Source organism: Pseudomonas sp. 22490, from assembly GCF_052044465.1.
In the GTDB taxonomy this organism is placed as follows: domain Bacteria; phylum Pseudomonadota; class Gammaproteobacteria; order Pseudomonadales; family Pseudomonadaceae; genus Pseudomonas; species Pseudomonas aeruginosa.
This window is the reverse complement of the sequence record NZ_JBQENS010000003.1, coordinates 222,320-276,450: the sequence shown is the minus strand read 5'-3', so window position 1 is coordinate 276,450 and position 54,131 is coordinate 222,320. Positions and strand designations below refer to the sequence as shown.

The window sequence follows — 54,131 nt, the reverse complement described above, 5'->3', positions numbered from 1 at the left end:
GCTAGAGCAGCACCCCGCGCAAGCGCACCGCCAACTCCCCGCCCCCCTCGATCGCCACCGTCGCCAGGCCCAGCCAGGCGGCCATGCTGCGCAACTGCTCGGCCAGCTCGTGCAGGGCGGCATCGTCCATGCCGTTCGCCTCGGCATGCAGCGCATGCACCGCCAGGCGCTCCCGCGCCCGCTCGGCGCGGAGGTCGACGCGGCCGACCAGACGGCCGTTGTACAGGAATGGCAGCACGTAGTAGCCGTACACACGTTTTTCCTTCGGCGTGTAGATCTCCAGGCGATAGCGGAAATCGAACAGGCGCTCGGCCCGCGCCCGCTCCCAGACCAACGAGTCGAAGGGCGAGAGTAAGGCACTGGCGCCTAGCCGCCTCGGCACCTGCGGTTCGCCGGGGCAGTAGGCCGGCTGGCTCCAGCCCTCGACCCGGACCGGCAGCAGCTCGCCAGCCTCCACCAGTTCGGCGAGGCGCGCGCGGCTCTGCGCCGGGCTCAGCCGATAGTAGTCGCGCAGGTCCTTTTCGGTGGCCACGCCCAGGGCGCTCGCCGCCATCCGCAACAGCTCGCGCTGGGCCTGTGCCTCCGAAAGCTCGGGACGCGCCAGCAATTCCGCGGGAAACACCCGCTCCGGCAGATCATAGAGCCGCTCGAAACCGCGCCGTCCGGCCACCGTCAGCTCACCGGCGGCGAACAGCCATTCCAGCGCATGCTTTTCCGCGCTCCAGTCCCACCAGGGACCGGCCCGCTCCTGCCGCGTGCTCAGGCTGCCGGCACCCAGCGCGCCTTGCTCGCGCACCGCCTGCAACACCTGGCGGATCAGTGGCTGCTGTTCCCGGCCGAAACGTGCCAGTTGCTGGTAGATGCCCTGGCCGTCGGCGGCCTGGCGCATCCGCCAGCGCATCAGCGGGTAGTGTTCCAGCGGCAGCAGCGAGGCCTCGTGCCCCCAGTATTCGAACAACTGGCGGTGACGGCCGACACTCCAGGCTGCCTCGTCGAGCAGCGTCATGGAGTAGGGACCGAGGCGGGAAAACAGCGGCAGGTAGTGCGAGCGCACCAGCGCATTCACCGAATCGATCTGTAGCAGGCCGAGGCGCGCGAGCATTTCGCGCAGATGCCGCCGCTGCACGCTGCGGCGCGTCCGCCGGCCGTCGAAGCCCTGCGCGGCCAGGGCCAGGCGGCGGGCTTCGGCGAGGGAAAGCGAAAGACTCATGGAGCGCCCCAGTCGATGAAGGAGACTGCGAGTCTATCGTGCCCCCGCCGCCGCGCCAGCCCGGCGCGCCGCTGCGGTTCGCTCAATGCCGACGCAGCGGGTCGTCCCAGAAATGCCGCTCGCCCTCTTGGAAGATATCCGCCCGACTCAGGCCGAGGTCCTTCAGCGCTTCGTCGCTCATCCTCAGCAGTTCCCGGCGCTCGCGGGCCAACTGCAACCAGCGCCGCCAGCGACGCCACAACGACGGCGCAGCGGTCGAGGCGGGATGGGATGCAGCGTGGCAGTGACTGCCGAAATAATCCTGTTGACCTTTCATCGTCTTGCCCTCCGTTCGGGATAGGCACAGTCTCCCGCCAGGCATAGGATCAATCCAACGAATCATTCTTATGCAATGCATCTTGGAGATTGATGAATGAGCTACCAGCCCGGCATCGATACGGAATTGCTCCGCACCTTCGTCGCCATCGCCGAGCACGGTGGTTTCACCCGCGCCGCGGAGGCGCTGAATCGCACCCAGTCGGCGGTCAGCATGCAGATGAAGCGGCTAGAGGAGGACGTCCTGCAGCGCTCGCTGTTCGAGCGCGACGGAAGGCAGACCCGCCTCACCGCCGAAGGCCAGGTGCTGCTCGGCTATGCCCGGCGGATCCTCAAGCTGCACGGCGAGGTGTTCAACACCCTGCGCCGCCCGCACATGGTCGGCTCGGTGCGCATCGGCACCCCGGACGACTACGTGATGCGCTTCCTCCCGGCGATCCTGTCGCGCTTCGCCGAAGCCTATCCGCTGGTGCAGGTCGAGGTGCATTGCGACACCTCGCTCAACCTGCTGGCGCGCAACGACCTCGACCTGTCCATCGTCACCCGCGAGCCGGGCACAGAGATCGGCCAGTTGCTGCGCCAGGAGCCCTTCGTCTGGATGGCCGCCGAGGGCTTCTGCCCCCACGACCAGCGGCCGATCCCGCTGGCCATGTTCAACACCACCTGCTTTTGCCGGGCCTGGGCCTGCAACGCCCTGGAGGCGGCGGAACTGGACTACCGCATCGCCTACAGCAGCCCCAGCCTGTCGGCGCTGTTCGCGGTGGTCAGCGCCGGCCTCGCCGTGACCGTGCAACTGCGCAGCCTGCTCACCGGCAACCTGCGCATCCTCGACGAGAGCGAGGGCCTGCCCGCCCTGCCCTCGGCCAGCATCATGCTGATGCGCAACCCGCACAGCCAGTCACCGGTCACCGAGAAGCTCGCCGAATACATCGGCGAGGGCTTCCGTCTCTGACTCAACCGCGCACCAGCAGGAGCACCGCGCACAATGCGAGGAAGGCGCAGAAGGCCATGCGCAGGCTGCGCTCGGGCAAGGCGTGGGCCAGCCTCACGCCCCAGGAAATGCTCAGCAGGCCGCCCAGCGCCAGGGGGATCCCCATCCGCCAGTCGACATGGCCGTGCATGGCGTAGGTCCCCAGCGCCACCGCCGTGCTCGGCGCGGCCAGGGCCAGCGCGAGGCCCTGGGCGACGACCTGGGCGAGGCCGAACACCGAAGTCAGCACCGGTGTCGCCAGCACCCCGCCACCGACCCCGAAAAGCCCGCCGAGCGAGCCCGCGCCAAGGCCCAGCACGCCCATCCAGGGCAAACCGTAGCGCGGCGTCGCGCCGCCCTGCGGCGGGCGCCGGAACAGGCGCCAGAACATGTAGCCGGCCAGCGCCAGGAGGAAGATCACGAACGCTTCGCGCATCCGCGCCGCATCGATCCGCGCGGCCACGCTGGACGCTAGGAACGCGCAAAGCAGGCCGGTCAGGGCAAGGACTCCGGCCTGGCGCGGATCGATGCGGTTGCGCTGGTGGTAGCGCCACAACGCCAGCACCACGTTCGGTACCACCATCACCAGCGCGGTACCCTGCGCCAGTTGCTGGTCGAGACCGAAGATCACCCCCAGCGCCGGGATCGCCAGCAAGCCGCCGCCTATCCCGAACAGACCGCCCAGGCAACCGAGCACCATCCCCAGCAGGAAATCGAGAAATACATCCAGCATGTCAGCCCCTCTTTCGACGCCTCCATGCTAGGCAAGCGTGGCTGGATGGGAAACGCACAAGAAAGCACAATGGCTATGCCAATTACGCAAAGGCATGAGCATGTTGCCCGATACCCTCAGCGAACAGTTCGTTCTCTACCTCGATGTCCTCGATGGCGGCAGCTTCTCCGCCGCTGCGCGCAAGCACCCGCTCACCCCGTCCGCCGTGGCGCGCCGGATGGACGCCCTGGAACGCGCCGTCGGCAGCACTCTGCTGGTGCGCACCACCCATGCGGTGCGCGCTACTCCGGCCGGCCTGGCCTTCGCCGACCGCGCCCGGCGGATCGTCACCGAACTGCGCCTGGCCCGTGCCGAAGCGGTGTCCCTGAGCACCGCGCCGCAGGGCCTGATCCGTATCGATGCGCCGGTGCCCTTCGGCCGCCGCCACCTGGCCCCGGCGGTCGCCGACTTCCTCAAGGCCAACCCCGGCCTCGACGTGCAATTGCGCCTGATCGGCAGCTTCATCGACCTGCAGGGCGAACATCTCGGCGAGGTCGACCTGGTGTTGCGCGCCGGCCCGCTACCCGACAGCCGCCTGGTGGCCACCTCGCTGGCGCCGATGGTGCGGGTGGTCTGCGCCAGCCCGGAATACCTGCGCGAACACGGCGTTCCCGCATCCCCAGGCGAACTGCCGGAGCATGCCGGCATCGATTGGGACAACCTGTCGCCACCCTATGCCTGGCGCTTCCAGCACGACGGCAAGCTCCAGCACCTGCGGCCGAAACGGGCGCGGCTGGCCACCAATAACGCCGAAGCGATGGTCGACGCGGCGCTGGCCGGCCTCGGCATCGCCCACCTGCCGACCTGGTTGTGCAGCGAGTACCTGCTGCGCGGCGAACTGCAGGCGCTGTTCTGCGACGACGGCTTGCCCGCCGCCGAGCCCACCTGCATCTATGCCCTGCGCCTGGAACGCGAAGCCAGTTCGCGAACCCGCCTGCTGCTGGCTTTCCTCCGCGAGCGCTTCGGCTTTCCGCCGCCCTGGGACCAGGCCCTGCAGCAGCGTCTCGGCGAGCGCTGAGGACACCACCCGGCGGGAAACCTGGAAAGCCAATAGCCACTACGCTAAATTCATGCACAGTGCCCTACTTACTTGGAAGACAGCCATGTCCCGACTGCCCACCACCCCTTGCGAGCAGCTCAAGCTGGACAACCAGCTGTGCTTCGCCCTGTATTCCACCTCGCTGCAGATGACCAAGGTCTACAAGCCCCTGCTGCAAGCGCTCGGCCTCACCTATCCGCAGTACATCGCCATGCTGGTGCTGTGGGAACGCGACGGCCTGACCGTGGGCGAAATCAGCGCACGCATGCTTACCGACCCGGGATCGCTCACGCCTCTGCTCAAGCGCCTGGAGGGCGAAGGTCTGATTACCCGCACTCGCAGCAGCGAAGACGAGCGGGTAGTCCTGCTGCGCCTGACCGACAAGGGCCGCGCCCTGCAGCGACAGGCCGAGAGCATTCCCGCCTGCATCCTGGAGAGTACCGGCCTCGACTTGCCACAACTGGTCGCCCTAAAGGATGAGCTGCTGGCCCTGCGCAGCAACCTGCAAGCACCGGATTGAGGGGCTTATACCTACCCGTCTGGTTTTTATCGCCAAATCTTCCAACGATTTATCTTGCGCACAAAATAACATGACGATAAATTTCACTTCACGCACTTACTTAGCGCGCAAGAACTTAACGTACAAATCAGACAGGTGACCCTCATGCAAACCATCAAGGCTCTCTACACCGCAACCGCAACCGCCACCGGAGGCCGTGACGGCCGTGCGGTATCCTCGGACGGCGTGCTCGACGTGAAACTCAGCACTCCGCGCGAACTGGGCGGCCAGGGCGGCGCGGCCACCAACCCGGAACAACTGTTCGCCGCCGGCTACTCCGCCTGCTTCATCGGAGCCCTGAAGTTCGTTGCCGGCCAGCGCAAGCAGACCCTTCCCGCCGACGCCTCGATAACCGGCAAGGTCGGCATCGGCCAGATTCCCGGCGGCTTCGGCCTGGAGGTCGAACTGCACATCAACCTGCCGGGCCTGGAGCGCGAAGCCGCCGAAGCGCTGGTAGCCGCCGCCCACCAGGTCTGCCCCTACTCCAACGCTACCCGCGGCAATATCGACGTACGCCTGAACGTGTCGGTCTGAAGCTTCCGACTCTCCGCGCCGCGGCGGCGGACAGCGGAAACGAAAAAGCCCGGCGAATGCCGGGCTTTTTCTCGTCGCACGAAAGGATCAGGCCTTGACGCGGGACTTGTACTCGCCGGTGCGGGTATCGATCTCGATCGAGTCGCCGATTTCGCAGAACGCGGAAACCTGCAGCTCGGCGCCGTTGTTCAGGCGCGCGGTCTTCATCACCTTGCCCGAGGTGTCGCCGCGGACGGCCGGCTCGGTGTAGGCGATCTGGCGAACGATGGTGGTCGGCAGCTCTACCGAGATCACCTTGTCGTTGTAGAACACGGCTTCGCAGATGTCGGTCATGCCGTCTTCGATGAAGGTCAGCACGCCTTCCAGATCGTCTTTCTCGATCTCGTACTGGTTGAACTCGCTGTCCATGAAGACGTACAGCGGGTCGGCGAAGTAGGAGTAGGTCACTTCCTTGCGATCGAGGATGATCGGCTCCAGCTTGTCGTCGGCCTTGAACACGGTCTCGGTACCGGCGCCGGTCAGCAGGTTCTTCAGCTTCATCTTGACGACGGCAGCGTTACGGCCGGACTTGTTGAACTCGGCCTTCTGGATGACCCAGGGAGCGCCATTGATGTTGGCAACCTGGCCGGCGCGGAACTCTTGAGCGGTTTTCATACGAATATCCGATGGATGAAAGACAAAAAATCAGGCCGCGTATCATAGCCAATCTGCGTAAAATTGCACCAGCCTTGCCGCAAGATCCGGACGCATGCCCTGTTCGTCGGCCCAGCGCTGCGCTTCCCGACGCCACTCGGGCAGTTGCCTCTCCAGCCCCTCCCAGGCCCCGGCAAGTCCACCGCCGGCGTTCCACGCCAGCCAGAAGGTGCGCAGGTTTTCCGCCAGGTCGGCGGGCAGGCCGGCGCAATAGAGTTCGAGGAATGCCTCGAGCTTCGCCAGGTGCGCCTCCTCTTCCTGTCTATAGATGTGCCAGAGCAGCGGCCGTCCCGCCCACTGCGCGCGAACGAAGGAATCCTCGCCGCGCACCGCGTTCAGGTCGCAGCACCACAACAGGCGATCGTAGTCGTCCTGCGCCATGAACGGCAGCACCTGGACCCGCAACGCGTCGCGCACGTGGACGTCCCCGACGGCCAGGGTAGCCACCCGCAGCCAATCGGCGACATCCGCCAGCACCCGCCCTTCCGGCACCAGCAGCAGGCTCGGCTGGCGGGCGTCGCGCAGTTGTTCCAGCCAGCCAGGCAGCGCCGGGTTTTCGTAGGCAAACAGCGAAATCAGTCGCTCGCCAACCTTCCGCCGCACGCCAAGGGAGGCGAGAAACTCATCCTGCTCCGAGACGGAGGCCTGGAAACGGCGCCGACGTTCCAGCAGGCCGGCCTCGCGCAACAGGCCGCCACTGGGCTCGCGGAACCCGGGAAAGAAGAAGTACTTGGAAAGCCCGCACGCCTGCAGCGACGGCAATGCGTGGCAACTGCCGATCCATTCCTCGGCACTCAGGTACTCCAGGTTCAGCCACAGGGACGGCCGCTCGCGCATGGCCTGCCGGTGCGCCTCCGGCAGTTCGCAGGCGAAGGCCTCGATCACCACGTCGGCGGCCGCCACCGGTGCCCACGGCCGGCCCCAGGCACGCACTTCGACCCCATCCAGGCTCTGCACGTGCGCCGCCGGGTCCGCCCGCGGACAGATCCGGGCGAAGGCCTGCGGCTCGTCCACCCACAGGCGCACCGCCTGACCGTGCTCGGCGGCCAGTTGGCGAGCCAGGCGCCAGGTGACGCCGATGTCGCCATAGTTGTCGACCACGCTACAGAAAATGTCCCAGCTCGCCATCCGCCTCTCCTCTTCGTGCCCGGCAGTCTACCAAGGCACCCCGCGGACTTTCCTCCGACGACCTAAGCCGATGAAAAAGTTAAAAAAATATTTGCCAAGCGGGAAATGTTCGAGTAAATTGCGCGCCTCGACAGACACGGCGCTGTCGAGAACCTGGTGAGGTGTCCGAGTGGTTGAAGGAGCACGCCTGGAAAGTGTGTATACGGGAAACCGTATCGAGGGTTCGAATCCCTCCCTCACCGCCAGATCGCAAGAAGGCCCGGCTAATCAAGTTAGCCGGGCCTTTTTCATTTCCGCACCAATACTTACGGCATTTCCGGCAACATGCTGGCAACTTAGTTGTTACTTGCCACTCCCCGCCAAGTCGATAAGCGCCAGCCACTCCGGCGGAACATTCTCGACAACCCGGCAGCCCTCATCCCCCGCCTCTTGCAGCAACTCTACCCAAGGTCCGGGAAATTGCTTACTTGCGCCGCACGCTGGATATTTTTTGAACAAACGACACTCCAACTACTGCTAAAGTCGGGGGGACTAAAAAAAAAGTTGCTCGGCTTGCGCTTGGTCAGTTTACTTACTACAAGTAATGGGTAGTATGTAGCCGGCTAATTTCCCCGGCTGGGGAGATTGCTGTTATGGAAATGTCCACCTTAAGGGGAACACGATGAACAACGTTCTGAAATTCTCTGCTCTGGCTCTGGCTGCTGTTCTGGCCACCGGTTGCAGCAGCCACTCCAAAGAAACCGAAGCTCGTCTGACCGCTACCGAAGACGCAGCTGCTCGTGCTCAGGCTCGCGCTGACGAAGCCTATCGCAAGGCTGACGAAGCTCTGGGCGCTGCTCAGAAAGCTCAGCAGACTGCTGACGAGGCTAACGAGCGTGCCCTGCGCATGCTGGAAAAAGCCAGCCGCAAGTAATAGGTCTCACGACCTGTTGAAAACCGGTCCCTCGGGGCCGGTTTTTTTATGCCTGCGTTTCGCCGGGCATGAAAAAACCCGCGTCCCTTGCGGGTACGCGGGCCTCTGCCTCGACGCTCTCCGTCAGGGCGTAAGCTGGGTAGGATCGCTATCCACCGTCGCGGTCATCGCCGGCGCCGATTCCTGGGCGATTTCCACCGGCACGCCATCCTCCGAGGCCACCACTTCGCGGACCACGTCCCAGTTCAACTGGATACGCTTGGCCAGGTCGTCGCGCTTGAGCAGGGTGTTGATCACCGCGGTGTGCTTGTCCACCACCGACGGGTCGCCATGGTCGTTCAGCGGCGTATGCGCCTCCAGGTAGACCTTGCCGTTGCTCACGCCGAACTTGTAGGGCTCGTTGATGATACGCACGCTGGTGCCGACGCTGATCATCGAGAACAGGTGGGTCACGTCGGCGTTGTACATGCGGAAGCAGCCATGGCTGGTGCGGGTGCCGATGCCGAACTTCTTGTTCGAACCATGGATCAGGTAGCCCGGCACGCCCAGGGTCAGCTTGTACGGCCCCAGCGGATTGTCCGGGCCCGGCGGCACCACGGTCGGCAGCGGATCGCCATCGGCGGCGTGCTCGGCGCGGATCGAGGCCGGCGGATACCAGGCCGGGTCCTTGGTCTTGGCGGTGATGCGGGTGTTCGCGATCGGCGAACCCCAGCCCTCGCGGCCGATGCCCAGCGGATAGGTGTGCACCACGTTCTGCCCTTTCGGGTAGTAGTACAGGCGGTATTCGGCCAGGTTGATCACCACGCCTTCGCGCGGGCCAGGCGGCAGCACGAAGCGGGTCGGGATGATCACCTCGGTGCCGACGCCCGGCAGCCAGGGATCGACACCGGGGTTGGCGGCGACCATTTCGCTGTAGCCCAGGTTGTACTGCTCGCCGAGGTCGGCGAAAGTGTCCTCGTACTTGGCCTTGATCACCTGGACCTGGCCGACGACGTCCTCGCCCGGAGGCGGGAGCTGCAGTTCCAGGGCCGATGCGGAGCCGGCCGAAAGCAGCGCGGCGAAAGACAGTGAGACAACGGGTACGCGCGACAACATTCCGGAGAATCCTTGGCGAGTGCGATGAAGGAGTAGGAAAGACAGTGTAACACCCCGCCAGGTTTCACCGGGAGGGCTCAGACCAACCAGGACAGGCGCTCCCCGCGCTTTTCCGCCTCCAGTTGTTTCCGGCAATCGGGACACAGCAGCCGGTCGCGCAGACGCGCCCGTTCCAGCGGCTGCCAGCGCGGCTGGGCCGGCAGCAGCTTGCCGCAAAGCGTGCGGTCCGCCGGGGTATCCAGCTCCAGCTGACGCGCCACCACATGCACCCGGACCTCGCGACAGGCGAACAGGTCCAGCTGATCGTCGGGCTCGATCAGTTGATAGGCATAGAGGGTCCAGGCGGGACGCGGCATGGGGGGCTCCTGAGGGGTGCGCAACCTTAGCCGAAAGCGGTTTCCCGGGGAAGTCTCAAAGCAGCGGTTTCAGCGTCGGCCAGACATTTTCCAGGAGCCTCGGCTGGGCGGCGAGCGCCGGATGGATGCCATCCGCCTGCATCATCCCCTGGACCCCGCCGACCCCTTCGAGGAAAAACGGCACCAGGGCGGTCTTTTCCTGCGCCGCGACCGCGCCGTAGACCCTGGAAAAGGCCTCGATGTAGCGCGGGCCGTAGTTCGGCGGCAACTGGATACCCAGCAGCAGCACCTTCGCTCCTTCCGCCCGGGCCTTTTGCGCCATGCTGGCAAGATTCTGTTGCAATTGCGCCGGTGCCATTCCGCGCAGCCCGTCGTTGCCTCCCAGCTCGATCACCACCAGCGCCGGCTTCTCCTCGGCAAGCAGCGCCGGCAGGCGCGCCAGGCCGCCCGCGGAGGTGTCGCCGCTGATCGAGGCGTTCACCACCCGGTAGTCGTAACCTTCGTCGGCGAGGCGCTTCTGCAACAGGGCGACCCAGCCCTGGCTGGTATCCAGTCCCAAAGCGGCGCTGATACTATCGCCCACGACCAACAGCGTCTGCGCCGCGGCCTGCTGGGTCAGCAGGACCAGGGCCAGGCAGCCGCTCAACAGCAATGCACGCATCGGAACCTCCATGAGCGCCAGCATTCTCAACGCGCAGAACCTTAGCAAGGTTGTCGGTAGCGCGGAAGGCAAGTTGACCATCCTCCACGACCTCTCCCTCGACCTCGCCCGCGGCGACAGCCTGGCGATCGTCGGCAGCTCCGGCTCCGGCAAGTCGACCCTGCTCGGCCTGCTCGCCGGGCTCGACCAGCCCAGCGGCGGCGAGGTGCGTCTCGCCGGGCACGCCCTCGGCGACCTCGACGAGGACCAGCGGGCGCGCGTCCGCGCGGCCCATGTAGGCTTCGTATTCCAGTCGTTCCAGTTGCTCGACAGCCTCGATGCGCTGGAGAACGTGATGCTGCCCCTGGAGCTGGAAGGCCGCGCCGACGCTCGCCAGCGCGCCAGAGAACTGCTCGAGCGAGTCGGCCTCGGCCAACGCCTGGGCCACTATCCGCGCCAGCTCTCCGGCGGCGAGCAGCAACGGGTCGCCATTGCCCGTGCCTTCGCGGCGGAGCCGGACGTGCTGTTCGCCGACGAACCCACCGGCAACCTCGACAGCGCCACCGGCGAGCGGATCAGCGACCTGCTCTTCGAACTCAACCGCGAACGCGGTACCACCCTGGTCCTGGTTACCCACGACGAGCGTCTGGCGCATCGCTGCCGGCGCCTGATCCGTCTGGAAAGCGGTCGCCTGATCGACCGGGTCGAACCCTGATGAAGCCGGTGCCCCTCTCCCGCCTGCTGAGCCTCGCCGGTCGCCAATTGTTCCGCGAGTCGCGCAGCGGCGAGCTGCGCGTGCTGTTCTTCGCCCTGCTGATCGCGGTCGCCTCGAGCACCGCCATCGGCTATTTCAGCGCCCGCCTGAACGGCGCCATGCTCGCCCGCGCCGCCGAGTTCCTCGGCGCCGACCTGGTGCTCAACGGTACCCAGCCGGCAAGCGCCGAACAGATCGAACGCGGCACCCGTCTGGGCCTGCGCCACGCCGACAGCGTCGAGTTTTCCAGCGTGATCGCCACCGACCAGGGCATCCAGCTCAGCAGCATCAAGGCGGTCGGCGACCGCTACCCCCTGCGCGGCCAGCTCAAGAGCGCTGCCGCGCCGTTCGCCGCCGAGCAGGCCGGCGGTCGTCCGCAGGCGGGCGAGGTATGGGTCGAATCGCGCTTGCTGGTCAGCCTCGACCTGAAGGTCGGCGACAGCATCGAGATCGGCCGCAAGCCGCTGCGCATCGCGCGCATCCTTACCTACGAGCCGGACCGCGCCGGCGACTTCTACAGCCTGACGCCCCGCGCCATGATGAGCCTGGCCGACCTCGATGCCACCGGGGTGGTCCAGCCGGGCAGCCGGGTGCGTTACCGCGATCTGTGGGAAGGCCCGCCGGAAGCCCTCCAGGCCTATCGCCAGCAGGTCAAGGGCAGCCTCGCCGCCAACCAGCGCCTGCAGGATGCCCGCGACGGCAACCGCCAGGTGGGCGATGCCCTCGGCCGTGCCGAGCGCTACCTGAACCTGGCCAGCCTGGCCGCGGTGCTGCTCGCCGGCGTCGCCGTGGCGCTGTCCGCCGCCCGTTTCGCTGCACGGCGCTACGACGCCAGCGCGCTGCTGCGCTGCCTCGGTCTGTCGCGCAGCGAAACCCTGCTCCTCTACGCGCTGCAACTGTTGCTGCTGGGCCTGCTCGCCAGCGCCATCGGCGCCCTGCTCGGCTGGTTGGCGCAGCTCGGCCTGTTCCGCCTGCTCGCCACGCTGCTGCCGCCGGACGTACCAGCCGGCGGCCTGTTCCCCGCCTTCGCCGGGATCGCCACCGGCCTGGTAGCGCTGGCCGGCTTCGCCCTGCCGCCGCTGGCAGCCCTGGGCCGGGTACCGCCGTTGCGGGTCCTGCGCAGCGACCTGCTGCCGGTGCCGATGCGCACCTGGATGGCCTACGCCTGCGCCCTGCTCGCCCTGGGCCTGATCATGTGGCGGTTGAGTCTCGACCTGAAGCTGACCCTCGCCCTGCTCGGCGGCGGCCTGGTCGCCACGCTGGTGCTCGGCGCTCTCCTGCTGCTCGGCCTGAACGGCCTGCGCCGGGCACTGGCGCGTGCCAGCCTGCCATGGCGGCTGGGACTCGGCCAGTTGTTGCGGCACCCACTGGCCGCCGCCGGACAGAGCCTGGCCTTCGGCCTGATCCTGCTGGCCATGGCCCTGATCGCCCTGCTTCGCGGCGAACTGCTGGATACCTGGCAGGCCCAGTTGCCGCCGGACGCCCCCAACCATTTCGCCCTGAACATCCTGCCGACGGAAAAGGACGCCTTCGAACGTCGCGTGCAAAAGCTCTCCCCCGGCGCCGAGCCGCTGTTCCCCATGGTTCCCGGGCGCCTGGTAGCGGTGAACGGCAAGCCGGTCCAGGCGCTCGACGAAGACGTGCGCAGCGAGCGTGCCCTGCAGCGCGACCTCGGCCTGACCTGGTCGGAGCGACTGCCCTCCGGCAACCAGCTCACCGCCGGACGCTGGTGGAGCGCGCCGCAGCCGGGGGCCCTGCCGGGCGTGTCGGTGGAAGAGAAGCTGGCCGCCAACCTGCGCATCCAGGTCGGCGACCGGCTCACCTTCAGCGTCGCCGGGCAGAATCGCGAGGTCCAGGTCCAGAGCCTGCGCAAGGTGAAGTGGGACAATTTCCAGCCGAACTTCTTCATGGTCTTCCAGCCCGGCACCCTGACCGACCTGCCGGTGACCTACCTGACCAGCTTCTACCTGCCGGCCAGCCAGGAACGCGACCTGATCGAACTGGCCCGCGCCTTCCCCACCGTCACCCTGCTGCCGGTAGACGCCCTGCTGAGCCAGCTGCGGAGCATCCTCGACCAGGTCACCCTGGCCGTGGAGTACGTGCTGGTGTTCGTTCTCGCGGCGGGTTTCGTGGTGCTCTTCGCCGGTCTCCAGGCGACCCTCGACGAGCGCGTGCGCCAGGGTGCCCTGCTGCGCGCGCTGGGTGCCGAGCGCGAGTTGCTGCAACGTACCCGGCGGGTGGAGTTCGCCCTGCTCGGCGCAGTCAGCGGCCTGCTCGCGGCGCTCGGCTGCGAGGCGGTCAGCCTGCTGCTCTACCGACTGGTCTTCGGCCTGCCGTGGCAAGCGCATCCCTGGTTGCTCGCACTGCCTCTGGTGGGCGCCGTGCTGGTAGGCGGCGCCGGCCTGCTGGGCACCCGTCGCGCCCTCAACAGCAGCCCGCTGCGGGTCCTGCGCGAGGGCTGATCGGATACACTGGCAGGCTTTCATCCGTTCATTTGTGGAACCACCCGAACCATGAGTCGCTATCGTCCACCGCGCACCGCCGGCACCCCGCTGATCACTCCGGAGGGCGCCGCGCGGTTACGCGCAGAGCTGCATGAACTCTGGCACGTGCGCCGTCCCCAGGTGACCCAGGCGGTCAGCGAAGCCGCCGCCCTCGGCGATCGCTCGGAAAACGCCGAATACATCTACGGCAAGAAGATGCTGCGCGAGATCGACAGCCGCGTGCGCTTCCTGCGCAAGCGCCTGGAGAACCTGAAAGTGGTCGGCGAGCGGCCGGCGGATCCGAACCGGGTGTACTTCGGCGCCTGGGTGACCCTGGAAGACGAAGACGGCGAGCAGGCCCGCTATCGCATCGTCGGCCCCGACGAACTGGACCTGCGCAACAACCAGATCAGCATCGACTCGCCGCTCGCCCGCGCACTGGTCGGCAAGGAGCTTGACGCCGAGGTGCTGGTGCGCACCCCGGCCGGGGAAAAGCTCTGGTTCGTCGTCGAGATCGAGTATCCGCCGGCGCCCTGAGGGGTCACGCGCTCAGCGCAGGATACGGCGGGTGATCAGGCCCTGGCGGGCGACCCGGATCAGTTGCCGGACCACCAGGTCCAGCTCTTCCGCCTCGGGGGCCTGGACCACGGCGAAGTCGAACGCGTCGCTGGGGAAGCGCGCCAGGTCCTTGCCGTCCTGGGCGAACTGGATAAGGAAGGTACGCGAACCGTTCCAGCGCTTCGGCCAGCCTTCGAGGTAACGGACGAGGGTCGGCTGGTGTGGGCCGCTGAGGAGAATCCTCGGGTTCCGCCGGACCAGGCCGGTGGTGATGGGTGCCAGGCGCAATTGCGTGCTGGGACAGGTCATGACGTCATGTCTCCGCCTCTTCGGTCCCGCTGGACAGCGGTGAGAGGCAACACCGAGCCAGCGCTTTAGCGGTATTTCGGCTGCTGCCGGGCGCCCCGCAAGTTGCTGTTTAAATCGGCGCACGCGCATCCTAGAAAAGCCGCATGGAGACTGTCAAGAAACACGCGGAGGCGCCCATGCCCGATCGCTTTCTTCGCCTGTTCTTCGCCCTGCCCTGCCCACCTCCCCTCGCCGAGCGGATCGGCCGGTGGCGCGATGACCGGCCACTGCCCGGACGCCAGGTGGCGACGGCGAACCTGCACCTGACCCTGGCCTTCCTCGGGCAGGTCCCGTACGCTCGGCTCGAGGCCCTGCTGGACATGGCCGCGGCCATCGAGGCCGCGCCCTTCGACCTGTATCTCGACCGCCTGCTGCGCTGGAGAAACGGCATCCTGCTGCTGGCCCCCAGCCAACCGCCCGGCGCCCTCCTGCGCCTGCGCCGCGCCCTGCGCTCCGGCCTTGCCGAACTGGAGCTGCCCGTGGAAACCCGCCCATTCAGCCCCCATCTGACCCTGGCTCGCGATGCCGCGCCGCTGAAGGACGCCCCGCTACCCCCAACCTTCGTATGGCAGGTCGACCATTTCAGCCTGTTTTGCTCGCAAAACGACGCCGCGGGCGTGCGCTACCGCACACTCGGTCGCTGGGCGTTGTGCGGGGAAGATTCAAACGAGCGTTTCGCGCCGTAACAACCCGCCTCTTCCGCTCTGCCACGCAGGTTATGACCGGCCGCCAGGAAGCCGCGGATTTCCTGGCCTGGAGGAAAAAAGCCGAAGCTGGCACGGTTCCTGCGCAAGGGACAGCGAAGCGGTTCTCCCGGAAGGATTCGGGCGATGGCTGGCAGGACGCGCCCCTCGGCCCCATCAACCTGAGATGAGAACAACATGAAGAAGAAGTCTCTGCTCCCCCTCGGCCTGGCCATCGGCCTCGCCTCTCTCGCTGCCAGCCCTCTGATCCAGGCCAGCACCTACACCCAGACCAAATACCCCATCGTGCTGGCCCACGGCATGCTCGGCTTCGACAATATCCTCGGGGTCGACTACTGGTTCGGCATTCCCAGCGCCTTGCGCCGTGACGGTGCCCAGGTCTACGTCACCGAAGTCAGCCAGTTGGACACCTCGGAAGTCCGCGGCGAGCAGTTGCTGCAACAGGTGGAGGAAATCGTCGCCCTCAGCGGCCAGCCCAAGGTCAACCTGATCGGCCACAGCCACGGCGGGCCGACCATCCGCTACGTCGCCGCCGTACGTCCCGACCTGATCGCTTCCGCCACCAGCGTCGGCGCCCCGCACAAGGGTTCGGACACCGCCGACTTCCTGCGCCAGATCCCACCGGGTTCGGCCGGCGAGGCAGTCCTCTCCGGGCTGGTCAACAGCCTCGGCGCGCTGATCAGCTTCCTTTCCAGCGGCAGCGCCGGTACGCAGAATTCACTGGGCTCGCTGGAGTCGCTGAACAGCGAGGGGGCCGCGCGCTTCAACGCCAAGTACCCGCAGGGCATCCCCACCTCGGCCTGCGGCGAAGGCGCCTACAAGGTCAACGGCGTGAGCTATTACTCCTGGAGCGGTTCCTCGCCGCTGACCAACTTCCTCGATCCGAGCGACGCCTTCCTCGGCGCCTCGTCGCTGACCTTCAAGAACGGCACCGCCAACGACGGCCTGGTCGGCACCTGCAGTTCGCACCTGGGCATGGTGATCCGCGACAACTACCGGATGAACCACCTGGACGAGGTGAACCAGGTCTTCGGCCTCACCAGCCTGTTCGAGACCAGCCCGGTCAGCGTCTACCGCCAGCACGCCAACCGCCTGAAGAACGCCAGCCTGTAGGACCCCGGCCGGGGCCTCGGCCCCGGCCCTTTCCCGGAAGCCCCCTCGCGTGAAGAAAATCCTCCTGCTGATTCCACTGGCGTTCGCCGCCAGCCTGGCCTGGTTCGTCTGGCTGGAACCTTCCCCCGCACCCGAGACGGCGCCCCCGGCCAGCGCGCAGGCGGGCGCAGACCGCGCCCCGCCAGCAGCCTCCACGGGAGAAGCGGTGCCGGCCCCCCAGGTCATGCCGGCCAAGGTCGCGCCGCTGCCAACCTCCTTCAGGGGCACCAGCGTCGATGGCAGTTTCAGTGTCGACGCCAGCGGCAACCTGCTGATCACCCGCGACATCCGCAACCTGTTCGACTACTTCCTCAGCGCCGTCGGCGAAGAGCCCCTGCAGCAAAGCCTGGACCGCCTGCGCGCCTACATCGCCGCCGAACTCCAGGAGCCGGCGCGCGGCCAGGCGTTGGCGCTGATGCAGCAATACATCGACTACAAGAAGGAACTGGTGCTGCTCGAACGCGACCTGCCGCGCCTGGCCGACCTCGACGCCCTGCGCCAGCGGGAAGCCGCGGTGAAAGCCCTGCGCGCGCGGATCTTCAGCAACGAAGCGCACGTGGCGTTCTTCGCCGACGAGGAAACCTACAACCAGTTCACCCTGGAGCGCCTGGCGATCCGCCAGGACGGCAAGCTCAGCGCCGAGGAAAAGGCCGCCGCCATCGACCGCCTGCGCGCCAGCCTGCCGGAAGACCAGCAGGAAAGCGTGCTGCCGCAACTGCAAAGCGAACTGCAGCAGCAGACCGCCGCCCTCCAGGCCGCTGGCGCCGGCCCGGAAGCCATCCGCCAGATGCGTCAGCAACTGGTGGGCGCCGAAGCCACCACCCGCCTGGAGCAACTCGATCGGCAACGCTCGGCCTGGAAGGGCCGGCTGGACGACTATTTCGCCGAGAAGAGCCGGATCGAAGGCAATACCGGGCTGAGCGAAGCCGACCGCCGCGCGGCGGTCGAACGCCTGGCCGAGGAGCGCTTCAGCGAACAGGAACGCTTGCGCCTGGGCGCGCTGGAACAGATGCGCCAGGCCGAGCAGCGCTGACCGACACGGAAACGCCAAGAACGCGGCGAAGGGCGCTTCGGCGGATAACGCTACCCTCAGGGGTGCAGCCCTGGCGTGGCCGGCGAGGCGGAAACCTTGTGCTGCGCGCCGCAACGAAAAAGGGCGGCCACCCGAAGGTGTCCGCCCTTTTTCGTCGCCAGCCCGGTTCAGCGGGACAGCTTGCCGTCCAGCGAGAACTTGCCGGCGCCATCGATCAGCAGCGCCACGCTGATCATCAGCAGGGTCAGGGCATATTCATAGCCGTTGTCGGTGATGAAGAAGCCATTGCCGATGTGCACGCTGAAGATCGCCACGATCATGGTGAAGCCCACCACCACCGACGCCGGACGCACCAGCAGGCCGATCACCAGCGCCAGGCCGCCGAAGAACTCGGCGCTGCCGGCCAGGGTCGCCAGCAGGTAGCCAGGGGTTAGGCCGATGGATTCGAACCACTGCGCCATGCCGTTCAGGCCGGCGCCGCCGAACATGCCGAAGAGCTTTTGCGAACCGTGGGACATCAGGGTAAGACCGGTGACGATACGCAGGATGGCCAGGCCGGCACCGGCGTTGGTCGACAGGATGGTCTTGATCAGTGGATTCATGGTGCGTCCTCAGGTGTGGGATAAGATGGGCACACTATAGGCAAGATAATTCGATATTAAAACCGCAAAAAACGCGTTATCAATATCGAATTTATAGATTATTTTTGAGCCGTCGCCGTCTTCGCACGCACCCCGGGCTCCAGGCGAACCCGTTCGCGTTCATATGCAAGGTAGTACTTGTTGACGCTGCTGACATAACTCACCACACCCATGCCTATCTCTTCCGCAGCCACCCGCTCGACCTGGAAGAACCAGCGATTCGGATCGAGCCCCCGGCGACGCGCCTGGGTGCGCAGGTTCTGCACCCGCTCCGGGCCCATGTTGTAGGCCGCCAGGGTGAACGCCAGGCGCTCGCGTTCGTCGAGGTGCTTGCTGGAGAAGAACTGCTTGCGGATCTTGGTCAGGTAGCGACTGGCGGCCAGCACGTTGCTGTCCTTGTCGTGCACATTGCCGACCCCGACGCTGCGCGCCGCCGCCGGGGTGATCTGCATCAGCCCGCTGGCGCCGCCGGAACCGCGCGCCTTCGGGTTCAGGTGCGACTCCTTGTAGGCCACCGCCGCCAGCGCCAGCCAGTCCATGCTGCTCTGCCGCGCGTAGCGCTGCAGCAGTGGACGGACCGCTTCCAGGCGCTTGCGGTCCGCCGCGCCGAGGGGGTTGCGGACCTTGTAGGCGCGCCGGTAGACGCGCTGGAAAGCCACGTCCTGGTCGGCCGGCGCGCGGTAGTCGGCGAGGAAGCGGTCGATGGTCGCGCGCAGGGTGCTGGCATCGCGGCGCACGTACCAGGCCATGTCGGCGCGATTGTCCAGCACCAGGTGGCGGTCGACGCGCAGTTTCGGCAGCACCTTGGCCCAGCGTTCGGCGATGGGCTGCTCGACCACGGTGAAGCCGAGGATGCCTGCCTGGACCATTTCCATCACATCCTCGACGGCCAGGGAAGCGTCCAGCTTTTCGATCCGGATCGGTGCCATGCGGCGTTGCGCCAGGCGCTGGTTGACCAGTTCGATGGCGCCCTCGGCGGCGCTGCCGGCCGGCAGCGGGATGGTCCGCCCGGACAACTGCTCCAGGCGCGTGTAGCGCCGGTTGCCCTTGCGCGCCACCAGCACCAGCGGCACATCGGCGCGCACCGGTGCGCTCGGGCTGACCTGCAGGCCGTCGTGCGCCGGCAGCAGTTCGCCGGGGGCGACCAGGTCGCCTTCGCCACGCTGCAGGGCGGCAAGCAACTGGTCCTTGGGCTTGGGTATGAGCTTGAGGGTGAGGTTCCGCGCGGACGGCGAGCGGCTGTTGAGGTATTGCTCGAAGGCGCGCAGGCGACGGTACTCGACGCCGATCGGCTCGCCCTTCACCTCGCCCGAGCTGTTGCGGCTCTGGTTGACCAGCACCTTGAGCACGCCAGCGCGGCGGATGCTCGCCAGGTCGCGGGTCTCCGGCTGTTCCCTGTGCCAGTTGTCCGGCTGGCCGGTGATGCGCGCAGCCGCCGGCAAGGGTGCGAGCACCAGCAGGCAAAGCGAAAGCAGCAACAGACGCGTCATCCAGGTCTCCAGAGGCCAGGCTCGATGTCCCTCTCCGGGGGACCGGATCAATCAGAGCATGGCAGTCTTGGCAAGTTCCTCTCCGACAGCGGCTGCAAACGGAGGCATTGGGTAGATAATCCGGGCGCCGAAGAACCCGATCTGCGATTATAACGGATTGTTCTACAAGCGGTTTGCCACCCATCCCCCGGCGGGTCCGGCGCGATCGAGGGGGCGCCGCCTCGCTGCGAATTCCAGGAAGGCACCATGCAACTCATCGATATCGGCGTCAATCTGACCCACGCCAGCTTCGCCCCGGAACGTGAAGCACTGCTCGCCCGCGCGCGCGCCGCCGGGGTGGTGCAGATGGTGATCACCGGCACCAGCCTGGCCGACAGCGAACAGGCGCTGCAGCTCTGCGGCGAACTCGACGAGGGCGGCCGGCTGTTTACCACCGCCGGCGTCCACCCCCACGAGGCCAGCCACTGGAACGGCGACACCGCTCGCGGCCTGCGCGCCCTGTTCGACGACCAGCGGGTACGCGCGGTGGGCGAATGCGGTCTCGACTTCAATCGCGACTTCTCTCCTCGTCCGGCCCAGGAAAAGGCCCTGGAGGAACAACTGGCACTGGCCGTCGAGCTACAGCGTCCGGTGTTCCTCCACGAACGCGACGCCAGCGAGCGCCTGCTGGCGATCCTGCACGACTTCCGCGATCGCCTGCCGGCCGCCGTCGTACATTGTTTCACCGGCGAGCGCCGGGCGCTGTATGGCTACCTCGACCTCGACCTGCACATCGGTATCACCGGCTGGATCAACGACGAGCGCCGCGGCACCCACCTGCATGATCTGGTAGGCGAGATCCCGGTCGGCCGTCTCATGCTGGAAAGCGACGCGCCCTACCTGCTGCCGCGCAGCCTGCGGCCGAAGCCGAAGAACGGGCGCAACGAACCGGCCTACCTGGTCGAGGTGCTCGACTGCGTGGCCCGCCATCGCGGCGAGAGCGCGGAGCGCCTGGCCGCTCACACCAGCGCCGCGGCGCGGGCGTTCTTCGGCCTGCCGACGATCGACTGAGATCGCCCTCAAGCTCCCGGCGGATCGGCCGCTAAGCTGACGAACGGTCTCGTTGACCCGCATCAACGATTGCCCCTTACTCAGCTTTCAAGATAATGGCGCCTTGCCATTAGCTTGCCGATAAGAAGAAATCCCCCTATGGGCACCTGGATCAGCGACATTCCACTGAAATACAAGTTCTGGGCCGTCAACGCGGTGGCCTTCTTCACCACCCTGCTGCTGGTGTTGTTCGCCATGCAGCAGGAAGCCGCCGGGCGCAACGCTTCCGCCCAGCGCGCCGCCGCCGCCGAGGGCGAGCTGGTTCAGAGCTGGCCGGCGGGCAGCGCCCTGCCCGCCCGCAGCAACCTGCTGCCGCTGGAACAGGCCGCGAGCCTGGGCGGCACCGCTGCCCAGGCGCTGGGCAAGGGGCAGGGTTGGATCGAGTTGTCCGGCGCGCGCCAGGGCGATACCCCGCTACTCGGCGCCTGGGTCGGCCAGACCGGCTCCGGCCAGCGCTTCGCCGTGCTTGCCCCGGCCAGCGACCTGTGGCAGGTCTTCGCCGACCGGGCCGGCGCTTACGCCGTCGCCGTGCTGGTGCTGATGCTGGCGCTGCTGGCGGCCTCGCAACTGCTGATCCGCTTCATCCTCACCCACCTGCATACCCTCAAGGACGTGATGCTGCACGTCGAGAAGAGCGGCGACCTGTCCGCTCGCGTACCGCTGCAGGGACGCGACGAAGTCGGCCAGATGGCCAGCGCCTTCAACGCCATGCAGGCCGGCTACCAGCGCATCGTCAGCACCGTCGCCGCGGCCGCTACCAAGCTCGACGAAGGCGCCCAGGCGCTGGCCCGCAGCATGGGCCAGGTACGCCAGGGCATGCTCGGCCAGCAGAGCGAGACCGACCAGACCGCCACCGCGATCAACGAGATGTCCACCACGGTCTTCCATATCGCCCAGCACGCTGCCGACACCCGTGACCAGTCGCAGGAAGCCGACCGCCTGGCCGGCGCCGGCCAGCAGGCGGTGAGCCGGGTCAGCGCGTCGATCGCCGGGTTGTCCCAGGGCGTCCAGGACACCGCCGAGATGATCCAGAAGCTGGCCGAGGACAGCCAGAAGATCAGCGGCGTGGTCAACGTGATCCACGGCATCGCCGAACAGACCAACCTGCTTGCCCTCAACGCCGCCATCGAGGCCGCGCGGGCCGGGGAAATGGGCCGCGGCTTCGCCGTGGTGGCCGATGAGGTGCGCAACCTCGCCCGTCGCGTGCAGGACTCCACCGACGAGATCACCCAGATGATCCTCGCCCTGCAGTCGGGCACCCGCGACGCCGTGGAGTTCATGCAGGAAAGCTCGCTCAAGGCCGACGGTTGCGTCAGCCAGGCCGGCGACGCCGGCGAGGCGCTGGCGGCGATCGCCAACGCGGTGGCGCAGATGCGCGAAAGCAACACGCAGATCGCCGTCGCCGCCGAACAGCAGAGCCAGGTCGCGGAAGAGATGACCCGTTCGGTGGTGGGCATCCGCGACGTCACCGAACTCACCGTGCAGCAGACCGTCGAGTCGGCGGCCACCAGCCAGCAACTGGTCGACCTGGCGGGCGATCTGACCCGCGCCATCGGCCAGCTACGCCTCTGATCCGCAGGCGCACCTGCCTATCGCCCGGATAGGCAGGAATCATTCGCCGCGCTACCGCACCCCGCCTAGACTCGACGACATGTAACGACCCGCCTCGCGGGTCGCCGTCACGGAGTACCGAGAACATGGGCAAACGTCATCCCAACCTGCTCGCCTGGCAATGGCGCGGCTATGCCGCCAACCACCGCAACCCGACCAACCTGGTCCTGCACCTGATCGCCGTGCCGCTGTTCATCGTCGCTGCGATCCTGCTGCTCGGCGGCCTGTTCGGCCTGGACCTGCTGCAGGTGGTACTCGGTGTCATCGGCATCGGCGCCGGCCTGGCGATCCAGGCCAAGGGACACGCGCTGGAGGAACAGGCACCCGAGCCATTCAGCGATCGGCGCGACGCTGTCAGTCGCCTGCTCGTCGAGCAGTTCGTCACCTTCCCCCGCTTCGTCCTCAGCGGCGCCTGGTGGCGGGCTTGGCGCGAACGGCATAAGTGACAGTTCGTCCGGGATTTTGCACAGCCCTTCAGTTTTAGCGCGACGCTGCCGATATAATCGACGGAATCCTGTCGTGGACCGACAACATGCCGTCAATGCGTCAATTAATCGTCTTTTCCTGTTGCCTGGGGCTGCCTCTTGCCCAGGCCGCGGAACCCGTGCCGCTGGGCGGACGTCCGATCGTCACCCTGCAGCGGTCCGGCGACGCTCCCGTACGGCTGACCCTGTCCGACCTCGAAGCCCTGCCCAGCGAGACCCTGGAAGCCCAGCTCCCCGGCGAGGCCAACGCCCGCTGGCAAGGCGTGCGCCTCAGCCTGTTGCTGCGCCACCTGGACCTGGCGCCGCCCAAGCGCCTGCGCGTGCTGGCGCTGAACGATTACTCGGCGATCATCCCGTACAGCGACCTCGACAGCTACCAGCCCATCCTCGCCTATCGCCGCAACGGCGCCTACATGGCGATCCGCGAACGCGGACCGCTTTTCATCATCTACCCGATGGCCCGCTATCCTGAGTTGAGAAACCAGGTCTACTACAACCGTACCGTCTGGCAGGTCAGCTCCATCACTCTTGAGTAAGTAACGGACATGACTGTGCCGCTGCTCGATCCGACAAAGCTGCGCCGGCAACGCCAGATCATGGGGCTGTTGCTCGGCCTGGTGCTGCTCATGGCGCTGATCGCCGGGGCTGCGCTGTGGCTGGCGGTGCGCCAGGCCCAGCAACTGGCCCAGCCGAACCTGCACAACGAGCTGTGGCAGACCTACTCGCTGCGCGCCGAACTGGATCGCACGCTGGACGCCGCGCGGCACACCGAGAGCGGCGAAGGCCAAGCCGACGACCTGGCGATCCGTCTCGAAGTCCTCGCCAGCCTGATCGCGCCGCTGCGCCGCCAGTCGTTGTTCAGGCATCTCGCCGAACCGCGTCCGGAGGTACAGGCCACCCTGCAACGCCTGATCGAGCTCAGCGATCGCTGGTCGAACCAGGCCCCCTGGGGCGATCCCGTCGCCGCGCGCCGCCTGGCCGCGGAGATCGTCCAGCAGGTTCCGCCCTTGCTCGAACCGACCCACCAGATCGTCGTTGCCAGCAACATCGCCCTGACCAACCAGTTGGACGTCGACCGCAAGCGCCTGCACCGGGCGTTCTACGCGTTGTTCTGGGCGCTGCTCGGGATCGGTGCCGGCGGTGCCCTGCTGGTGCTGCGCCTGGTCACCGACTTCAAACGCGCACAGCAACTGGCCGGGCATCTGATCGAGCTTAACGCCACCCTGGAGAAACGCGTCGGCGAGCGCACCCGCCAGCTCAGCGAAGGCAAGGCGCTGCTGCATTTCATCCTCGAGGCCAGCCCGAGCGACGTGGTCCTGCTCAGCGCCTGCGGCGCCAGCATCCATTACGTCAGCCCACGCCTGCTCAAGCGCCTGGGTTGCCAGGCCCAGGACGACTTCAACCTGCCCCGGCTGTTCGCCAGCACCAGCGAATACAGCCGCCTGCAGAACGCCCTGGAGGCGCGCGGCCAGGTGGATGGCTGGGAAGCCCAGCTATGCGGGGAAACGCCTTGCTGGGCGGTGATCTGCGCGCGCCACCTGGAAATCGACGGCGAGCCGGCGACCCTGATCTGGTGCTACGACATCAGCCGGCGCAAGGCCATGGAGCAGGAACTGCGCCTGCTGGCCAGCACCGATACCCTGACCGGCCTGCACAACCGCCACTCGTTCCTGCACCAGGCGGAACTCATGCTCAAGGCCGCCGAACGCTTCCGCCACCCCTGCGTGGCGCTGATGCTGGACATCGACCACTTCAAGAACATCAACGACAGCCACGGCCACCTGACCGGCGACCGCGCCCTGCAACGTGTCGCCGAGACCCTGCGCCAGGGCCTGCGCGAGGTGGACCTGCTCGGTCGCCTGGGCGGCGAGGAATTCGCCGCGCTGCTTCCAGAGGTCAGCCTGGACCAGGCGCTGGACGTCGCCGAACGGCTGCGCGCCGGCGTCGAGGCGCTACGGGTGAACAATCCCGACGGCGAACCGCTGCGGATGACCGTGAGCATCGGCGTCGCCCTGCGCAGGGACGCCGGGGACGACCTGGAAAGCCTGCTGGTGCGCGCCGACAGCGCGCTCTACCAGGCCAAGAGCGGCGGGCGCAACCGCACCGAGTACGCGCCCGCCTGACATGCGCCTCAGCCGAACACCGTGACCATCTGCCGGCTGATCGCCAGCAACTGGCCGTCGGCGCTCCACATCCGCGCCGCCACGTGGCCGTAGCCGTCGCGCGCCTCCTCGATCTCCGCCAGGTAACGGCACCAGTCGCCGCTGCCCTGCTGCGGCAGCGGCTGGAGGAACTCGGCGGTCCAGGTCAGCGAGCTGGCCATCGCCGGGGTGCCCAGGTGCGGCAACAGCGCCGGCGGCCAGGAGTCGAGCAGCGCCAGCAGGTGGGAAACCTCCATGGGCTCTCCCTCGGGTTCGTCGCGGAAACGCATCCAGCCGCCCATCTGGCGCGACTTGTTCGAAGAGAACGGCAGGCCGCCCACTGCCCAGCGCATGGCGATGTAGCGAGTGAACTCCGGGGTCACGTTACGGATATAGGGCAGCTCCTGGCTCTCTTCGGGGCCCTTCATCCCGGCCGCCGGCAACGCTTCCACCGCCACCGCCGACGCGCGGGCGACGCCGAAACTGGCCTGGACCAGCGTCACCACCTGCTCGCCCTGACGGACCTCGACCTGTACCTGGCTCACCGCCTTGCCCTCGCGCAACAACCGGGCGCTGAAGCTCGCCGGCTGCTCGGGGGCCAGCGGTCCGACGAAGCTGACGCCGATGGAGCGCAACGGACGCCCCGCCTCGACCACCGCAAGCATGGCCTCGTAGGCCAACGCCACCACCAGGCCACCGAAGGTGGCGCGGCCCTGGCCCCAACTGGCCGGTACTACCACCGAGGAAGGGTCGCGGCGGACCGCCTGGATCAATTCGGAAAAATTCATGTGTGCCTCGCGAGGGGATTCGAGGGCCCATCTTAGGCGAGGCGATCCTTGGGAAAAAGCCGATCGGAATACCGGCGGCCTCAGTGCTCGGCAAGCGCCTGCTGCAATGTCGACAGGGCCCGTCCGGCACGCTCCCGGGCCAGTTCGAAGCGTGCCGTCCAGACCTCGCGCACGGGCGCCAGGTCCGGCTCGCGCTGGCATCGCAACAGCCACTGTTCGAGGTCGTGCCAATCGCCCAGCGCCGACTGGGCCGCCTTGAGCGGCGCCAGCAGCGAGCCGGGAATGCTGCAATCGTGCGGATAGGCCTCCAGCCCGTAGCGCACGCGCTTGATCCGCAGCCGTAGCGGGTGCCAGTGCTCGTAGGTGGTGTCCGCCAGCTCGGCGCGCAGGGTCTTCCATTGCCGGCGCAGGCGCTTGCGCACCCGGCCGTGCAGGCCATCCAGCACGGCATGCCGCTGGGCCGTACGCAACAGGGCCGGCCAGACGTCCAGGCAAAGCTGCAGGCGGTGCAGCGGCTGGCTGGCGAGAACCGCCACGTAGCCGGACTCCAGCACCGGCCGGCGCACCGCCAGCGCATCCCGCAGCCCTTCGGCGGCGAGCGCCGGCAGCAGCACCTCCAGGTCGCGGATCGGCCCGCTGAGCCGCCCGACCTCGGCGGCGGCATGCTCCAGCTCCTCGACGCCGGGGACTCCGCGGATCGGCCGCAGCAGGCTGCGCAGACGGCGCAGGGCGATGCGCAGGTCGTGCAGTGCCTCGCCATCCGTGCGCGCCTCCAGGCGGGCGACCGCCGACATCAACGCCACCTGCTGGCCGATCACCTCGGCCAGCAGTTCATCGATGAACCCCGTCATGCCTGCTCCTCTCCCCGGCCATCCCGCGTGGGCGCGCGCACCAGGCGCCAGGGCAGCGCCCGGCGCAATGCGCGCAGACGCAACCCTGGATCATCGGCACCGCCGTGTCCATAGCGTTGCGCTTCGAACGCGCCGACGAAGGCCGCGATGGCTGGCGCCTGCGCCGGCAGGACGCGGGCGGCGCGCTCGCCGTAGGAGCGTAGCCCTTCGCCGGGGGAACGGCGCAGGCCATGCATTTCCAGCAGGCGTTCGAAGCGGCGCAGTTGGCGGCTGCGCAGATCGCCACGGCCTTGCCAGGGCTTGAGCAGGAACAGCGCGAGCAGACCGACCGACAATATCGCCGCGGCACCGAGCAACAGACCCAGTCGGGTCGGATCGAGCCCGCCGAACCAGCGCTGCAGGAAGGCGCCCTGCTGCTCACCCTGGTAGGCCAGGACCCAGCGTTGCCAGCCATAGTTCAGGCTGTCCCAGGCCAGACGCATGTCGTTGAGCCAGGGCAGGCCAAGGTAGCGCAACGGCGACAGCGGTGCGTCGGCGAGGTACTCGCTGTCCCCGGCCAGGGCCTGCTCCAGCCCCTGTTCGATCCGTTCGGGCGCCACCTGGTAGGTCGGGTCGACGCTCAGCCAGCCCTGCTCCGGCTGCCAGTATTCGACCCAGGCGTGGGCGTCGAACTGATGCACCAGCAGGTAGTTGCCCGCCGGATTCAGCTCGCCGCCCTGGTAGCCGGCCACCACTCGCGCAGGAATGCCCGCGGCGCGCAGGACGAAAGCCATCGCCCCGGCGTAATGCGCGCAGAAGCCGCTGCGCGTGTCGAACAGGAAATCGTCCACCCCGTCGGCACCGGTCGCTGGCGGTTTCAGGGTGTAGGCGAAGGGCTCGCGGTTGAAGCGCTGCAACAGGGCCGCGACCAGTGCCTGCGGTTGCGCATGGGCCTGGCGCAGTTGCTCGGCCAGGGCGCGCGCGCGCGGATTGCCGTGCATCGGCAACTGCAGGTTGCGCCAGCGCATGCGCGGATCGATGCTGGACTCGCGCAGCGCCTGTGGCCAGGAACTGGCTCGGTAGAACAGACGTTGCTCGACCGGCTGCCGCCGCTGCAGGTGGAAATCGCTCATCAGGCGCGTGTCGGTCTGGTCGGTCTGCGCCACGTCGAGGGCGAACAGCCAGGGCTGCGAACTGGGCTGCATGATCACGTCGTAGCGCAGCTCGGGGCCACGCTTCTGCCAGTGCACAGCATCCTCGCCCGACCATTGCGGCACCTGAGCCCAACGTCGTCCGTCGAAACGCTCCATGGTCAAGGCGCGCCAGTAGAGCTGCTCGCGCGGCGGCGGTGCGCCCTCGAAGCGGACCCGGAACGCCAGTTCGGCGGAGCGCCCAAGCTCGGCGATATCCCCTGGCGCCATGCTCTCCGAGAGTCCGGTGACCCCCTTGTTGCCGGGCATCGGCAACGACCACAGCGGCCCCAGGCGGGGGAAGAACAGGAACAGCAGGAGCATCAGCGGCAGCGCCTGCAGCAACAGCCCGCCGGCCAGCCGCAGGGTCGGCCAGGGCCGGCTGGCGAAAGCGCTCTGCTGCAAGCCGATCAGCGCCGCCAGCAACGCGGTCACCGGCAGCAGGCTGTACAGCGCGGCGAGGAAACCGTCGTCGAACAGGTAGCCCACCACCACTGCGAAGAAACCGAGGAACACCAGTACCAGCGCATCGCGGCGGGTCTTCATTTCCACCAGCTTGAGGATGAACGCGGCGATCAGCAGCACCGCCCCCGCGTCCAGGCCCACCAGGCTGCCGCGCGACAACCAGACCCCGGCCCCGGCGAGCAGCGCCAGGGCCAGCTTGACCCAGGCGCGCGGATAGCCGGCACGCATGCGGAAGACCTGCACCCGCCAGGCCGCGCAACCGAGCCACATGGCCGCGATCCACAGCGGCATGTAGGCCAGGTGCGGCAGGATCACCAGTACCTGCGCCACCAGCAGCCAGACCAGCGCGACCCGCGGAATCGCGTTCATCGCGCCGCTCCGAACAACGCCAGCGCACGCAGGCAGGCCTCGCGCTGGGCCTCGCCGCTGGCCGGTTGCAGGCGTGTGCCGGGCAGCGCCAGGCCATAGGGCTGCTGCCGCGAGGAGAGTTCCAGGACTGCATGGCACAAGCGGCCCAGGCGACTTTCGAGATCCCCGCCGAGGCGCTCGAATTCCAGCCACAGGTCTTCCCCGCCGAGCGCGGCGAAGTCCTTCACCAGCAGCCCCTGGCCACGGGAAAACGCCTTCCAATGCAGGCGCCGCCGCGAGTCGCCCGGCTGGTAGGCGCGCAGTCCCTGGTAGTCGTCGACGCCCGCGCTCGCCAGCGCGCGCCCCTGGTCCTCGGCATCCTCCGCGCCCGGCGCGAGGAACGGCTCGCCGGCCTGCGGCCGAGGGTAGACCAGCGCCTGCTGGCGCAGGTCGACCCAGCTCCAGGCCACCAGCAGGCCGAGGGGAAAGCGACTCTCCACCCGCAGGCGCCCCGGCCGCAGCCAGCCGCGTCGCTCGGTCGGGTGGAACAGCAGCACCTCGGCAGCCGCGTCGCCTGCCAGGTCGGCGTATTCCAGCGGCCGCTCCGGCCAGCCGACGGCGATGGCCTGGCGCGCCCGCCGCGGGCTTTCCAGGCGCACCCGGAAACCGGCGCGCTCGCCGGCGAACACCGGGTCCGCTCCCAACGCGGTGAGGCGCAGGCCGGCAAGGTTGCGATAGGTATGGAGGATGGTCACCACGCCCAGGGACAGCAGCAGGAAGGTCAACCCGTAGGCCAGGCTGTTCTGGTAGTTGATCGCCGCCAGCAGCATCACCAGCAGCGCCAGGCCGAAAGCGCCGCCCTGGCGGGTCGGCAGGATGAATACGCGGCGCTGGTTCAGCTCGACGCTGCTCGCCGGCGGTATCCGCCGGTTCAGCCAGCGCTGCCAGCGCGGCCAGTTGCGCAGGCGCATCAGAGCGCCGGGACTTCGCGCAACAGCCATTGCACCAGCGCGCCGCCACCGTGCCCGGTGGGGTCCGCCTGGTCGCGCAGGCGATGCCCGGCGACCGCCGGCAACACCGCCTGGACGTCTTCCGGAATCACATAGTCGCGTCCCGCCAGCAGCGCCCAGGCACGCGCCGCGGCGAGCAACGCCAGGCTACCGCGCGGCGACAGGCCGAGGGCGAAGGCCGGCTGCGTGCGGGTCGCTTCGACCAGGCGCAGCACGTAGTCCACCAGCGCATCGCTGGCGCGGACCTTCGGCACTTCGGCCTGGAAAGCGGCCAGCGCCGCGTGGTCGAGCAAGGGTTCCAGGCGCGGCAGCAGATCGCGCCGGGCTTCGCCGAGCAACAGCGAGCGTTCCGCCGCGCGTCCGGGGTAGCCCAGCGACAGGCGCATCAGGAAGCGATCCAGCTGCGATTCCGGCAGGGAGAAGGTGCCGCCCTGGCTGGCCGGGTTCTGCGTGGCGATGACGAAGAACGGTTCCGGCAAGGGCCGGGTGGCGCCCTCGATGGTCACCTGGCCTTCTTCCATCGCCTCGAGCAAGGCGCTCTGGCTTTTCGGCGTGGCGCGATTGATCTCGTCGGCAAGCACCAGTTCGGCGAAGATCGGCCCGGGATGGAAGACGAATTGCCCGCTGTCCTTGTCGAACACCGAGGTACCGAGGATATCGCCCGGCAGCAGGTCCGAGGTGAACTGGATGCGCTGGAAACTGAGCCCGAGCACCCGCGCCAGGGCATGGCTGAGGGTGGTCTTGCCCATCCCCGGCAGGTCTTCGATCAACAGGTGCCCACGGGCCAGCAGGCAGGCCAGGGCCAGGCGCACCTGGCGGTCCTTGCCCAGGAGAATCTCATCGACCGCCTTCAGGCAGGCTTCCAGGGTGTTCAGCATCCCGACCTCGCGTTTCCGGGGAAAACAGCGATCCTACTGGCCTGGGGCCAGCCGGCAAGGCACTTGCAATTTTTCCTCACGAAACTGTGAAACCGTTGCCACCGGTACTTGCCGGAGTGCCCGCTACAAGCCTAGACGCTGGGGAGGGACAGGCGCGGATGATGCCTGCGCCAGTCCGGCTCGACACGGCGCGCGACGGTCGCCGACGGCAGGCGTGGGGGAAGCCGCCTCAGCCCAGTTCGGCGACGATCGCCGCCAGCGCCTTGGCCGGGTCGGCGGCCTGGCTGATCGGCCGGCCGATCACCAGGTAATCGGAGCCGGCGTCCAGGGCCTGGCGCGGGGTGAGGATGCGCCGCTGGTCGTCCTGGGCGCTGCCGGCCGGGCGGATGCCCGGCGTGACCAGTTGCAGGCCCGGATGGGCGGCCTTCAGCGCCGGCGCTTCCTGGGCCGAGCAGACCAGGCCGTCCATGCCGGCCTTCTGCGCCAGGGCGGCGAGGCGCAACACCTGCTCCTGGGGCTCGATGTCGAGGCCGATGCCCGCCAGGTCCTCGCGCTCCATGCTGGTCAGCACGGTCACGCCGATGAGCAACGGCCTGGGCCCGCTGAAGGCCTCCAGCGTCTCGCGGCAGGCGGCCATCATGCGCAGGCCGCCGGAGCAGTGCACGTTGACCATCCACACGCCCATCTCGGCGGCGGCCTTCACCGCCATCGCCGTGGTGTTCGGGATGTCGTGGAATTTCAGGTCGAGGAACACCTCGAAGCCCTTGCCACGCAAGGTCTCGACTATACCCGCGGCACAACTGGTGAAGAGTTCCTTGCCGACCTTCACCCGGCACAGTTTCGGGTCCAGCTGATCGGCCAGCGCCAGGGCGGCCTCACGGGTGGGGAAATCCAGGGCGACGATGATGGGGGACTGGCAGGCGGACATGGGCTCTCTCGCGGCGAATCGAAAACGGCGCGCATTGTCGCAGAATCCGGCCGTTTGCCGTAGCCCGGAACGCGCCGGGGAGATGAACGTCGTGGACTAGAGGCGGGCGCGGAGCAGTTGCTCCAGCCAGTCGACGAATGCCCTGACCCGCCGCGACAGATGCCGCCGGTGCGGATACAGGGCGTACGCCGGCATCGCTTCGGCCCGCCACTGCGGCAGCACCTCGCGCAGCTCGCCGCGTTGGAGGTGCTCGCGCACGTCGTAGGCAGGGATCTGGATCAGGCCCAGTCCGGACAGGCAGCAGGCGATGTAGCTTTCCGCGTTGTTCACCGTGACCCGGCTGCGCAACGCGCGGGTCAGGGTGCGCCCATCCTCGCGGTACTCCCAGGGCAACACCCGGCCGCTGCTGGGCGAGGCATAGTTGATCGCCCAGTGCCGGTCGAGGTCGGCTGGCGTCCGTGGCTCGCCATGCTCTTCCAGGTAGGCGGGACTGGCGCAATTGACCAGTTGCATCTCGCCGAGGCGTCGCGCCACCAGGCTGCTGTTGCCCAACTGGCCGACCCGCAGGACGCAGTCGACGCCCTCCTGCACCAGGTCCACCGAACGGTCGCTGGAGCCCAGTTCCAGTTCGATGTCCGGATGCTGGCGGAAGAATTCCGGCAGCGCCGGGGCGATCAGCAGTCGCGCCACCCGGCTCGGCACGTCGACCTTGAGCCGGCCGCTGGCGCGGCTGCCGTCGTGGAACAGGCTCTCCAGCTCCTCCATGTCTTCCAGCAGGTGGCGGCAACGCTCCAGCACCACGCTGCCGTCGTGGGTCAGCTGGACCTGCCGGGTGGTGCGATGCAGCAGCCGGCTGCCGAGTTGCGCTTCGAGCTGCTGGACCGCCGCCGAGACCGTCGCCCGCGGCATGTCCAGCAGATCCGCGGCCTTGGTGAAGCTGCCGGTTTCGGCAACGCGCAGGAACACGCGCATGCTGTCCAGACGATCCATGGGCAGGCCCCTTCTCTCTATTCGGGATGGCTGGACAGTCTATCCATGCCACCCACGTTTATCCAAAGAACCCGGACCAATAGCCTGGAGTCCCTACTCTACTTCCTGGATCCGCAGATGCCCCATGCAGCGCTTTTGCCTCCTCCCAGCGCGTCCCCGCTGCCGGAAGTGGTCGGTTTCTGGCGCGATGCCGGCCCTACCCTCTGGTTCGCCAGGAACGCCGATTTCGACCGGCGCTTCCGCGAGCGCTTCGCCCACCTCTACGAGCTTGCCTGCGCCAACGCTCTGCGCCCGGCTGCCGGTGAAGCCGAGGACCATCTCGGCCTGCTGTTGCTGCTCGACCAGTACCCGCGCAACGCCTTCCGTGGAACCCCGCGCATGTACGCCAGCGACGCCCAAGCGCGGCGCTGGGCGGAGCGGGCTCTGGGACAAGGCCTCGACCGCCAGGTCGGGGACGCGCTGCGGCTGTTCTTCTACCTGCCGTTCGCCCATGCCGAGAACCTTGCCGACCAGGATCGCTCGGTAGCGCTGAACCACGGACTCGGCCAGCCCTTCCTCGCCAACGCTCGTGAGCATCGCGAGATCATCCGTCGCTTCGGGCGCTTTCCCCATCGCAATCCGATCCTCGGTCGCCCGTCCAGCGCCGAGGAACTCGCCTTCCTCGCCGCCGGCGGCTTCGCCGGCTGAACCGGGGCTCAGCCGGCCCTCCCTAGATAGGCAGGTCGCGATCCAGCAAGCGGTCCAGCAACCAGTTGGCCGCCGGTCCCAACGGCCGCTGCCGCGACCAGACCACGTCCACCGCCTGGCTGCGCGGCCAGCCGGACACCGGCAACTCCTTCAGCCGTCCGTTGGCGTAGCCGCTGACCAGCCAGCGCGGCAGCTCGGCCCAACCGAAGCCGTGGGTGGCCATTTCCAGCAGCAACAGGTAGTTGGGCGCCGACCAGCAGCGCCCGCCGCTGGACGGCAGGCCGTCGTTGATCGCCGCGCCGGTCTCGCTATAGGTGTTCAGGCGCAGCAGACGCCATTCGGAAAGGTCGCGCTCGCTGACCCGCTCCAGACCCGCCAGCGGATGGTCGACGGCGGCGAACAGGCCGAACTCGGCACGCTCGGCGACCGCCGCCACGCCCAGCTCCGGCGGGTAGTGCGGCTGCGCGGCGAGCAGGCCGAGGGTGGCGCGGCCGCGGCTGACCTGGGCGATCACGTCCTGGTCCTCGGCGATCAGGCATTCGAACTCCAGCTCAGGGTAACGCTCGTCCAGTTCGGCCAGGCGCGCCTCGTAGCGCGCCGAATGGTAGGTGTCGGATAGCGCCAGGGTCACCCGTGGCTCCGAGCCGCCGGCGAGCAGCGCGGCGACCCGGCGCAGGCGGTCGGATGCGCCGAGGACCTCCTCGACCCGTCCCAGCAGGGTGCGCCCGGCCTCGGTCAGTTGCGGCTGGCGGCCACTGCGATCGAAGAGTTCCAGGCCGAGGTCGATCTCCAGCCGGGCAATGGCCTCGCTGACGGTCGACTGGCTCTTGCCCAGCTTGCGCGCGGCGGCGCTGAAGGAGCCGAGGGAAACGGCCTGGACGAAGGCCTCGAGGGATTCGGGCGACAAATGCATATCGGTTTTTCCGATGGTATCCAACTTAACCCTATCCCAAAGACCGATGACAATACAGCCCGACTTCAACGACGAACCGGGAGCGTTCGCCATGACCCACACCCACACCGCCCTCGACAAGACTCTCAAGGAGCGGATCTTCCACGCCCTGGCCTTCGAGGGCCTGGCCGTCCTCCTCACCGCGCCGGTGCTGTCGCTGGTGATGAACAAGCCACTGGCGCACATGGGTGCGCTGACGCTGATGTTCTCCACCGTGGCGATGCTCTGGAACATGCTCTTCAACAGCCTCTTCGACCGCGCCCAGCGGCGCATGGGCTTCCAGCGCACCCTGCAGGTCCGGGTGCTGCATGCGATGCTCTTCGAGCTGGGCCTGATCGTGGTGCTGGTACCGCTGGCCGCCTGGTGGCTGTCAATCGGACTGGTCGAGGCGTTCCTCCTCGACATGGGCCTGATCCTGTTCTTCCTGCCCTACACCATGGCCTTCAACTGGAGCTACGACGTCCTCCGCGCACGCCTGGTGGAAAGCCGCCAGGCCAAGGCCGCCGGTTGCGACGCCGGCTAGGCCGGCGTTCAGGCCGTCAGCCGCTCGCGCAGGCGGCCGAGCATGCCGAGCAGGCTGCCGACCCGTTCCTTCTCGCGCTCGTCGCGCGGCACCTCGGCCAGCCGGTCGACCTCCGGCAGGCTTCGCCCGCGCCACAGCAAGGCCTGCTCGGCGGCCGCCTTCAGGCCTTTCTCGAACAATCCCCTGCGGATCGGCTTGGGCAGGTAGCGGAATATCTGCGCCTGGTTGATCAGTTCGAGCAGGGCCTGGGTGTCGCGGAACGGCGTAACCACCAGGCTGAGCAGGCGCGGATGGGCCTGGGCCAGGGATTTCAGCAGCGGCGCGGTATGCTCCCCGGCCAGCTTCAGGTCGCTGACCAGCACCTCCACCGGTTCGGTGTTCAGCCACACCAGCGCCTCGGCCAGGTTGCGCGCGCGCAGCAGGCGATGCCCGCCGGCATGGCAGAAGGCCCCGACGCAGTCCAGGGTTTCCGGGTCGTCGTCGAGCAGCAGCACGCTCAGCGGCGCCGCCAGCGTGGCCGCGGGCGGCGCCAGCAGGCCCTGGCGGCTGGCGATCTCCGCCGCCTGGCGCAGGGTGAAGGCCATTTCCTGGGGATTCCAGGGCTTGGTCAGGTAGCGGAAGATGCCACCGTCGTTGAGCGCGTCGACGGCGGCATCGAGGTCGGAATAGCCGGTGAGGAGAATCCGCAGGGTCTCCGGATAGCGCTCGCGAGCCTGCGCCAGCAGTTCGGCGCCGCTCATCTGCGGCATGCGCTGGTCGCTGACCAGCACCTGTATCCGTTCCGTCTTCAGGCGCTCCAGGGCGCGCCGCGGGTCGCTCTCGGTGAGCACCTCGTAATGGCGGCGGAACTGCATGGCCAGGCTGCGCAGGATGCGCTCCTCGTCATCGACGAAGAGAATGCGGACGGGAGATGGGCTCATGTCAGGCGCTCCGTTTCAGTTCGCGGGCCTGCTCTCGCGGCAGGCTGATGAGGAAGCGGGTTCCGCGGCCCGGTTCGGAGGCCACGCGGATGGTCCCGCCATGTTGCTGGATGATCTTGTAGCTGATCGACAGGCCGAGCCCGGTGCCCTGCCCCACCGGCTTGGTGGTGAAGAACGGGTCGAAGATCCGGCCGAGGACCTCGGCGGGCATGCCCTTGCCGTTGTCCTGCACGGAGAGGAACACCTGGCGCTCGTCGGCCCAGCTCTTCAGCAGGATGCGGCCGAAACGCTCCATGGCCTGCGCGGCGTTGGTCAGCAGGTTCAGCAGCACCTGGTTGATCTGCGACGGCGCGCAGGCGATAAGCGGCAGCTCGCCGAGCTGGCTGCTGATCTCGGCCTTGTCCTTGATGGCGGTGCGGGCGATCAGCACGGCGTTGCGCACGCAGTCGTTGAGGTCGACCTCCTCGCTGAAGGCGCGGTCCAGGCGGGCGAAGTCCTTGAGCCCGGAAACCAGCTCGCCGATCTGGCCGAGGCCGTAGCGGGTATCGACGAACAACTGCCGCAGGTCCTCGCGCAACTGTTCGACGGCGGCTTCGCGGCGCACCGCGTCGGCCGCCTGCAGCGCCTGCGCCAGGCGCGCTTCGTCGCACTGCGGGTCGCCCAGGCAGTCGACCAGCGCCACCTGGGCATCGGCCAGGCGCAACAAGGGATCGCTCAGCTCCTCCAGCAGCGCCAGGTTGTTGCCGACATAGCCGAGCGGCGTGTTCAGCTCGTGTGCGACCCCGGCCACCATCTGCCCGAGCGAAGCCATCTTTTCCGACTGCACCAGTTGCGCCTGGGACTCCTTGAGGTCCACCAGCGCCTTGCGCAACACCCGGTTGCGCTGGGCGATGCGCGCCTCCATGGCCTTCAGCAGGTCGAGCACGGTGCCCAGGCCACGGTAGCGGCCCTCTTCGTCGACCAGGGCGAAGTCCTCGGTGATCGGATACTGCAGGCGACCGGTGACCTGCTGCGCCGCCTCTTCCAGGCTGGAGCCGAGGGAGACGCTGAGGGGCGCCCGGTTCATGACGTCGCGCACCGGATGGCGGCCCCAGAGGTCGCGGCCGAAACGCTGCATGAAGATGTCCTGGAGGGTGTAGCGGCTGACCAGGCCGAGGACCCGGCGCTCGTCGTCGACCACCGGCAGCGAGAGGAAGGCACGGTGCTCCGGCATCAGCAGGCGGTCGGCGACGTCGCTGATGCTCATCGCCGGAGTCAGGGGTTCCACCGGGCGCAACAGACGGGACAACGCGCTCGGAGACATCGGCAACCTCTCGCTGGCAGGCCCGGACGGGGCAATGAAGGGATACCCGCCAGTTAAGCAATGTCAGATTGCCAACATGTGACAGGCATCACGCCGACCAGGCTCAGCGCTTTCTCCGCCCGCAACTTCCAAGCGCCGCCGGGAGTCTCAACCACAGGACCTCGCGCCGGAACGTTGCCTGACAGAAAGGCAAACCCGGCGTATGGTGAACATTCATATCGATGAGGGAGAACAACATGCCCTGGTACGCCTGGTTGATCATCGTCCTCGCCCTGGGCTCCATCGTCGGCGGACTCCTGCTGCTGCGCGACTCGGCGAAGAAGCTGCCGTTGAGCGAGGAACAGCTCAAACGCATCCATGAACGCAACGCCGAGCTGGACGCGCAGGAGGCGAAGGACCGCTGAACCTATTGGCCTGCCGGCGGGTCACTAGGTCTCGTAGGAAAACCCCGGCGGGCGAAAAACCGGCGAGGCGAAGGCTCGCGGGGCGGAGTCATGCGGGCCGCGCGTGGTTTTTCCTGCGCAACCTGGGGTTCGTTCCCCGTATGTTTCCCTCTGGCAGAAGGTTCGTTCCTTGCGCTTTTCCCATCCGCGGGTCGAAATGCCTTTAGAATCCCTCCTTTAAACGGGAGGCTGCATGCTCGGGCGTCTGATACCGCTTCTACCCATTCTGTTCCTGCTCGGGGGCTTCTTCACCGGGCACATCGCGCTGCTGACGGCGGTCATCGTCCTGCTCTACATCATCTGGGTGACCTACGCCGAGCGCTGGCTGCCGACCCTGCTCTGGTGGCCGGTGAGCCTCGCCGCCAGCGCCCTGATCGCCATCCACTACCTGCCCGGCTTCATTCCCCTGCGCCTGTTCCCCTGGGACCTTGCCAGCGCCAGCCCGCCGATCCAGATGATCTGGCTGCCCTGGGACAAGGCCCTGGTCGCCCTTACCCTGCTCGCCTGGTGGCTACGCCGGCCGAAGCAGCCGCTGGTGTCGCTGGATATCACCGCGCTGGCCTTCTGCCTGACCTTCTTCGTGGTGCCGCTGCTGTCGATCATGACCAATGCCGCGAGCTGGCAGCCGAAGTGGCCGGATGCCTTCTGGTGGTGGCTGGTACTGAACGTCGGGGTGGTCTCGCTGGCCGAGGAGGCGTTCTTCCGCGGCCTGCTGCAAAGCCAGTTGATCCGCTGGTTCGGCGCCTGGCCGGGAATCATCGTCGCGACCCTCGCCTACGCCGCGCTGCACCTGCTGGTGAACCCGGTGTACGCGCTGCTGGCCGGGATCGCCGGGCTGGGCTACGGCATGGTCCTGCACTTCAGCGGGCGGCTGTCCCTGGCGGTGCTGCTGCACGCCTCGATCAACACCCTGCACTTCCTCCTGCTGAGCTACCCGTTCCGCCTGATCTCCGAGTGATCAGGCGTCCTTGATCACCAGCGCCAGGGCCTCCTCGGCGAGCTGATCGAGACTCATCGGTCCTTCCGGACGGAACCAGGTGGTGGTCCAGGACAGCGCGCCGGTGAGGAAGCGCCGCAGGATGAACGGATCGCCCTGGCAGTAGCCGGCCAGCCGCGCCTCCCCCAGCACGTCGAGCCACATCTGCTCGTAGATGTCGCGCAGGCCGAGGATGTACGCCTGGCCTTCGGCGGACAGCGAGCGCCACTCGTAGACCAGCACCGCCATCGCCTCGCCGGTACCGCCCATGATCGATTGCAGCTCGCAGCGGATCAGTCCCAGCACCCGCTCGCGCAGGTCCTCGGCGTCGGCCAGGGCGGCGCGCATCAGGGCGGTATTGTAGAGGATGGTCTCTTCCATCACCGAGCGCAGGATCTCGTCCTTGCTCTTGAAGTGATGGAAGATGCTGCCCGACTGGATGCCCACCGCGCTGGCCAGGTCGCGCACCGTGGTGCGTTCGTAGCCTTTGCTGCGGAACAGGTGGGCGGCGGTCTGCAGCAGCTTGCCGCGGGCGCTTTCCGGATCGGTGAGCTGTCCGGTAGCCACCAGCTCCAGCATCACTTCCCGGGCTTTCTGATCGTCCAACGCTGAGTACCCCTTTTCCGGATCGTCGGCGGCTCGGTGCCGCTCATCCGCGCGCCCGGCCGCTCCGTATTTGCCGACCGGCCTCGGGATTGCCCCGCAAGTGCTTGTCGGCATTCATGAAATGTATGCCTGCGAAGACGACCGAGCAAGCGCTTGGGTAACAGCCGAGAACGGATTTGTTTCCGCCCTCTTCTCAACCAAGCGCTTGCTTGGTAATGTCGCCCCACACTTCCGCCGTCACGGGTCAAGAACAATGCAAAAGACCGTACGCATCGGCTGCGCCTCGGCCTTCTGGGGCGACACCTGCACCGCGGCCGCGCAGCTGGTGCGCGGCGCGCCGCTGGACTACCTGGTGTTCGACTACCTGGCCGAGATCACCATGTCGATCATGGCCGGCGCCCGCCTGAAACAGCCGGACGCCGGCTACGCCACCGACTTCGTCGAGGTCCTCGCACCACTGCTGGGCGAGATCGCCGAGAAGAAGATCCGCGTCATCAGCAACGCTGGCGGGATCAATCCGCAGGCCTGTGCCGCCGCCCTCGCCGCGGCCTGCGAGAAGGCCGGGGTGCAGCTGAAGATCGCCGTGCTCCATGGCGACAACCTGCAAGCGCGCCAGGCCGAACTGGCCAAGGCCGGCATCCGCGAGATGTTCAGCGACGCGCCTTTCCCGCCGATGTGCGTCTCGCTCAACGCCTACCTCGGCGCGCCGGGCATCGTCGAGGCCCTGCGCCTGGGCGCGGATATCGTGATCACCGGCCGGGTGGTCGACAGCGCGGTGGTCAGCGCCGCCCTGGTGCACGAGTTCGGCTGGGCCTGGGACGACTACGACCGACTGGCCCAGGCCGCCCTCGCCGGGCACATCGTCGAATGCGGCGCGCAATGCACCGGCGGCAATTTCACCGACTGGGAGCAGGTGCCGGACTACGAGCACATCGGTTTCCCCATCGTCGAGGTCGAGGCCGACGGGCGCTTCGTGGTGACCAAGGCGTCCGGCACCGGTGGCCTGGTCAGCGAACTGAGCGTCGGCGAACAGATGCTCTACGAGATCGGCGACCCACGCGCCTACCTGCTGCCCGACGTGGTCTGCGACTTCACCGAGGTGCGCCTGCGCCAGGTCGGACCCGACCGGGTCGCGGTGGAAGGCGCGCGCGGCCTGCCGCCCACCGACCGGTACAAGGTCAGCGCCACCTATCCGGACGGTTTCCGCTGCACCGCCAGTTGCCTGATCGCCGGCATCGATGCGCTGAAGAAGGCCGAGCGGGTCAGCCAGGCGATCATCGCCAGGACCGAGGAAATCTTCGCCGAGCGCGGCTGGGAGCCCTACCGCGAGGTCAACGTCGAACTGCTCGGCAGCGAAGCCACCTATGGCCCCCATGGGCGACGGCAGGACAGCCGCGAAGTGGTGGTCAAGCTGGCCGTCCGGCATCCGCGCAAGGAAGCCCTGGTGCTGTTCTCCCGCGAGATCGCCCAGGCCGCCACCGGGATGGCGCCCGGCCTGACCGGCATCGTCGGCGGCCGGCCGACGGTGTATCCGGTGATCCGCCTGTTCTCTTTCCTGATCGACAAGGCGCAATGCGCGTTGAGCGTAGAGATCGACGGCCAGCGCCATCCGCTGGAACTGCCGGTCCTCGAAGCCTTCGACCCGGCACGATTGGCCGAGGCGCGCCAGCCGCCACGCCCGGAGCAGCCCGCCAGCGCCAGCGTGCCGCTGGTGAAGCTAGCGGTGGCGCGCTCCGGCGACAAAGGCAACCACAGCAACATCGGGGTCATGGCGCGGCGCCCGGAGTACCTGCCGTGGATCGCCGAGGCGCTGGAGGAAGGCGCCGTGGTGGACTGGATGCAGCATGTGCTCGACCCGCAGACCGGCCGGGTCGGCCGCTGGTACCTGCCGGGCAGCCACAGCCTGAACTTCCTGCTGGAGAACGCCCTCGGCGGCGGCGGCGTCGCCAGCCTGCGCATCGACCCGCAGGGCAAGGCCTTTGCCCAGCAGTTGCTGGAGTTCCCGGTGGCGGTGCCGCAGGCGCTCGCCGACGCGCTGGAAACGCAAGGCAGATAACCACAACCAGGAACGGCGAATGCGGCGTTCCGCTGCCCCTCTACGGGATTCATCGGAGTCACCAGAACAATGAGCTACGACTCGATCTTCCGACCTGGCCTGTTCGACGGCCAGACCATCATCGTCACCGGCGGCGGCAGCGGCATCGGCCGCTGCACCGCCCACGAGCTGGCGGCCCTCGGCGCCCACGTGGTGCTGGTCGGACGCAAGGCGGAAAAGCTGGAGAAGACCGCCGGCGAGATCGTCGAGGACGGCGGCAGCGTCAGCTGGCACGCCTGCGACATCCGCGAGGAGGAAGCGGTGAAGACGCTGGTGGCGAATATCCTGGCCGAACGCGGAACCATCCATCACCTCGTCAACAACGCCGGCGGCCAGTATCCCTCGCCCCTCGCCTCGATCAGCCAGAAGGGCTTCGAGACCGTGCTCCGCACCAACCTGGTCGGCGGCTTCCTGGTCGCCCGCGAAGTGTTCAACCAGTCGATGAGCAAGACCGGCGGCAGCATCGTCAACATGCTCGCCGACATGTGGGGCGGCATGCCCGGCATGGGTCACTCCGGCGCCGCACGCTCGGGCATGGAGAATTTCACCAGGACCGCCGCCGTCGAGTGGGGCCATGCCGGCGTGCGGGTCAACGCGGTGGCGCCGGGCTGGATCGCGTCCAGCGGCATGGATACCTACGAAGGCGCGTTCAAGGCGGTGATCCCGACCCTGCGCGAGCACGTGCCGCTCAAGCGCATCGGCAGCGAGTCGGAAGTCGCCGCCGCCATCGTCTTCCTGCTCTCCCCCGGCGCCGCCTTCGTCAGCGGCAACACGATCCGCATCGACGGCGCCGCCAGCCAGGGCAGCCGCGCCTTCCCGCTATTCAAGGGCAAGCCGGGACAGAGCCGCGCGTACAACGGCTTCCACCGCGCCTACCTGCCCGACGTACTGAAGGACCAGGAGGACTGACATGCCCGCGATCCAGTCGGAACTCGACGTCAACGGCGAGGACTTCGCCCGCAACCGCGAGGCCATGCTCGCCGCCGTGGCCGGCTTCCGCGAGTTGGAGCAGAAGGTGCTGGACAAGGCCGCCGAGGCCAGGCCGAAGTTCGAGAAACGCGGCCAGCTGCTGCCGCGCGAACGCCTGGCGCTGCTGCTCGACCCGGGCGCGCCGTTCCTCGAACTGTCCTCGCTGGCCGGCTACAAGCTGCACGACGACAAGGACGGCACCCAGGCCGGCGGCGGGATCATCGCCGGGATCGGCTACATCGCCGGGGTGCGCTGCCTGGTCAGTGCCAGCAACAGCGCGATCAAGGGCGGCACCATCTCCCCGACCGGGCTGAAGAAGACCCTGCGCCTGCAGCAGATCGCCATGGAGAACAAGCTGCCGGTGGTGACCCTCACCGAAAGCGGCGGCGCCAACCTCAACTATGCGGCGGAGATCTTCGTCGAAGGTGCGCGCGGCTTCGCCAACCAGGCGCGGATCTCCGCCATGGGCATTCCCCAGGTCACCGTGGTGCATGGTTCCAGCACCGCCGGCGGTGCCTACCAGCCGGGGCTGTCGGACTACGTGGTGGTGGTGCGCGGCAAGGCCAAGATGTTCCTCGCCGGGCCACCGTTGCTCAAGGCCGCCACCGGCGAGATCGCCAGCGACGAGGAACTCGGCGGAGCCGAACTGCACGCGCAGGTCGCCGGCACCGCGGAATACCTGGCGGAAAACGACGCCGACGGCGTGCGCCTGGCCCGCGAGATCGTCGGCATGTTGCCGTGGAACGCACAACTGCCGGCGCGCCCGGCGCGTTCCTGGCGCGAACCGCTGTACCCGGTGGAGGAGCTGCTCGGGGTGGTTCCGGCCGACCCGAAGAAGCCCTACGACGTCCGCGAGATCGTCGCGCGCATCGCCGACGGCTCCGAGTTCCTCGACTTCAAGAACGAGTTCGACGGCCAGACCGTCTGTGGCCACCTGCGCATCGAGGGCCACGCCTGCGGCCTGATCGGCAACAACGGACCGATCACCCCGCAGGGCGCGGCCAAGGCGGCGCAGTTCATCCAGCTCTGCGAACAGAGCAACACGCCGCTGCTGTTCCTGCACAACACCACCGGCTTCATGGTCGGTACCGAGTCGGAGCGCCAGGGCGTGATCAAGCACGGCTCGAAGATGATCCAGGCGGTGGCCAACGCCCGCGTGCCCAAGCTGACCCTGGTGGTCGGCGGCTCCTACGGCGCCGGCAACTACGCGATGTGCGGACGCGGCCTCGACCCGCGCTTCATCTTCGCCTGGCCGAACAGTCGCACCGCGGTGATGGGCGGCGCCCAGGCCGGCAAGGTGCTGCGCATCGTCACCGAGGAGAAACACGCCAAGGAAGGCAAGGAAGCCGACCCGAAGATGCTCGACATGCTGGAAACCGTCACCGCGCAGAAGCTCGACAGCCAGTCCACCGCGCTCTACGGCACCGCCAGCCTGTGGGACGACGGCCTGGTCGACCCGCGCGACAGCCGCAGGCTGCTCGGCTACCTGCTGGATATCTGCGCGGAAGCCGAGGCGCGGCCGCTGAAGGGCAACAGCTTCGGGGTCGCGAGGTTCTGACTGCAACAGGCGAGCCGGCGACAGCCCCTCTCCCCGCTCTCCCTGAAGGAAGAGGGTTGGGAGAGAGCAAGCGGATCCTGCCGGAAAACAATGATGCCCAGGAGGAAAGACAACCCATGATCTTCACCCAGGAACACGAGGAACTCCGCCGCACCGTTCGCAGCTTCGTCGAGCGGGAAATCAACCCCAACGTCGACCAGTGGGAAAAGGACGGCCGCTTCCCGATCCACGAGATCTTCCGCAAGGCCGGCGAACTCGGCCTGCTGGGCATCTCCAAGCCGGAGAAGTTCGGCGGCATGGGCCTGGACTACAGCTACTCGATCGTCGCCGCCGAGGAATTCGGCAGCATCACCTGCGGCGGCATCCCGATGGCCATCGGCGTGCAGACCGACATGTGCACCCCGGCCCTGGCCCGCTTCGGTTCCGACGAGTTGCGCGAGGAGTTCCTCCGCCCGGCCATCGCCGGCGAGATGGTCGGCTGCATCGGCGTCTCCGAGGTCGGCGCCGGCTCCGACGTCGCCGGCCTGAAGACCACCGCGCGCAAGGACGGCGACGACTATGTGATCAACGGCAGCAAGATGTGGATCACCAACTCGCCGTCGGCCGACTTCATGTGCCTGCTCGCCAATACCTCCGACGACAAGCCGCACGTCAACAAGTCGCTGATCGTGGTCCCGATGAAGACCCCGGGCATTACCCTCAGTCCGCACCTGGACAAGCTCGGCATGCGCAGTTCGGAGACCGCCCAGGTGTTCTTCGATAACGTCCGCGTACCGCAGCGCAACCGCATCGGCGCGGAGGGCGCCGGCTTCATGATGCAGATGCTGCAGTTCCAGGAAGAACGGCTGTTCGGCGCGGCCAACATGATCAAGGGCCTGGAGCACTGCATCGACGTCACCATCGAGTATTGCAAGGAGCGCAGGACCTTCGGCCAGCCGCTGATCGACAACCAGGTCATCCACTTCCGCATGGCCGAGATGATGACCGAGGTCGAGGCGCTGCGCGCCCTGGTCTACCAGGCCACCGAGCTGTACGTGAAAGGCAGGGACGTGACGCGCCTGGCTTCCATGGCCAAGCTCAAGGCCGGCCGCCTCGGCCGCGAGGTCAGCGACGCCTGCCTGCAGTACTGGGGCGGCATGGGCTTCATGTGGGACAACCCGGTCTCCCGCGCCTACCGCGACACCCGCCTGGTATCCATCGGCGGCGGTGCCGACGAGATCATGCTCGGCATCATCTGCAAGCTGATGGGCATCCTGCCGGGCAAGAAGAAAGGCTGACGTTCCAGGAGGAAACCGGCATGAGCCTGCCGCATTGCGAGACCCTGCTGCTGGAACCCATCGAGGGCGTCCTGCGGATCACCCTGAACCGCCCGCAAAGCCGCAACGCCATGAGCCTGGCGATGGTCGGCGAACTGCGCGCGGTGCTCGCCGCCGTGCGCGACGACCGTAGCGTGCGGGCGCTGGTGCTGCGCGGCGCCGGCGGGCACTTCTGCGCCGGCGGCGACATCAAGGACATGGCCGGTGCCCGCGCCGCCGGGGCGGAAGCCTACCGCACGCTGAACCGCGCCTTCGGCAGCCTGCTGGAGGAAGCCCAGGCCGCCCCGCAACTGCTGGTGGCGCTGGTGGAAGGCGCGGTGCTCGGCGGCGGTTTCGGCCTGGCCTGCGTGTCGGACGTAGCGATCGCCGCCGCCGATGCGCAGTTCGGCCTGCCGGAAACCAGCCTCGGCATTCTCCCGGCGCAGATCGCGCCTTTCGTGGTCCGCCGCATCGGCCTGACCCAGGCCCGCCGCCTGGCCCTCACCGCCGCCCGCTTCGACGGCCGCGAGGCGCTGCGCCTGGGCCTGGTGCATTTCTGCGAGGCCGACGCCGATGCCCTCGAACAGCGCCTGGAGGAAACCCTCGAGCAACTGCGCCGCTGCGCGCCGAACGCCAACGCCGCCACCAAGGCCCTGCTGCTGGCCAGCGAAAGCGGCGAACTCGGCGCCCTGCTGGACGATGCGGCGCGACAGTTCGCCGAAGCGGTGGGCGGCGCCGAAGGCAGTGAAGGCACCCTGGCCTTCGTACAGAAACGCAAGCCGGTCTGGGCCCAGTGAGCCACGACCGCGAAACAGGGCAACAGCCTCCAGGAGCCGAACGACATGCCCAGCTTCAACAAGATCCTCGTCGCCAACCGCGGTGAAATCGCCTGCCGGGTGCTGCGCACCGCCCATGAACTGGGCTACCGCAGCGTCGCCGTGTACAGCGAGGCGGACGCCGACGCCCGCCATGTGCAACTGGCCGACGAGGCCGTGTGCATCGGCCCGGCAGCGGTGGCGCAGTCCTACCTGAATCTCGAGGCGATCCTCGACGCCGCCCGTCGCAGCGGCGCCGAGGCGATCCACCCCGGCTACGGCTTCCTCTCCGAGAACGCCGAGTTCGCCCGTGCCTGCGAAGCCGCCGGGATCGTCTTCATCGGCCCGGATGCGGAAGCCATCCACCTGATGGGCAGCAAGCGCCTGTCGAAGATCGCCATGCTCGCCGCCGGGGTGCCGTGCATCCCCGGCTACGAAGGCGACGAACAGGACGACGCGACCCTGCGGCGCGAGGCCGAACGCATCGGCTACCCACTGATGATCAAGGCCAGCGCCGGCGGCGGCGGCCGCGGCATGCGCCTGGTGGAGGAACCCGACCAACTGCTGGAGCAGTTGCGCACCGCACGCTCGGAAGCGCTGGGCGCCTTCGGCAGCGCCGAACTGATCCTGGAGAAGGCCGTGCTGCGCCCGCGCCATGTGGAGATCCAGGTGTTCGGCGACCGCCACGGCAACCTGCTCTACCTCGGCGAACGCGACTGCTCGGTGCAGCGCCGCCACCAGAAGGTCATCGAGGAAGCTCCCTGCCCGGTGCTCGATGCCGACCTGCGTCGCGCCATGGGCGAGGCGGCGGTGAAGGCCGCGGCTTCGGTCAACTACGTGGGCGCCGGCACCGTCGAGTTTCTTCTCGGCGAGGATGGCCGCTTCTACTTCCTGGAGATGAATACCCGCCTGCAGGTCGAACACCCGGTCACCGAACTGGTCACCGGCCAGGACCTGGTGGCCTGGCAGATCCGCGTCGCCGAGGGCCATCCGCTGCCGCTGCGGCAGGAACAGGTGGAACTGCGCGGGCATGCCATCGAGGTCCGCCTCTACGCCGAGGACGCCGGTCGCGGCTTCCTGCCGCAGACCGGCACGGTGCTGCGCTGGGACCCGGAACTGCTGCCCGGCGTACGCATCGACCATGGCCTGGTCGAGGGGCAGGCGGTGACGCCCTTCTACGACCCGATGCTGGCCAAGCTGATCGCCTACGGGGCGACCCGCGACGAAGCCCGGCGCAAGCTGATCCGCGCGCTGGAGCGCTGCGTGCTGCTGGGGGTCGACGGCAACCAGCGGTTCCTCGCCAACCTCCTGGCGCATCCGGACTTCGCCGCCGGCGAGGCGACCACCGCCTTCATCGGCGAACGCTTCGCCGAAGACCCCAGCCTGCAACCGCGCCAGCCGGGCGCCGAGGAACTGGCCCTGGCCGCCGCCCTGCTCTACCAGGCCGGCGCCGAGGCCAGTGCGCACCAGCCCGGCCTGGCCGGCTGGCGCAGCGCCGCCGGGGCACCGTGGAAGATCGTCCTGAAGCACGCCGAACAGCGCCTGGAGATCGGCCTGGAGGTCCTCGAAAGCGGTCGCCGGCCGCGACTGCTGGCGCGCCTGGAGCGACGCGAGATCGCCGTGCGCCTGCTCGACTGCGACGGACGCTGGGCCAGCGCCGAACTCGACGGCATTCGCCGCCGCCACGCCTACCACCTGGACGGCGGGCGCCTCTGGCTATACGGCCACGGCGGCAACCTCGAACTGCTCGACGTCACCCACGCCGGCGCCAGCGCCCAGGTCGGCGCCAGCTCCGGCACGCTCAAGGCGCCGATGGACGGCGCCATCGTCGAGGTGCTGGTCGGCGAGGGCGAACGGGTCGGCAAGGGCCAACTGCTGCTGGTGCTGGAGGCAATGAAGATGGAACACCCGCTGAAGGCCGGAGTCGACGGCGTGGTCCGCCGCGTCCAGGTCGGCCGTGGCGAGCAGGTGCGCAACCGGCAGGTGCTGGTCGAGGTGGAAGCCGACGCCTGAGACACCCCGCCGCTCATCCGCAACGACAACGACAAGAAAACGGAGACGCCCATGTCACTGCACGGCAAGACCCTGTTCATCACCGGCGCCAGCCGCGGCATCGGCCGGGAGATAGCCCTGCGCGCCGCGCGCGATGGCGCCAACCTGGTGATCGCGGCGAAGAGCGCCGAGCCGCATCCGAAGCTGGAAGGCACCATCTTCAGCGTCGCCGCCGAGGTCGAGGCCGCCGGCGGCCAGGCCCTGCCGCTGCAACTCGACGTGCGCGACGAGCAGGCCGTGGCGGCGGCCATGGCCCGCGCCGCCGAACGCTTCGGCGGGATCGACGCGCTGGTCAACAACGCCGGGGCGATCCGCCTGGTCGGGGTGGAGAAGCTGGAGCCCAAGCGCTTCGACCTGATGTACCAGATCAACACCCGCGCGGTGCTGGTCTGCAGCCAGGCCGCCCTGCCCTACCTGCGCAGGAGCGCCAACGGCCACATCCTCAGCCTGTCGCCGCCGATCAACCTGGCCGGCAGGTGGTTCGCCCAGCACGGCCCCTACACGGTCACCAAGTACGGCATGAGCATGCTTACCCTGGGGATGCACGAGGAGTTCGGGAAATACGCCATCAGCGTCAACGCGCTGTGGCCGAAGACCATGATCGCCACCGCCGCCATCGAGTTCGAGCTGGGCAGCCGTGACGCCTTCCGCCGCGCGCGCACCCCGGCGATCATGGCCGACGCCGCGCACGCCATTCTCACCAGCGAGGGGCGCAGCCTCAGCGGGCGCCTGCTGGTCGACGAGGAATTGCTGCGCGAGCGCGGCCAGAGCGATTTCGAGCAGTACCGCTACGACCCGGAGGGTGGCGCGCTGGTGCCCGACCTGTTCCTCGACTGAGGTCTCCGACGAAAGGCGCGCGGCGCTCTGCGGCGGGCTTCCGGGCTATTTGCCGAAGTGCCCCGGGGCGACCGCGCAACGGTCATAGCCGAGGCGGCGGCTGCGGTCTAGAGTCGCGGGAGCGTCCTACGCCCCGCACAACAACGACAAGCGCGAGAGCCATGACCCACGCCGACCTGATCACTTTCAACCGTTTCGTTGCCCGCCTGCCTGCCACCTTCGGCCGCGTGCCGCGCATGCTGCGCGGCCTGTACTACACCGCGATCCGTAACCGCGAGAAGAGCCTGTCCCTGGGCTGGGCGCTGGAGCGCGCGGCACGCCTGTACCCGGACAACCCGGCGGTGCTCGACGGCCAGCGGCGGATCAGCTACGCCCTGTTCAACGGCTGGGCCAATCGCCTGGCGCGCGCCTTCAAGGCCGAGGGCGTAGGCCACGGCAGCGTGGTCGCGGTGATGCTGGAAAACCGCGTCGAGCTGCTGGCGATCCTCGCCGCCCTGGCCAAACTCGGCGCCATCGGCGCACTGGTCAACACCACCCAGCGCGGCAAGGTCCTGGTGCACAGCCTGAACCTGGTGAAGCCCGGCCACTTCGTGGTCGGCGAAGAATTGCGCGAGGTGTTCGAGGAAGTCCGCCAGGAGGTGCTCGGCAACGCCGGCCATTGCTACTGGGTCGACGACGGCGACACCCTCGGCGATCCCGGCTCGCCGCCGATGGGCTGGCGCAACCTGATGCGCCTGGCCCAGGGACAGACCTCGGAGAACCTCGAGGACACCGGCAGGGTGCGGCTCAAGGACTCCTGCTTCTACATCTACACCTCCGGCACCACCGGCCTGCCGAAAGCCTCGATCATGAGCCACGGCAAGTGGATCAAGGCCTACGGCGGCTTCGGCCATTCCGGTCTGGGCCTGGGCCGCGACGACGTGCTCTACCTAACCCTGCCCTGCTACCACAACAACGCCGTGACCGTCTGCTGGAGCGCGGCGCTCGCCGGCGGCGCGGCCATGGCCCTGCGCCGCAAGTTCTCCGCCAGCGGTTTCTGGAAGGACGTGCAACACTACCGGGCGACCTGCTTCGGCTACATCGGCGAGCTCTGCCGCTACCTGCTGAACCAGCCACCGTGCGCCGAGGAACGCGGCAATAGCCTGACCTGCATGATCGGCAACGGCCTGCGCCCGTCGATCTGGGCCGAGTTCAAGCAACGCTTCGAGATCCAGCGGATCACCGAGTTCTACGCTTCCAGCGAAGGCAACATCGGCTTCACCAATGTATTCAATTTCGACAATACGGTGGGCTTCTCCCCAGCCACCTACGCCATCGTCCGCTACGACCTGGAGAACGACCATCCGGTGCGCGACGCCAAGGGCTTCATGGAGAAGGTCGGCAAGGGCGAGGTCGGCCTGCTGATCAGCGAGATCAGTGCGAAGTGGCCGTTCGACGGCTACACCGATCCGGCCAAGAGCGAAGCGGTGATCCTCCGCGACGTGTTCAAGAAGGGCGACGCCTGGTTCAACACCGGCGACCTGATGCGCGACATCGGTTTCAAGCACACCCAGTTCGTCGACCGTCTCGGCGACACCTTCCGCTGGAAGGGCGAGAACGTTTCCACCACCGAGGTGGAAAACGCCCTCGGCGCCTTCGACGGGGTCGAGGATGCGGTGGTCTACGGCGTGGAGATTCCCGGCACCAACGGCCGCTGCGGGATGGCCGCGCTGCGCCTGGCCGATGGCGTCGAACTGGACCGCGACGCTCTCGCCGCGCACCTCGACCGCGAGTTGCCGGCCTATGCCACACCGGTGTTCCTGCGCCTGCTGCGCGAAGTCGAGACCACCGGCACCTTCAAGTACAAGAAGACCGACCTCAAGCGCGACGCCTACGATCCCGCGCGGGTCAGCGACAAACTCTTCGTCAGGTTGCCCGGCAGCGCCGGCTACCAGCCGTTGGACGCGGAGCTGTACCAGGCGTTGCAGGAGCAGCGCTACCGCTTCTGAGCACCGTGGCGGCCTACTGGCGGAACTCGAACTGCAACTCGGCCCCTTCCAGGGGCCGCGACACGCCCAGTTCGCGGTCGCGATAGAGCAACTGGCCGTTGAGGCGGAAGTCGCTGTCGTCCTTTTCCTCGAACATCGGCGGCAACAGCGGCTTGGGCTTATGGGTCTCTTCCGTGCCGGGCGGCGCCATCTTCTGCACCAGTTCCTTCGGCAGGCGCAGGTCCAGCTTGGCGCTCGGCAGCGGCTTGCGTACCTCGGGGTCGAGACGAGCGGTGGAAGCGCGCTTCGCCGGCGCCGGCTTGTCCTTGGCGACCGGCCTGCTGGCCGGCTTCGGCGGCGCAGCCGCAGGCTTCGGCTTGGCCGGCGGCTTGGGTTCGGCAACCTGCTCCGCGGCTGGCGCGACCTTCTTCGAAGCTGTTTTCGGCGCGGCAGGCACGGCAGGCGCTGGCTCCGCTCGTGCAGGCTTCACTGGCTTGGCAGGGGCGCGCTGCTCCTGCGGCGGTGCTTCCGGGGCTTTCTTTTCCGGTGCCTTGGAGCCGTCATCGCAGGCCGCCAGGAAGCAACCGAAAAGAACAACGACGCAAATTCGGCAAAGACGTTTCATAGTCACGCAGGTATGGCCAATTGCGGCAATGCTGACGGCAGACTGCAACCAAGGCAAGGGGTCACTATCGTCATCCTGGCACTCTCTCTGTTGTTCGCCCCATGTCTAACCTGTCATGCGCGGATAACCGCTTGATGTCAGCCCGCGACGCCGCCGCCGCGTCGCGGGCCATGGTCGTCACGGCCGTTTCTTGGCGCTCGCGGCTATCGTCGCGAGGCGTTCCAGTCGTTCCACCAGGTTCTCTCCGGGGAAACGTTTCTGCAGCTCGGCCAACTGGGTCGCGGCCTGCTCCGTCTTGCCCTGCTCACGCAGGGCAAGGACCGCCCCGAGCGCCTCGTCGAGCACCTCCGGCTTCACCGCAACCGCCTTGCCCCTGGCCTGGGCGACGAAGTCGCCGGCCAGCGCCGCCTGGACCTTCGCCTGCTGCGCGGCCTGGGCCGGCGGTCGGTCGGCCAGGGCAGCCGGAGCCGGCGGCGCGGCCTCGGCCATCAGTTGCGGCGCCTCCCCGGACGATGCGTAGCTGGCCAGCAAGGCCGGGGGCTCCGACATCTCGCCGGACAGCGGAGCCGGCGCCGCCGGCGCGCGCATGGCCCGCTTCGCCGCAGCGGCCCCGGCGACTCCGTCGCGCAGGGGCACATCGCTGAACGCCACTTCGGGGCGGGCCTGGCGCTCGGCGTCGTCCAGCACGTTGTGGCTGACCAGCCCCAGCACCAGCGCCACGCCCAGCAGGCTGGCGAAAGCCGCCTGCCAACGCGGCCTGCGGGAGGCTTCCAGCCAGCGCCGCCACCAGGACCGGGCGGGTTCGACATGCGCCGCCTGGCGTCGCGCGGCGGCGAGGATCGCCTGGTCCAGCGCCGGCGCCGGCTGCTGCGGCGCGTGGGCGCGGAAATGCGCCAGCATCTGCTCTTCGGCGACGCTCGCGGAATGCTTCTGTGGGTTCATACCGCCACCTCCTCGGCCAGCAGCCGGCGCAGCTTCTGCACCGCGTAGCGGAAACGGCTCTTCACCGTCTCCAGCGGCGACTGGGTGAGCGTGGCGATCTCGGCCAGTTCCAGTTCGCCGTGGGCGCGCATCAGGAATACCTCGCGCTGTTCCTCGGGCAGGGTCTCCAGCGCGCTCTGCAAGCGCTCGCCGTCGCGGCTCAGGCTGAGCTGCTGCTCGGGGCCGGCGCCCTGGTCGGGTTGCGCGTGCAACTGTTCGTCGTAGCTGTCCTGCAACGGCTGGCGCTGGCCATGCTTGCGCCAATGATCGATCAAGCGGTTGCGGGCGATCTGGTAGAGCCAGGTGCGGAAGCTCGCCCGGCCCTGCGGCTGGCTCTCGCTGCGGATCAGGCTGAGCCAGGTTTCCTGGTAGATCTCGTCGGCCAGTTCGGTCTGTCCGGCCAGGCCGCAGAGAAAACGGTAGAGACCTTGCCGATGGCGCTGGTAGAGCACCTCGAAGGCCGCGCTGTCGCCCTTGCGGTAACGCGCCAGCAGCGTTTCGTCGCTGCCGGCGGCCGTCGTGGCGCTGGTGGAGGCATGCATGCCGCTGGTCGACTCCTGTCCTGTGTCAAAGGCGACCGAGAGCAGGCTCATCGGCCACATCCTTCGCGGCACGCATCGGCGTCGCCACGAAACGCCCGGGCCGTCGCCAGAAGCGCGGCCGGAGCGGCTATCGGTAGACATTTTCCAGCGTCGGACAGTTCGGCGAAAGTGCCGGTCCGGATGGAAGCCGGGAAAAACATCGAGACGACCTCGTCGTGCAGCGGAGATACCCGCTGAGACGAAGCTGTCGGTGGATTCGGGTTAATCCCCGGGAAAATTCTTCGCGGACTGTCGCGGGGCGCCCCTCAGCCAGGGGAGCGCCTCGCGCTCAGGCGGCGATAAGGCCTTCCTGGCAAAGCTGCCCGGCAAGCATGCCGAGGGTCATGATCGCCCGCTCCGCCTCGCGGTTCCAGGGAATCCCGCAGGTCAGCCGCAGGCAGTTGTTGAACTGCTCGGTGTTGCTGAAGATCAGCCCCGGGGCGATGCTGATGCCCTGCTCCAGGGCCCGCACGTGGAGTTCCTTGGTGTTGACCTTGGCCGGCAGGCTGACCCAGAGGATGAAGCCGCCCTTGGGCCGGGTCATCTGCGTACCTTCCGGGAAGTACTGCTGCACCGCCAACTGGTAGGCGGTCATGTTCTTCCGGTACTCCTGGCGGATGTAGCGCAGGTGGCGGTCGTAGCCGCCGTTCTCCAGGTAGGCGGCGACGCCCATCTGGGTCACGGTGCAGGCCGAATGGGTGGTGAAGGTCTGCAAGCGACGGATCTCCTCCTGGTAGCGCTCGGCGATGATCCAGCCGATGCGTACGCCGGGCGAGATGGTCTTGGAGAAACTCGAGCAGTAGATCACCCGGCCGTCGCGGTCGTGGGACTTGAGCGAGCGCGCCTGGCCCTGGTCGAACATCAGTTCGCCGTAGATGTCGTCCTCGACCACCCCGATGTTGTGTTCGGCGGTCAGTTTCAGCAGTTGCTTCTGGCGATCCTCGGGAATCGTCCCGCCGAAGGGATTGCTCAGCCGCGCGGTCAGCACCAAGGCCTTGATCGACCACTGGTTGGCCGCCAGTTGCAGCGCTTCAAGGCTGATCCCGGTGCGCGGGTCGCTGGGGATCTCGATGACCTTCAGGCCCAGCACGTCGGCCAGTTGCAGCAGGCCGTAGTAGCTCGGCGACTCGGTGGCGATCAGGTCGCCGGGACGGGTCAGCACCCGCAGGGCCATGTGGATCGCATCCACGCAGCCGTGGGTGATGGTCACCTGCGACGGGTCGACCACCACGCCGGCGTCGCGCATGCGGATCGCCACCTGCCGCCGCAGCGGCTCGAAACCGGGGCTGAACATGTAGCTGAACGCCCGTGGGCTCTGGAAGCGGGTGACCTTGGCCAGTTGCTGGTGCAAGGCGCGCACCGGCAGGTAGTCCACGTGCGGCACCGCCGCGCCGAGCGGGAATACCCCTTCGCGGCGGGACTCGGCGAGCACCTGGTTGATGATGCTGCTGCGGGTGACCAGGCCGGGACGCTCGACCCGCGCGATATCCGGGGTCGGCGCGGTCAGCGCCGGGGTGCGGTGGACGTAGAAGCCGGATTGCGGACGGGCGCGGATCAGTCCCTGGTCCTCGAGGGTGGCGTAGGCCTGCAGCACGGTGGCGTGGCTGACGTTCAACTGGGTACTGAGCTTGCGCACCGACGGTACCCGCTCGCCCGGCTGGTAGACGCCACGGCGAATGTCCTCGGCCAACTGCTGGGCGATGCGTTGGTAAAGCAGCAGATTGGTCATGGCGGGTTTTCCTCGGCGATTGAACCGAAACAGTAGCTCAATTCGTGAAACTGCTCCAGAACAGTTCGGCCGACAAC

At 67.9% G+C, this 54,131-nt stretch carries 54 protein-coding genes and 1 tRNA gene; 29 read left to right on the top strand and 26 right to left on the bottom strand.

The window, feature by feature from the left end:
* Position 1: 1 nt before the first annotated feature.
* Together ACTJJX_RS05360 and ACTJJX_RS05355 are read right to left on the bottom strand one after the other, a co-directional pair.
* Positions 2–1,210, bottom strand: coding sequence for a winged helix-turn-helix domain-containing protein (locus ACTJJX_RS05360; protein ID WP_016852697.1), 1,209 nt, complete (start codon positions 1,208–1,210; stop codon positions 2–4).
* Between the two features lie 82 nt (positions 1,211–1,292).
* Complete coding sequence (locus ACTJJX_RS05355; RefSeq protein ID WP_003090935.1) at positions 1,293–1,526, bottom strand: DUF1127 domain-containing protein; 234 nt, start codon at positions 1,524–1,526, stop codon at positions 1,293–1,295.
* A gap of 96 nt (positions 1,527–1,622) precedes the next feature.
* On the opposite strand from ACTJJX_RS05355, the gene ACTJJX_RS05350 reads away from it, so the two are divergent.
* A complete protein-coding gene (locus ACTJJX_RS05350; RefSeq protein WP_003114756.1) occupies positions 1,623–2,477 on the top strand; it encodes a LysR substrate-binding domain-containing protein in 855 nt (284 codons plus the stop codon).
* A gap of 1 nt (position 2,478) precedes the next feature.
* On the opposite strand, the gene ACTJJX_RS05345 is transcribed toward ACTJJX_RS05350, so the two are convergent.
* Complete coding sequence (locus ACTJJX_RS05345; RefSeq protein ID WP_003114755.1) at positions 2,479–3,228, bottom strand: sulfite exporter TauE/SafE family protein; 750 nt, start codon at positions 3,226–3,228, stop codon at positions 2,479–2,481.
* A 100-nt stretch (positions 3,229–3,328) separates the two neighbouring features.
* Between ACTJJX_RS05345 and ACTJJX_RS05340 the strand changes: the two genes are divergently transcribed.
* From ACTJJX_RS05340 to ohrR (ACTJJX_RS05330), 3 genes are all read left to right on the top strand, one after another.
* Positions 3,329–4,285, top strand: a complete 957-nt coding sequence (locus ACTJJX_RS05340) for a LysR family transcriptional regulator (RefSeq protein WP_003104167.1) — start codon at positions 3,329–3,331, stop codon at positions 4,283–4,285.
* Between the two features lie 85 nt (positions 4,286–4,370).
* Complete coding sequence (gene ohrR, locus ACTJJX_RS05335; protein WP_003104169.1) at positions 4,371–4,826, top strand: hydroperoxide stress response transcriptional regulator OhrR; 456 nt, start codon at positions 4,371–4,373, stop codon at positions 4,824–4,826.
* 144 nt (positions 4,827–4,970) lie between these two features.
* Positions 4,971–5,399 (top strand): organic hydroperoxide resistance protein OhrR, encoded by a 429-nt coding sequence (ohrR, locus tag ACTJJX_RS05330; protein ID WP_003104171.1) that lies wholly within the window; start codon positions 4,971–4,973, stop codon positions 5,397–5,399.
* A gap of 87 nt (positions 5,400–5,486) precedes the next feature.
* Here the strand turns inward: ohrR (ACTJJX_RS05330) and efp are convergent, their stop codons facing one another.
* Together efp and earP are read right to left on the bottom strand one after the other, a co-directional pair.
* Positions 5,487–6,053 carry an elongation factor P gene (gene efp / locus ACTJJX_RS05325; protein WP_003090942.1) on the bottom strand — a complete coding sequence of 189 codons (567 nt, stop codon included), beginning with the start codon at positions 6,051–6,053 and terminating at the stop codon, positions 5,487–5,489.
* A 42-nt stretch (positions 6,054–6,095) separates the two neighbouring features.
* Positions 6,096–7,220 (bottom strand): elongation factor P maturation arginine rhamnosyltransferase EarP, encoded by a 1,125-nt coding sequence (gene earP, locus ACTJJX_RS05320; protein WP_016852696.1) that lies wholly within the window; start codon positions 7,218–7,220, stop codon positions 6,096–6,098.
* 155 nt (positions 7,221–7,375) lie between these two features.
* On the opposite strand from earP, the gene ACTJJX_RS05315 reads away from it, so the two are divergent.
* Together ACTJJX_RS05315 and oprI are read left to right on the top strand one after the other, a co-directional pair.
* Positions 7,376–7,465: transfer RNA gene (locus tag ACTJJX_RS05315), tRNA-Ser, on the top strand.
* A gap of 416 nt (positions 7,466–7,881) precedes the next feature.
* A complete protein-coding gene (oprI, locus tag ACTJJX_RS05310; RefSeq protein ID WP_003090944.1) occupies positions 7,882–8,133 on the top strand; it encodes an outer membrane lipoprotei OprI in 252 nt (83 codons plus the stop codon).
* A 123-nt stretch (positions 8,134–8,256) separates the two neighbouring features.
* Here oprI and ACTJJX_RS05305 read toward each other — a convergent pair whose 3' ends face one another.
* The 3 genes from ACTJJX_RS05305 to tesA form a co-directional block, all read right to left on the bottom strand.
* Entirely contained in the window at positions 8,257–9,228 is a 972-nt protein-coding gene (locus ACTJJX_RS05305) for a L,D-transpeptidase family protein (protein ID WP_003090946.1), read from the bottom strand.
* A 77-nt stretch (positions 9,229–9,305) separates the two neighbouring features.
* The gene (locus tag ACTJJX_RS05300; RefSeq protein WP_003090947.1) at positions 9,306–9,584 is read right to left on the bottom strand and encodes a hypothetical protein; all 279 of its coding nucleotides are present in this window, start codon (positions 9,582–9,584) and stop codon (positions 9,306–9,308) included.
* 55 nt (positions 9,585–9,639) lie between these two features.
* Entirely contained in the window at positions 9,640–10,245 is a 606-nt protein-coding gene (tesA, locus tag ACTJJX_RS05295) for an esterase TesA (protein WP_003114753.1), read from the bottom strand.
* Between the two features lie 10 nt (positions 10,246–10,255).
* Here tesA and ACTJJX_RS05290 point away from each other — a divergent pair, with 10 nt between their 5' ends.
* Genes ACTJJX_RS05290 through greB form a run of 3 tightly spaced genes read left to right on the top strand, consistent with a single transcriptional unit; the run spans position 10,256 to position 13,998 of the window.
* Entirely contained in the window at positions 10,256–10,939 is a 684-nt protein-coding gene (locus ACTJJX_RS05290) for an ABC transporter ATP-binding protein (RefSeq protein WP_003090949.1), read from the top strand.
* An 8-nt stretch (positions 10,940–10,947) separates the two neighbouring features.
* A complete protein-coding gene (locus ACTJJX_RS05285) occupies positions 10,948–13,440 on the top strand; it encodes an ABC transporter permease (RefSeq protein WP_077688104.1) in 2,493 nt (830 codons plus the stop codon).
* Positions 13,441–13,491: 51 nt separating this feature from the next.
* A complete protein-coding gene (greB, locus tag ACTJJX_RS05280; RefSeq protein WP_003090951.1) occupies positions 13,492–13,998 on the top strand; it encodes a transcription elongation factor GreB in 507 nt (168 codons plus the stop codon).
* A 12-nt stretch (positions 13,999–14,010) separates the two neighbouring features.
* On the opposite strand, the gene ACTJJX_RS05275 is transcribed toward greB, so the two are convergent.
* Positions 14,011–14,328, bottom strand: a complete 318-nt coding sequence (locus tag ACTJJX_RS05275) for a hypothetical protein (protein ID WP_003452382.1) — start codon at positions 14,326–14,328, stop codon at positions 14,011–14,013.
* A gap of 176 nt (positions 14,329–14,504) precedes the next feature.
* On the opposite strand from ACTJJX_RS05275, the gene thpR reads away from it, so the two are divergent.
* From thpR to ACTJJX_RS05260, 3 genes are all read left to right on the top strand, one after another.
* Complete coding sequence (thpR, locus tag ACTJJX_RS05270) at positions 14,505–15,053, top strand: RNA 2',3'-cyclic phosphodiesterase (RefSeq protein ID WP_023082229.1); 549 nt, start codon at positions 14,505–14,507, stop codon at positions 15,051–15,053.
* A 195-nt stretch (positions 15,054–15,248) separates the two neighbouring features.
* Positions 15,249–16,184, top strand: a complete 936-nt coding sequence (gene lipA, locus ACTJJX_RS05265) for a triacylglycerol lipase (protein WP_014602739.1) — start codon at positions 15,249–15,251, stop codon at positions 16,182–16,184.
* A 49-nt stretch (positions 16,185–16,233) separates the two neighbouring features.
* On the top strand, positions 16,234–17,256 hold the full coding sequence (locus ACTJJX_RS05260) for a lipase secretion chaperone (RefSeq protein WP_016852692.1): 1,023 nt from the start codon (positions 16,234–16,236) through the stop codon (positions 17,254–17,256).
* A 167-nt stretch (positions 17,257–17,423) separates the two neighbouring features.
* Here ACTJJX_RS05260 and ACTJJX_RS05255 read toward each other — a convergent pair whose 3' ends face one another.
* Both ACTJJX_RS05255 and ACTJJX_RS05250 read right to left on the bottom strand, forming a co-directional pair.
* Positions 17,424–17,858, bottom strand: coding sequence for a DoxX family protein (locus ACTJJX_RS05255; RefSeq protein WP_003090958.1), 435 nt, complete (start codon positions 17,856–17,858; stop codon positions 17,424–17,426).
* A gap of 98 nt (positions 17,859–17,956) precedes the next feature.
* Positions 17,957–19,387 (bottom strand): transglycosylase SLT domain-containing protein, encoded by a 1,431-nt coding sequence (locus ACTJJX_RS05250; protein ID WP_003114749.1) that lies wholly within the window; start codon positions 19,385–19,387, stop codon positions 17,957–17,959.
* 246 nt (positions 19,388–19,633) lie between these two features.
* Between ACTJJX_RS05250 and ACTJJX_RS05245 the strand changes: the two genes are divergently transcribed.
* The 5 genes from ACTJJX_RS05245 to ACTJJX_RS05225 all read left to right on the top strand — a co-directional run bounded on the left by ACTJJX_RS05245 (position 19,634) and on the right by ACTJJX_RS05225 (position 24,695).
* A complete protein-coding gene (locus ACTJJX_RS05245; protein ID WP_016852691.1) occupies positions 19,634–20,437 on the top strand; it encodes a TatD family hydrolase in 804 nt (267 codons plus the stop codon).
* Between the two features lie 138 nt (positions 20,438–20,575).
* Entirely contained in the window at positions 20,576–22,048 is a 1,473-nt protein-coding gene (locus ACTJJX_RS05240; RefSeq protein ID WP_016852690.1) for a methyl-accepting chemotaxis protein, read from the top strand.
* A 125-nt stretch (positions 22,049–22,173) separates the two neighbouring features.
* Complete coding sequence (locus ACTJJX_RS05235) at positions 22,174–22,533, top strand: Mpo1-like protein (RefSeq protein ID WP_003101677.1); 360 nt, start codon at positions 22,174–22,176, stop codon at positions 22,531–22,533.
* 86 nt (positions 22,534–22,619) lie between these two features.
* A complete protein-coding gene (locus tag ACTJJX_RS05230) occupies positions 22,620–23,108 on the top strand; it encodes a molybdopterin-dependent oxidoreductase (RefSeq protein WP_016852689.1) in 489 nt (162 codons plus the stop codon).
* Between the two features lie 9 nt (positions 23,109–23,117).
* Entirely contained in the window at positions 23,118–24,695 is a 1,578-nt protein-coding gene (locus ACTJJX_RS05225; RefSeq protein ID WP_003119859.1) for a GGDEF domain-containing protein, read from the top strand.
* Positions 24,696–24,703: 8 nt separating this feature from the next.
* On the opposite strand, the gene ACTJJX_RS05220 is transcribed toward ACTJJX_RS05225, so the two are convergent.
* From ACTJJX_RS05220 to ACTJJX_RS05190, 7 genes are all read right to left on the bottom strand, one after another.
* Positions 24,704–25,501 carry an acyl-CoA thioesterase gene (locus ACTJJX_RS05220; protein WP_003090970.1) on the bottom strand — a complete coding sequence of 266 codons (798 nt, stop codon included), beginning with the start codon at positions 25,499–25,501 and terminating at the stop codon, positions 24,704–24,706.
* Between the two features lie 80 nt (positions 25,502–25,581).
* Positions 25,582–26,352: a CHAD domain-containing protein gene (locus tag ACTJJX_RS05215; protein WP_003117634.1), complete on the bottom strand. Its 771-nt coding sequence runs from the start codon at positions 26,350–26,352 to the stop codon at positions 25,582–25,584.
* On the bottom strand, positions 26,349–28,355 hold the full coding sequence (gene tgpA / locus ACTJJX_RS05210; protein ID WP_016852688.1) for a protein-glutamine gamma-glutamyltransferase TgpA: 2,007 nt from the start codon (positions 28,353–28,355) through the stop codon (positions 26,349–26,351). Before tgpA ends, ACTJJX_RS05215 begins: the two co-directional genes overlap by 4 nt.
* On the bottom strand, positions 28,352–29,305 hold the full coding sequence (locus tag ACTJJX_RS05205) for a DUF58 domain-containing protein (protein WP_014602736.1): 954 nt from the start codon (positions 29,303–29,305) through the stop codon (positions 28,352–28,354). The genes tgpA and ACTJJX_RS05205 overlap by 4 nt, the downstream gene beginning before the upstream one ends.
* On the bottom strand, positions 29,305–30,222 hold the full coding sequence (locus ACTJJX_RS05200; RefSeq protein ID WP_003090974.1) for an AAA family ATPase: 918 nt from the start codon (positions 30,220–30,222) through the stop codon (positions 29,305–29,307). The genes ACTJJX_RS05205 and ACTJJX_RS05200 overlap by 1 nt, the downstream gene beginning before the upstream one ends.
* Before the next feature lie 229 nt (positions 30,223–30,451).
* A complete protein-coding gene (gene pyrF, locus ACTJJX_RS05195) occupies positions 30,452–31,150 on the bottom strand; it encodes an orotidine-5'-phosphate decarboxylase (protein ID WP_003090975.1) in 699 nt (232 codons plus the stop codon).
* Positions 31,151–31,246: 96 nt separating this feature from the next.
* Complete coding sequence (locus ACTJJX_RS05190) at positions 31,247–32,140, bottom strand: LysR family transcriptional regulator (RefSeq protein WP_014602735.1); 894 nt, start codon at positions 32,138–32,140, stop codon at positions 31,247–31,249.
* A 45-nt stretch (positions 32,141–32,185) separates the two neighbouring features.
* Here ACTJJX_RS05190 and ACTJJX_RS05185 point away from each other — a divergent pair, with 45 nt between their 5' ends.
* Positions 32,186–32,827 carry a DUF924 family protein gene (locus ACTJJX_RS05185; protein ID WP_016852687.1) on the top strand — a complete coding sequence of 214 codons (642 nt, stop codon included), beginning with the start codon at positions 32,186–32,188 and terminating at the stop codon, positions 32,825–32,827.
* 22 nt (positions 32,828–32,849) lie between these two features.
* Here the strand turns inward: ACTJJX_RS05185 and ACTJJX_RS05180 are convergent, their stop codons facing one another.
* A complete protein-coding gene (locus ACTJJX_RS05180) occupies positions 32,850–33,740 on the bottom strand; it encodes a LysR family transcriptional regulator (RefSeq protein ID WP_003090978.1) in 891 nt (296 codons plus the stop codon).
* A 91-nt stretch (positions 33,741–33,831) separates the two neighbouring features.
* Here ACTJJX_RS05180 and ACTJJX_RS05175 point away from each other — a divergent pair, with 91 nt between their 5' ends.
* Positions 33,832–34,302, top strand: coding sequence for a multidrug/biocide efflux PACE transporter (locus ACTJJX_RS05175; RefSeq protein WP_003101714.1), 471 nt, complete (start codon positions 33,832–33,834; stop codon positions 34,300–34,302).
* 8 nt (positions 34,303–34,310) lie between these two features.
* On the opposite strand, the gene ACTJJX_RS05170 is transcribed toward ACTJJX_RS05175, so the two are convergent.
* Together ACTJJX_RS05170 and ACTJJX_RS05165 are read right to left on the bottom strand one after the other, a co-directional pair.
* Positions 34,311–35,222: a response regulator gene (locus ACTJJX_RS05170; RefSeq protein ID WP_440781896.1), complete on the bottom strand. Its 912-nt coding sequence runs from the start codon at positions 35,220–35,222 to the stop codon at positions 34,311–34,313.
* A gap of 1 nt (position 35,223) precedes the next feature.
* Positions 35,224–36,525, bottom strand: coding sequence for a sensor histidine kinase (locus ACTJJX_RS05165; RefSeq protein WP_320535445.1), 1,302 nt, complete (start codon positions 36,523–36,525; stop codon positions 35,224–35,226).
* Between the two features lie 236 nt (positions 36,526–36,761).
* Here ACTJJX_RS05165 and ACTJJX_RS05160 point away from each other — a divergent pair, with 236 nt between their 5' ends.
* Entirely contained in the window at positions 36,762–36,929 is a 168-nt protein-coding gene (locus tag ACTJJX_RS05160; protein ID WP_003090984.1) for a DUF2897 family protein, read from the top strand.
* A gap of 232 nt (positions 36,930–37,161) precedes the next feature.
* On the top strand, positions 37,162–37,926 hold the full coding sequence (locus tag ACTJJX_RS05155) for a CPBP family intramembrane glutamic endopeptidase (RefSeq protein WP_003090986.1): 765 nt from the start codon (positions 37,162–37,164) through the stop codon (positions 37,924–37,926).
* Here the strand turns inward: ACTJJX_RS05155 and atuR are convergent, their stop codons facing one another.
* The gene (gene atuR / locus ACTJJX_RS05150) at positions 37,927–38,550 is read right to left on the bottom strand and encodes an atu genes transcriptional repressor AtuR (RefSeq protein WP_003117641.1); all 624 of its coding nucleotides are present in this window, start codon (positions 38,548–38,550) and stop codon (positions 37,927–37,929) included. It lies immediately after the preceding gene.
* Positions 38,551–38,803: 253 nt separating this feature from the next.
* Between atuR and ACTJJX_RS05145 the strand changes: the two genes are divergently transcribed.
* The 8 genes from ACTJJX_RS05145 to ACTJJX_RS05110 all read left to right on the top strand — a co-directional run bounded on the left by ACTJJX_RS05145 (position 38,804) and on the right by ACTJJX_RS05110 (position 50,159).
* Positions 38,804–40,606, top strand: a complete 1,803-nt coding sequence (locus tag ACTJJX_RS05145; protein ID WP_016852685.1) for an acyclic terpene utilization AtuA family protein — start codon at positions 38,804–38,806, stop codon at positions 40,604–40,606.
* Between the two features lie 69 nt (positions 40,607–40,675).
* Positions 40,676–41,554, top strand: a complete 879-nt coding sequence (locus tag ACTJJX_RS05140; RefSeq protein ID WP_003090991.1) for an SDR family oxidoreductase — start codon at positions 40,676–40,678, stop codon at positions 41,552–41,554.
* A gap of 1 nt (position 41,555) precedes the next feature.
* The gene (atuC, locus tag ACTJJX_RS05135) at positions 41,556–43,172 is read left to right on the top strand and encodes a geranyl-CoA carboxylase subunit beta (RefSeq protein WP_003090993.1); all 1,617 of its coding nucleotides are present in this window, start codon (positions 41,556–41,558) and stop codon (positions 43,170–43,172) included.
* Positions 43,173–43,288: 116 nt separating this feature from the next.
* Entirely contained in the window at positions 43,289–44,449 is a 1,161-nt protein-coding gene (gene atuD / locus ACTJJX_RS05130) for a citronellyl-CoA dehydrogenase (RefSeq protein WP_003101733.1), read from the top strand.
* A 20-nt stretch (positions 44,450–44,469) separates the two neighbouring features.
* Complete coding sequence (gene atuE, locus ACTJJX_RS05125; protein WP_003143706.1) at positions 44,470–45,264, top strand: isohexenylglutaconyl-CoA hydratase; 795 nt, start codon at positions 44,470–44,472, stop codon at positions 45,262–45,264.
* A 45-nt stretch (positions 45,265–45,309) separates the two neighbouring features.
* Positions 45,310–47,295: a geranyl-CoA carboxylase subunit apha gene (gene atuF, locus ACTJJX_RS05120; RefSeq protein WP_016852684.1), complete on the top strand. Its 1,986-nt coding sequence runs from the start codon at positions 45,310–45,312 to the stop codon at positions 47,293–47,295.
* A gap of 51 nt (positions 47,296–47,346) precedes the next feature.
* The gene (locus tag ACTJJX_RS05115) at positions 47,347–48,171 is read left to right on the top strand and encodes an SDR family oxidoreductase (protein ID WP_003101741.1); all 825 of its coding nucleotides are present in this window, start codon (positions 47,347–47,349) and stop codon (positions 48,169–48,171) included.
* A 161-nt stretch (positions 48,172–48,332) separates the two neighbouring features.
* Complete coding sequence (locus ACTJJX_RS05110) at positions 48,333–50,159, top strand: long-chain-acyl-CoA synthetase (RefSeq protein WP_003117644.1); 1,827 nt, start codon at positions 48,333–48,335, stop codon at positions 50,157–50,159.
* A gap of 13 nt (positions 50,160–50,172) precedes the next feature.
* On the opposite strand, the gene ACTJJX_RS05105 is transcribed toward ACTJJX_RS05110, so the two are convergent.
* The 4 genes from ACTJJX_RS05105 to ACTJJX_RS05090 all read right to left on the bottom strand — a co-directional run bounded on the left by ACTJJX_RS05105 (position 50,173) and on the right by ACTJJX_RS05090 (position 54,054).
* A complete protein-coding gene (locus ACTJJX_RS05105; protein ID WP_003091000.1) occupies positions 50,173–50,595 on the bottom strand; it encodes a hypothetical protein in 423 nt (140 codons plus the stop codon).
* Between the two features lie 345 nt (positions 50,596–50,940).
* Positions 50,941–51,705, bottom strand: a complete 765-nt coding sequence (sbrR, locus tag ACTJJX_RS05100; RefSeq protein ID WP_016852683.1) for an anti-sigma factor SbrR — start codon at positions 51,703–51,705, stop codon at positions 50,941–50,943.
* Complete coding sequence (gene sbrI, locus ACTJJX_RS05095; protein ID WP_003119848.1) at positions 51,702–52,286, bottom strand: ECF family RNA polymerase sigma factor SbrI; 585 nt, start codon at positions 52,284–52,286, stop codon at positions 51,702–51,704. The genes sbrR and sbrI overlap by 4 nt, the downstream gene beginning before the upstream one ends.
* Positions 52,287–52,614: 328 nt before the next feature.
* Entirely contained in the window at positions 52,615–54,054 is a 1,440-nt protein-coding gene (locus tag ACTJJX_RS05090) for an aminotransferase-like domain-containing protein (RefSeq protein WP_003091003.1), read from the bottom strand.
* Between the last annotated feature and the right edge of the window lie 77 nt (positions 54,055–54,131).

Bases quoted from the DNA above. Each gene is read 5' to 3' on its own strand.
- ACTJJX_RS05250 (WP_003114749.1), bottom strand. From the start codon at position 19,387: ATGACGCGTCTGTTGCTGCTTTCGCTTTGCCTGCTGGTGCTCGCACCC.
- ACTJJX_RS05155 (WP_003090986.1), top strand. From the start codon at position 37,162: ATGCTCGGGCGTCTGATACCGCTTCTACCCATTCTGTTCCTGCTCGGG.
- sbrR (WP_016852683.1), bottom strand. From the start codon at position 51,705: ATGAACCCACAGAAGCATTCCGCGAGCGTCGCCGAAGAGCAGATGCTG.
- ACTJJX_RS05360 (WP_016852697.1), bottom strand. From the start codon at position 1,210: ATGAGTCTTTCGCTTTCCCTCGCCGAAGCCCGCCGCCTGGCCCTGGCC.
- ACTJJX_RS05170 (WP_440781896.1), bottom strand. From the start codon at position 35,222: ATGAGCCCATCTCCCGTCCGCATTCTCTTCGTCGATGACGAGGAGCGC.
- ACTJJX_RS05215 (WP_003117634.1), bottom strand. From the start codon at position 26,352: ATGACGGGGTTCATCGATGAACTGCTGGCCGAGGTGATCGGCCAGCAG.
- ACTJJX_RS05145 (WP_016852685.1), top strand. From the start codon at position 38,804: ATGCAAAAGACCGTACGCATCGGCTGCGCCTCGGCCTTCTGGGGCGAC.
- ACTJJX_RS05090 (WP_003091003.1), bottom strand. From the start codon at position 54,054: ATGACCAATCTGCTGCTTTACCAACGCATCGCCCAGCAGTTGGCCGAG.
- sbrI (WP_003119848.1), bottom strand. From the start codon at position 52,286: ATGCATGCCTCCACCAGCGCCACGACGGCCGCCGGCAGCGACGAAACG.
- ACTJJX_RS05255 (WP_003090958.1), bottom strand. From the start codon at position 17,858: ATGAATCCACTGATCAAGACCATCCTGTCGACCAACGCCGGTGCCGGC.
- ohrR (WP_003104171.1), top strand. From the start codon at position 4,971: ATGCAAACCATCAAGGCTCTCTACACCGCAACCGCAACCGCCACCGGA.
- thpR (WP_023082229.1), top strand. From the start codon at position 14,505: ATGCCCGATCGCTTTCTTCGCCTGTTCTTCGCCCTGCCCTGCCCACCT.
- atuF (WP_016852684.1), top strand. From the start codon at position 45,310: ATGCCCAGCTTCAACAAGATCCTCGTCGCCAACCGCGGTGAAATCGCC.
- ACTJJX_RS05340 (WP_003104167.1), top strand. From the start codon at position 3,329: ATGTTGCCCGATACCCTCAGCGAACAGTTCGTTCTCTACCTCGATGTC.
- pyrF (WP_003090975.1), bottom strand. From the start codon at position 31,150: ATGTCCGCCTGCCAGTCCCCCATCATCGTCGCCCTGGATTTCCCCACC.
- ACTJJX_RS05175 (WP_003101714.1), top strand. From the start codon at position 33,832: ATGACCCACACCCACACCGCCCTCGACAAGACTCTCAAGGAGCGGATC.
- ACTJJX_RS05115 (WP_003101741.1), top strand. From the start codon at position 47,347: ATGTCACTGCACGGCAAGACCCTGTTCATCACCGGCGCCAGCCGCGGC.
- ACTJJX_RS05240 (WP_016852690.1), top strand. From the start codon at position 20,576: ATGGGCACCTGGATCAGCGACATTCCACTGAAATACAAGTTCTGGGCC.
- ACTJJX_RS05290 (WP_003090949.1), top strand. From the start codon at position 10,256: ATGAGCGCCAGCATTCTCAACGCGCAGAACCTTAGCAAGGTTGTCGGT.
- ACTJJX_RS05350 (WP_003114756.1), top strand. From the start codon at position 1,623: ATGAGCTACCAGCCCGGCATCGATACGGAATTGCTCCGCACCTTCGTC.
- atuC (WP_003090993.1), top strand. From the start codon at position 41,556: ATGCCCGCGATCCAGTCGGAACTCGACGTCAACGGCGAGGACTTCGCC.
- ACTJJX_RS05185 (WP_016852687.1), top strand. From the start codon at position 32,186: ATGCCACCCACGTTTATCCAAAGAACCCGGACCAATAGCCTGGAGTCC.
- tgpA (WP_016852688.1), bottom strand. From the start codon at position 28,355: ATGAACGCGATTCCGCGGGTCGCGCTGGTCTGGCTGCTGGTGGCGCAG.
- ACTJJX_RS05205 (WP_014602736.1), bottom strand. From the start codon at position 29,305: ATGCGCCTGCGCAACTGGCCGCGCTGGCAGCGCTGGCTGAACCGGCGG.
- oprI (WP_003090944.1), top strand. From the start codon at position 7,882: ATGAACAACGTTCTGAAATTCTCTGCTCTGGCTCTGGCTGCTGTTCTG.
- ACTJJX_RS05140 (WP_003090991.1), top strand. From the start codon at position 40,676: ATGAGCTACGACTCGATCTTCCGACCTGGCCTGTTCGACGGCCAGACC.
- ohrR (WP_003104169.1), top strand. From the start codon at position 4,371: ATGTCCCGACTGCCCACCACCCCTTGCGAGCAGCTCAAGCTGGACAAC.
- ACTJJX_RS05200 (WP_003090974.1), bottom strand. From the start codon at position 30,222: ATGCTGAACACCCTGGAAGCCTGCCTGAAGGCGGTCGATGAGATTCTC.
- ACTJJX_RS05110 (WP_003117644.1), top strand. From the start codon at position 48,333: ATGACCCACGCCGACCTGATCACTTTCAACCGTTTCGTTGCCCGCCTG.
- earP (WP_016852696.1), bottom strand. From the start codon at position 7,220: ATGGCGAGCTGGGACATTTTCTGTAGCGTGGTCGACAACTATGGCGAC.
- ACTJJX_RS05220 (WP_003090970.1), bottom strand. From the start codon at position 25,501: ATGAATTTTTCCGAATTGATCCAGGCGGTCCGCCGCGACCCTTCCTCG.
- atuE (WP_003143706.1), top strand. From the start codon at position 44,470: ATGAGCCTGCCGCATTGCGAGACCCTGCTGCTGGAACCCATCGAGGGC.
- efp (WP_003090942.1), bottom strand. From the start codon at position 6,053: ATGAAAACCGCTCAAGAGTTCCGCGCCGGCCAGGTTGCCAACATCAAT.
- ACTJJX_RS05275 (WP_003452382.1), bottom strand. From the start codon at position 14,328: ATGACCTGTCCCAGCACGCAATTGCGCCTGGCACCCATCACCACCGGC.
- ACTJJX_RS05245 (WP_016852691.1), top strand. From the start codon at position 19,634: ATGCAACTCATCGATATCGGCGTCAATCTGACCCACGCCAGCTTCGCC.
- ACTJJX_RS05190 (WP_014602735.1), bottom strand. From the start codon at position 32,140: ATGGATCGTCTGGACAGCATGCGCGTGTTCCTGCGCGTTGCCGAAACC.
- greB (WP_003090951.1), top strand. From the start codon at position 13,492: ATGAGTCGCTATCGTCCACCGCGCACCGCCGGCACCCCGCTGATCACT.
- ACTJJX_RS05355 (WP_003090935.1), bottom strand. From the start codon at position 1,526: ATGAAAGGTCAACAGGATTATTTCGGCAGTCACTGCCACGCTGCATCC.
- ACTJJX_RS05165 (WP_320535445.1), bottom strand. From the start codon at position 36,525: ATGTCTCCGAGCGCGTTGTCCCGTCTGTTGCGCCCGGTGGAACCCCTG.
- ACTJJX_RS05225 (WP_003119859.1), top strand. From the start codon at position 23,118: ATGACTGTGCCGCTGCTCGATCCGACAAAGCTGCGCCGGCAACGCCAG.
- lipA (WP_014602739.1), top strand. From the start codon at position 15,249: ATGAAGAAGAAGTCTCTGCTCCCCCTCGGCCTGGCCATCGGCCTCGCC.
- atuD (WP_003101733.1), top strand. From the start codon at position 43,289: ATGATCTTCACCCAGGAACACGAGGAACTCCGCCGCACCGTTCGCAGC.
- ACTJJX_RS05345 (WP_003114755.1), bottom strand. From the start codon at position 3,228: ATGCTGGATGTATTTCTCGATTTCCTGCTGGGGATGGTGCTCGGTTGC.
- ACTJJX_RS05305 (WP_003090946.1), bottom strand. From the start codon at position 9,228: ATGTTGTCGCGCGTACCCGTTGTCTCACTGTCTTTCGCCGCGCTGCTT.
- ACTJJX_RS05300 (WP_003090947.1), bottom strand. From the start codon at position 9,584: ATGCCGCGTCCCGCCTGGACCCTCTATGCCTATCAACTGATCGAGCCC.
- tesA (WP_003114753.1), bottom strand. From the start codon at position 10,245: ATGCGTGCATTGCTGTTGAGCGGCTGCCTGGCCCTGGTCCTGCTGACC.
- ACTJJX_RS05180 (WP_003090978.1), bottom strand. From the start codon at position 33,740: ATGCATTTGTCGCCCGAATCCCTCGAGGCCTTCGTCCAGGCCGTTTCC.
- ACTJJX_RS05235 (WP_003101677.1), top strand. From the start codon at position 22,174: ATGGGCAAACGTCATCCCAACCTGCTCGCCTGGCAATGGCGCGGCTAT.
- ACTJJX_RS05160 (WP_003090984.1), top strand. From the start codon at position 36,762: ATGCCCTGGTACGCCTGGTTGATCATCGTCCTCGCCCTGGGCTCCATC.
- ACTJJX_RS05230 (WP_016852689.1), top strand. From the start codon at position 22,620: ATGCCGTCAATGCGTCAATTAATCGTCTTTTCCTGTTGCCTGGGGCTG.